Annotated in this window: 51 protein-coding genes and 1 pseudogene (1 of these 52 running past the window's edge); 24 read left to right on the top strand and 28 right to left on the bottom strand. The window is 68.1% G+C overall.

Going from position 1 to position 57,671, the window contains the following annotated elements; all coding sequences use genetic code 11:
• Both efeO and efeU read right to left on the bottom strand, forming a co-directional pair.
• Positions 1-380: the beginning of an iron uptake system protein EfeO gene (gene efeO, locus ACLQ3C_RS08990; RefSeq protein ID WP_425704709.1), read on the bottom strand. The gene continues 811 nt to the left of window position 1, outside the view; only the first 380 of its 1,191 coding nucleotides appear in the window; it begins with the start codon at positions 378-380; the stop codon falls past the left edge of the window.
• Entirely contained in the window at positions 377-2,095 is a 1,719-nt protein-coding gene (gene efeU, locus ACLQ3C_RS08985) for an iron uptake transporter permease EfeU (RefSeq protein WP_425704708.1), read from the bottom strand. The genes efeO and efeU overlap by 4 nt, the downstream gene beginning before the upstream one ends.
• A gap of 283 nt (positions 2,096-2,378) precedes the next feature.
• On the opposite strand from efeU, the gene ACLQ3C_RS08980 reads away from it, so the two are divergent.
• The 5 genes from ACLQ3C_RS08980 to ACLQ3C_RS08960 all read left to right on the top strand — a co-directional run bounded on the left by ACLQ3C_RS08980 (position 2,379) and on the right by ACLQ3C_RS08960 (position 6,783).
• Positions 2,379-3,125, top strand: a complete 747-nt coding sequence (locus tag ACLQ3C_RS08980; RefSeq protein ID WP_425704839.1) for a lytic transglycosylase domain-containing protein — start codon at positions 2,379-2,381, stop codon at positions 3,123-3,125.
• Between the two features lie 123 nt (positions 3,126-3,248).
• On the top strand, positions 3,249-4,532 hold the full coding sequence (gene eno, locus ACLQ3C_RS08975; RefSeq protein ID WP_425704707.1) for a phosphopyruvate hydratase: 1,284 nt from the start codon (positions 3,249-3,251) through the stop codon (positions 4,530-4,532).
• A gap of 13 nt (positions 4,533-4,545) precedes the next feature.
• On the top strand, positions 4,546-5,259 hold the full coding sequence (locus ACLQ3C_RS08970; RefSeq protein ID WP_425704706.1) for an FtsB family cell division protein: 714 nt from the start codon (positions 4,546-4,548) through the stop codon (positions 5,257-5,259).
• A 55-nt stretch (positions 5,260-5,314) separates the two neighbouring features.
• Positions 5,315-5,839, top strand: coding sequence for a DUF501 domain-containing protein (locus tag ACLQ3C_RS08965; RefSeq protein WP_425704705.1), 525 nt, complete (start codon positions 5,315-5,317; stop codon positions 5,837-5,839).
• Positions 5,836-6,783, top strand: a complete 948-nt coding sequence (locus tag ACLQ3C_RS08960) for an exopolyphosphatase (protein WP_425704704.1) — start codon at positions 5,836-5,838, stop codon at positions 6,781-6,783. Before ACLQ3C_RS08965 ends, ACLQ3C_RS08960 begins: the two co-directional genes overlap by 4 nt.
• Positions 6,784-6,815: 32 nt before the next feature.
• Here ACLQ3C_RS08960 and ACLQ3C_RS08955 read toward each other — a convergent pair whose 3' ends face one another.
• The 4 genes from ACLQ3C_RS08955 to ACLQ3C_RS08940 form a co-directional block, all read right to left on the bottom strand.
• A complete protein-coding gene (locus ACLQ3C_RS08955; RefSeq protein WP_425704703.1) occupies positions 6,816-7,358 on the bottom strand; it encodes a DUF4395 domain-containing protein in 543 nt (180 codons plus the stop codon).
• 135 nt (positions 7,359-7,493) lie between these two features.
• The gene (locus ACLQ3C_RS08950) at positions 7,494-7,898 is read right to left on the bottom strand and encodes a hypothetical protein (RefSeq protein WP_425704702.1); all 405 of its coding nucleotides are present in this window, start codon (positions 7,896-7,898) and stop codon (positions 7,494-7,496) included.
• Between the two features lie 80 nt (positions 7,899-7,978).
• Positions 7,979-9,226 carry a fatty acid desaturase family protein gene (locus ACLQ3C_RS08945; RefSeq protein WP_425704701.1) on the bottom strand — a complete coding sequence of 416 codons (1,248 nt, stop codon included), beginning with the start codon at positions 9,224-9,226 and terminating at the stop codon, positions 7,979-7,981.
• A gap of 5 nt (positions 9,227-9,231) precedes the next feature.
• Entirely contained in the window at positions 9,232-10,335 is a 1,104-nt protein-coding gene (locus ACLQ3C_RS08940; protein WP_425704700.1) for a ferredoxin reductase, read from the bottom strand.
• Between the two features lie 271 nt (positions 10,336-10,606).
• Here ACLQ3C_RS08940 and ACLQ3C_RS08935 point away from each other — a divergent pair, with 271 nt between their 5' ends.
• The 8 genes from ACLQ3C_RS08935 to ACLQ3C_RS08900 all read left to right on the top strand — a co-directional run bounded on the left by ACLQ3C_RS08935 (position 10,607) and on the right by ACLQ3C_RS08900 (position 22,639).
• The gene (locus tag ACLQ3C_RS08935) at positions 10,607-12,307 is read left to right on the top strand and encodes an AMP-binding protein (protein ID WP_425704699.1); all 1,701 of its coding nucleotides are present in this window, start codon (positions 10,607-10,609) and stop codon (positions 12,305-12,307) included.
• Between the two features lies 1 nt (position 12,308).
• Positions 12,309-15,590: a carboxyl transferase domain-containing protein gene (locus ACLQ3C_RS08930; protein ID WP_425704698.1), complete on the top strand. Its 3,282-nt coding sequence runs from the start codon at positions 12,309-12,311 to the stop codon at positions 15,588-15,590.
• A gap of 114 nt (positions 15,591-15,704) precedes the next feature.
• Positions 15,705-16,382: a TetR family transcriptional regulator gene (locus ACLQ3C_RS08925; protein WP_425704697.1), complete on the top strand. Its 678-nt coding sequence runs from the start codon at positions 15,705-15,707 to the stop codon at positions 16,380-16,382.
• A 142-nt stretch (positions 16,383-16,524) separates the two neighbouring features.
• Positions 16,525-17,634 (top strand): dimethylsulfone monooxygenase SfnG, encoded by a 1,110-nt coding sequence (sfnG, locus tag ACLQ3C_RS08920; RefSeq protein ID WP_425704696.1) that lies wholly within the window; start codon positions 16,525-16,527, stop codon positions 17,632-17,634.
• Positions 17,635-17,638: 4 nt separating this feature from the next.
• Positions 17,639-18,901, top strand: coding sequence for an SfnB family sulfur acquisition oxidoreductase (locus ACLQ3C_RS08915; RefSeq protein ID WP_425704695.1), 1,263 nt, complete (start codon positions 17,639-17,641; stop codon positions 18,899-18,901).
• A 93-nt stretch (positions 18,902-18,994) separates the two neighbouring features.
• The gene (locus ACLQ3C_RS08910) at positions 18,995-20,623 is read left to right on the top strand and encodes a protein kinase domain-containing protein (RefSeq protein WP_425704694.1); all 1,629 of its coding nucleotides are present in this window, start codon (positions 18,995-18,997) and stop codon (positions 20,621-20,623) included.
• Positions 20,624-20,681: 58 nt separating this feature from the next.
• Positions 20,682-21,593 carry a hypothetical protein gene (locus ACLQ3C_RS08905; RefSeq protein ID WP_425704693.1) on the top strand — a complete coding sequence of 304 codons (912 nt, stop codon included), beginning with the start codon at positions 20,682-20,684 and terminating at the stop codon, positions 21,591-21,593.
• A gap of 200 nt (positions 21,594-21,793) precedes the next feature.
• Positions 21,794-22,639 carry a hypothetical protein gene (locus ACLQ3C_RS08900; RefSeq protein WP_425704838.1) on the top strand — a complete coding sequence of 282 codons (846 nt, stop codon included), beginning with the start codon at positions 21,794-21,796 and terminating at the stop codon, positions 22,637-22,639.
• Between the two features lie 16 nt (positions 22,640-22,655).
• On the opposite strand, the gene ACLQ3C_RS08895 is transcribed toward ACLQ3C_RS08900, so the two are convergent.
• A complete protein-coding gene (locus tag ACLQ3C_RS08895) occupies positions 22,656-24,098 on the bottom strand; it encodes a YibE/F family protein (protein ID WP_425704692.1) in 1,443 nt (480 codons plus the stop codon).
• Between the two features lie 132 nt (positions 24,099-24,230).
• Between ACLQ3C_RS08895 and ACLQ3C_RS08890 the strand changes: the two genes are divergently transcribed.
• Positions 24,231-24,740 (top strand): mycothiol transferase, encoded by a 510-nt coding sequence (locus ACLQ3C_RS08890; RefSeq protein ID WP_425704691.1) that lies wholly within the window; start codon positions 24,231-24,233, stop codon positions 24,738-24,740.
• Between the two features lie 24 nt (positions 24,741-24,764).
• On the opposite strand, the gene ACLQ3C_RS08885 is transcribed toward ACLQ3C_RS08890, so the two are convergent.
• From ACLQ3C_RS08885 to ACLQ3C_RS08865, 5 genes are all read right to left on the bottom strand, one after another.
• Positions 24,765-25,379 carry a response regulator gene (locus tag ACLQ3C_RS08885; RefSeq protein WP_425704690.1) on the bottom strand — a complete coding sequence of 205 codons (615 nt, stop codon included), beginning with the start codon at positions 25,377-25,379 and terminating at the stop codon, positions 24,765-24,767.
• The gene (locus ACLQ3C_RS08880; RefSeq protein ID WP_425704689.1) at positions 25,372-26,472 is read right to left on the bottom strand and encodes a sensor histidine kinase; all 1,101 of its coding nucleotides are present in this window, start codon (positions 26,470-26,472) and stop codon (positions 25,372-25,374) included. The genes ACLQ3C_RS08885 and ACLQ3C_RS08880 overlap by 8 nt, the downstream gene beginning before the upstream one ends.
• A 46-nt stretch (positions 26,473-26,518) precedes the next feature.
• Positions 26,519-27,340 carry an ABC transporter permease gene (locus ACLQ3C_RS08875; RefSeq protein ID WP_425704688.1) on the bottom strand — a complete coding sequence of 274 codons (822 nt, stop codon included), beginning with the start codon at positions 27,338-27,340 and terminating at the stop codon, positions 26,519-26,521.
• Between the two features lie 42 nt (positions 27,341-27,382).
• Positions 27,383-28,285 (bottom strand): ABC transporter ATP-binding protein, encoded by a 903-nt coding sequence (locus ACLQ3C_RS08870; RefSeq protein WP_425704687.1) that lies wholly within the window; start codon positions 28,283-28,285, stop codon positions 27,383-27,385.
• 108 nt (positions 28,286-28,393) lie between these two features.
• Positions 28,394-30,265 carry an amino acid transporter gene (locus tag ACLQ3C_RS08865; RefSeq protein ID WP_425704837.1) on the bottom strand — a complete coding sequence of 624 codons (1,872 nt, stop codon included), beginning with the start codon at positions 30,263-30,265 and terminating at the stop codon, positions 28,394-28,396.
• Positions 30,266-30,490: 225 nt separating this feature from the next.
• Here ACLQ3C_RS08865 and ACLQ3C_RS08860 point away from each other — a divergent pair, with 225 nt between their 5' ends.
• Complete coding sequence (locus ACLQ3C_RS08860) at positions 30,491-31,402, top strand: cation diffusion facilitator family transporter (protein ID WP_425704836.1); 912 nt, start codon at positions 30,491-30,493, stop codon at positions 31,400-31,402.
• 31 nt (positions 31,403-31,433) lie between these two features.
• On the opposite strand, the gene ACLQ3C_RS08855 is transcribed toward ACLQ3C_RS08860, so the two are convergent.
• From ACLQ3C_RS08855 to ACLQ3C_RS08820, 8 genes are read right to left on the bottom strand one after another with little or no spacing between them, the layout of a single operon-like run.
• Positions 31,434-32,477 carry a zinc-dependent alcohol dehydrogenase family protein gene (locus tag ACLQ3C_RS08855; RefSeq protein ID WP_425704686.1) on the bottom strand — a complete coding sequence of 348 codons (1,044 nt, stop codon included), beginning with the start codon at positions 32,475-32,477 and terminating at the stop codon, positions 31,434-31,436.
• Positions 32,477-33,004 (bottom strand): flavin reductase family protein, encoded by a 528-nt coding sequence (locus ACLQ3C_RS08850; RefSeq protein ID WP_425704685.1) that lies wholly within the window; start codon positions 33,002-33,004, stop codon positions 32,477-32,479. The genes ACLQ3C_RS08855 and ACLQ3C_RS08850 overlap by 1 nt, the downstream gene beginning before the upstream one ends.
• Positions 33,001-33,723 carry an RraA family protein gene (locus ACLQ3C_RS08845; protein ID WP_425704684.1) on the bottom strand — a complete coding sequence of 241 codons (723 nt, stop codon included), beginning with the start codon at positions 33,721-33,723 and terminating at the stop codon, positions 33,001-33,003. Before ACLQ3C_RS08845 ends, ACLQ3C_RS08850 begins: the two co-directional genes overlap by 4 nt.
• Positions 33,723-34,724 (bottom strand): NAD(P)-dependent oxidoreductase, encoded by a 1,002-nt coding sequence (locus tag ACLQ3C_RS08840; RefSeq protein WP_425704683.1) that lies wholly within the window; start codon positions 34,722-34,724, stop codon positions 33,723-33,725. The genes ACLQ3C_RS08845 and ACLQ3C_RS08840 overlap by 1 nt, the downstream gene beginning before the upstream one ends.
• Positions 34,721-35,611: an amidohydrolase family protein gene (locus tag ACLQ3C_RS08835; RefSeq protein ID WP_425704682.1), complete on the bottom strand. Its 891-nt coding sequence runs from the start codon at positions 35,609-35,611 to the stop codon at positions 34,721-34,723. Before ACLQ3C_RS08835 ends, ACLQ3C_RS08840 begins: the two co-directional genes overlap by 4 nt.
• Positions 35,611-39,150 (bottom strand): indolepyruvate ferredoxin oxidoreductase family protein, encoded by a 3,540-nt coding sequence (locus ACLQ3C_RS08830; RefSeq protein ID WP_425704681.1) that lies wholly within the window; start codon positions 39,148-39,150, stop codon positions 35,611-35,613. The genes ACLQ3C_RS08835 and ACLQ3C_RS08830 overlap by 1 nt, the downstream gene beginning before the upstream one ends.
• 2 nt (positions 39,151-39,152) lie before the next feature.
• On the bottom strand, positions 39,153-39,335 hold the full coding sequence (locus ACLQ3C_RS08825) for a hypothetical protein (RefSeq protein WP_425704680.1): 183 nt from the start codon (positions 39,333-39,335) through the stop codon (positions 39,153-39,155).
• Positions 39,336-39,354: 19 nt separating this feature from the next.
• On the bottom strand, positions 39,355-40,752 hold the full coding sequence (locus ACLQ3C_RS08820) for an LLM class flavin-dependent oxidoreductase (protein ID WP_425704679.1): 1,398 nt from the start codon (positions 40,750-40,752) through the stop codon (positions 39,355-39,357).
• Between the two features lie 76 nt (positions 40,753-40,828).
• Between ACLQ3C_RS08820 and ACLQ3C_RS08815 the strand changes: the two genes are divergently transcribed.
• Together ACLQ3C_RS08815 and ACLQ3C_RS08810 are read left to right on the top strand one after the other, a co-directional pair.
• Entirely contained in the window at positions 40,829-41,566 is a 738-nt protein-coding gene (locus ACLQ3C_RS08815) for a Crp/Fnr family transcriptional regulator (RefSeq protein ID WP_425704678.1), read from the top strand.
• A gap of 103 nt (positions 41,567-41,669) precedes the next feature.
• Positions 41,670-42,995 carry an MFS transporter gene (locus ACLQ3C_RS08810; protein WP_425704677.1) on the top strand — a complete coding sequence of 442 codons (1,326 nt, stop codon included), beginning with the start codon at positions 41,670-41,672 and terminating at the stop codon, positions 42,993-42,995.
• A gap of 281 nt (positions 42,996-43,276) precedes the next feature.
• On the opposite strand, the gene ACLQ3C_RS08805 is transcribed toward ACLQ3C_RS08810, so the two are convergent.
• Complete coding sequence (locus ACLQ3C_RS08805) at positions 43,277-43,882, bottom strand: TIGR03086 family metal-binding protein (RefSeq protein WP_425704676.1); 606 nt, start codon at positions 43,880-43,882, stop codon at positions 43,277-43,279.
• A gap of 93 nt (positions 43,883-43,975) precedes the next feature.
• Between ACLQ3C_RS08805 and ACLQ3C_RS08800 the strand changes: the two genes are divergently transcribed.
• The 3 genes from ACLQ3C_RS08800 to ACLQ3C_RS08790 are packed head-to-tail and all read left to right on the top strand — an operon-like array spanning position 43,976 to position 46,222.
• A complete protein-coding gene (locus ACLQ3C_RS08800) occupies positions 43,976-44,977 on the top strand; it encodes a helix-turn-helix transcriptional regulator (RefSeq protein WP_425704675.1) in 1,002 nt (333 codons plus the stop codon).
• Entirely contained in the window at positions 44,967-45,377 is a 411-nt protein-coding gene (locus ACLQ3C_RS08795; protein WP_425704674.1) for a hypothetical protein, read from the top strand. Before ACLQ3C_RS08800 ends, ACLQ3C_RS08795 begins: the two co-directional genes overlap by 11 nt.
• A gap of 2 nt (positions 45,378-45,379) precedes the next feature.
• The gene (locus tag ACLQ3C_RS08790; protein WP_425704673.1) at positions 45,380-46,222 is read left to right on the top strand and encodes a lysophospholipase; all 843 of its coding nucleotides are present in this window, start codon (positions 45,380-45,382) and stop codon (positions 46,220-46,222) included.
• Between the two features lie 77 nt (positions 46,223-46,299).
• On the opposite strand, the gene ACLQ3C_RS08785 is transcribed toward ACLQ3C_RS08790, so the two are convergent.
• The 4 genes from ACLQ3C_RS08785 to ACLQ3C_RS08770 all read right to left on the bottom strand — a co-directional run bounded on the left by ACLQ3C_RS08785 (position 46,300) and on the right by ACLQ3C_RS08770 (position 51,552).
• Positions 46,300-47,724: an aldehyde dehydrogenase family protein gene (locus ACLQ3C_RS08785; protein WP_425704672.1), complete on the bottom strand. Its 1,425-nt coding sequence runs from the start codon at positions 47,722-47,724 to the stop codon at positions 46,300-46,302.
• Between the two features lie 225 nt (positions 47,725-47,949).
• Positions 47,950-49,422: a DEAD/DEAH box helicase gene (locus ACLQ3C_RS08780; protein ID WP_425704671.1), complete on the bottom strand. Its 1,473-nt coding sequence runs from the start codon at positions 49,420-49,422 to the stop codon at positions 47,950-47,952.
• A gap of 321 nt (positions 49,423-49,743) precedes the next feature.
• Positions 49,744-49,980, bottom strand: a complete 237-nt coding sequence (locus ACLQ3C_RS08775) for a hypothetical protein (RefSeq protein ID WP_425704670.1) — start codon at positions 49,978-49,980, stop codon at positions 49,744-49,746.
• A gap of 48 nt (positions 49,981-50,028) precedes the next feature.
• On the bottom strand, positions 50,029-51,552 hold the full coding sequence (locus ACLQ3C_RS08770; protein WP_425704835.1) for an alkaline phosphatase family protein: 1,524 nt from the start codon (positions 51,550-51,552) through the stop codon (positions 50,029-50,031).
• Between the two features lie 220 nt (positions 51,553-51,772).
• Here ACLQ3C_RS08770 and ACLQ3C_RS08765 point away from each other — a divergent pair, with 220 nt between their 5' ends.
• From ACLQ3C_RS08765 to ACLQ3C_RS08755, 3 genes are all read left to right on the top strand, one after another.
• A complete protein-coding gene (locus ACLQ3C_RS08765) occupies positions 51,773-53,227 on the top strand; it encodes a dihydrolipoyl dehydrogenase family protein (protein ID WP_425704669.1) in 1,455 nt (484 codons plus the stop codon).
• 92 nt (positions 53,228-53,319) lie between these two features.
• Positions 53,320-53,760, top strand: a complete 441-nt coding sequence (locus ACLQ3C_RS08760; protein ID WP_425704668.1) for a MarR family winged helix-turn-helix transcriptional regulator — start codon at positions 53,320-53,322, stop codon at positions 53,758-53,760.
• A complete protein-coding gene (locus tag ACLQ3C_RS08755) occupies positions 53,757-55,553 on the top strand; it encodes an MFS transporter (protein WP_425704667.1) in 1,797 nt (598 codons plus the stop codon). Before ACLQ3C_RS08760 ends, ACLQ3C_RS08755 begins: the two co-directional genes overlap by 4 nt.
• On the opposite strand, the gene ACLQ3C_RS08750 is transcribed toward ACLQ3C_RS08755, so the two are convergent.
• The 3 genes from ACLQ3C_RS08750 to ACLQ3C_RS08740 all read right to left on the bottom strand — a co-directional run bounded on the left by ACLQ3C_RS08750 (position 55,478) and on the right by ACLQ3C_RS08740 (position 57,322).
• Positions 55,478-56,113, bottom strand: a complete 636-nt coding sequence (locus ACLQ3C_RS08750) for a GPR1/FUN34/YaaH family transporter (RefSeq protein ID WP_425704666.1) — start codon at positions 56,111-56,113, stop codon at positions 55,478-55,480. The genes ACLQ3C_RS08755 and ACLQ3C_RS08750 overlap by 76 nt on opposite strands.
• A 203-nt stretch (positions 56,114-56,316) precedes the next feature.
• Positions 56,317-56,769, bottom strand: coding sequence for a cyanase (gene cynS, locus ACLQ3C_RS08745; RefSeq protein ID WP_425704665.1), 453 nt, complete (start codon positions 56,767-56,769; stop codon positions 56,317-56,319).
• A gap of 85 nt (positions 56,770-56,854) precedes the next feature.
• The gene (locus ACLQ3C_RS08740) at positions 56,855-57,322 is read right to left on the bottom strand and encodes a nitroreductase/quinone reductase family protein (RefSeq protein WP_425704664.1); all 468 of its coding nucleotides are present in this window, start codon (positions 57,320-57,322) and stop codon (positions 56,855-56,857) included.
• A gap of 134 nt (positions 57,323-57,456) precedes the next feature.
• Between ACLQ3C_RS08740 and ACLQ3C_RS08735 the strand changes: the two are divergent.
• A pseudogene (locus ACLQ3C_RS08735) lies at positions 57,457-57,671 on the top strand (HNH endonuclease); the annotation flags it as partial.

Genomic DNA, 57,671 nt, shown 5'->3' with positions numbered 1-57,671 from the left:
GCGGCCTGACCGGTCACGGTGAACGTCGTCTTCTCGTTCGTCGCGCCCGGGCAGTAGATCTGGTAGGTGCCGCCGTCGAGCTTGTGGGAGAAGGAGGTTGCGGCCATGCCGGGCGCGATGTTCTCGCGTTCGGCGAGGATCTTGCCGTCCTGGAGCAACTCCACCTCGCTGACCGCGGCGGCGTTGGTGTTCTTGATCTCGAAGGTGATCGGGCCGGCGTCGACCTTGTCGGGGGTGACCTTGCAGCCGCCGTCGGTCATCTCGACGGTCACCGTCTTCGCGCCGCTCGACGAGCCGTTGTCGTCATTGCTGCTGCAGGCGGCCACCCCCACGATGGCCACTGCGGTCGCCGATACGGCGACGAGTCTGGAAGCCCTCATCGGGTTCTCTCCTTTTCCTCCAACGGCGCCAACGCGGCGGCCGGGACCTCATCCGGGTCGGCGCCGACGGGCTCGGGCCCCGGCGCCTTCCGGTCACCGTCGTGCGACACCGGGGCCGGCGGTGTCGTGCGACGACGGGACGACAACACGAGCACTCCGGCGATCGCCGCGAGGACCGCCGCGATCACGGTGAGTGCGATGGGGATGGTCACGCCACGAGAGTCGTGCCCATGCTGCTGTTCGTCGGCAGCGCCGACGGCGGCGAGTGCGGCGGCGTCGGGCCGATGGGCGGCGCCGAACGTGGCGACCTTGCCCAGGACGACCGCAGAGCCATGCTCGGGGGTCGCGGTCGCGGTGATCGCATAGCGGACCTCGGTGGCGAGCGGCCGCCCGAAGTGCGGGTCGACCGACACCGTGACCGCGGCGCTCACCACATACACGACCGGCGCCGACTCGCCGAAGCGGCGGGTATCGAGACCCACCGGGAGCCGTCCACCGTTGGCGTCGACGATCTGCGCGACGCTCACCCGGGTCGGCGCGTCCGGTACGAGCGCGGTGATCGGCACGTCGGGGGTGACGACCTGATCGAAGGTGGCTGCGGCGACGCCGCCGTAGGTGGCGGACCGGCCGCCGGCGAGGCGGGTGAGCGGGGTCGTGACGCCATCGGTGTGCAGAACGCCCGAGGCGGTGTCGCCGGCGGTGCCCTCGACGGTGACGGCGACGTCGGCGGGTGGTCGCACGGTCGAGTGCGCGAGGATGCCGCTGGTGGCCGGGGCGCTCGTCGTCGCGGCCCGCAGGGTCGACGACGGTGGCTGCGGTGGCGCGGGCGCGGTGAGGAAGACGACGAGTGCCGCGACGGCTGCCGCCGCGGCGAAGGCGCCGGAGGTCAGGGCCGCGAGACGTCGGGGGAACGGCCGGCCCGCGGGCCAGAGCACGACCGTGCCGACCACGGCGACGTAGACGATCCAGCCGATCAGCTCGATCAGCACCGGCTTCGGCTGCAACCCGAGCACCCCGGTCAACAACGACGACTGCACCGATCCCGGGCGCACCAGCCACGTGAGGTCGACGACCTGCTGCTGACCGATGTCGAGCCACCCGGCCTCATGCGCGGTGTGCAGCGCCGTCATCACCAGTCCGGCGGCGACCAGCACCAGCAGCAGGCCGGTGATGGTGAAGAAGCGCGCCAGGTTGATGTGCACGCCGCCCCGGTAGATGCCGTAACCGAGTGCGACGGCAATGGCGATACCGAGGATCGCGCCGAGCGTCGAGGGGAGCGCGTTGCCGCTCGCATTGAACGCCGCCACCAGAAAGACCGCGGTCTCGAGTCCTTCGCGCAGCACGGCGAGAAAGGCCATCAGCACGAAAGCGATCGCCGACCCGCTCGCCATGGCATCGGTCGCGGCAGCTTCCAAGTCGCCCTTGAGGTCTCGGGAGTGTCTGCGCATCCAGACGATCATGTAGGTGACCATCGCGACGGCGATCACGCCGATGACCGTCTCGAGTGCCTCCTGCTCGCGTTGGGGCAGGTCGCGGGAGAGCACCTCCAGCCCGATCGCCACCGCGACACAGATGGCCACCGCGACGACGACGCCGGCCCACATCCAGCGCAGTGCGTCGGCTCGTTGCTGACGGCGCAGGAACGCGGCGATGATGCCGACGATCAGGGCGGCCTCGAGGCCTTCGCGCAGCCCGATGATCAGAGTGGCGAGCACAACCGACCTCCCCGTGAATGTGGACGACGCCACGTGTGCGTGGACGCAGCACCCGCGACCGGCTCCATGGATGACTTTCTTCCGCGTGATCCGGCTCGGGCCGGCGAATATTGGTAAGGCTAACCGAGCACAGTAGACCCTTGGTCGGGGGGAACCGGAATCGGGCGCCGGCAGTTGAGGTTGACTGTGGGTCGTTCACGCATCCGGCCGTGCGCGGCACGGATGATGGTGTGCAGGCGGCCGAGCGTTCGAAGAGAGTGGAGTTGCGGTGCAGGCGGGCAAGATGGTGTGGCGCTACCGCGGGATCGTGGTGGCCGCCGCGGCAGCGGTGATCGGATCGGTGACGCTCACGAGTTGCCTCGACGTGGGATCGCTGAATCGCCCCGACATCCCCGACGGCATCCCGCCGGCTCCCGGGGTGCAGCAGCCCTACATCGACATCGATCAGCCGGGCCGTACCGCCGAGCACATGGCCGACTGGGCGCGCCCGATCGCCGACGGCACCGGCATCCCGCTGACCTCGCTCGAGGCCTACGGCAATGCCGCCGAGATCCAGCGTCAGCAGCACCCCGAGTGCGGCATCGCGTGGACCAGCCTCGCCGGTATCGCCGGCGTGGAGAGCAAGCACGGCACCTACCGCGGTGCGACCGTCGCCGCGAACGGTGATGTGGCCCCGGCGATTCGCGGCGTTCCCCTCGACGGCACCGGCGGCAACCTCGCGATCCCCGACACCGACCACGGCCGGCTCGACGGAGACCCCACCCACGATCGTGCGATGGGGCCCTTCCAGTTCATCCCGGAGACGTGGGAGCGCTACGGCGTCGACGCCAACGGCGACGGCAGGGCCGACCCGGACAACATCGACGACGCAGCCCTCTCGGCCGCCCGCTATCTGTGCGTGTCGTCCGGCGGCGACATGACCACCGCGGCCGGCTGGGAGAAGGCGGTCAAGGTCTACAACAATTCGCGGGCCTACGTGATCAACGTCCGCGATCACGCCAACGCCTATTCGGTGAACGTCCGATTCTGACGCCCGGTCACCACGACCCACGGTGGCACTCGTCGGAAGAATCGATGGCCATGCCCTAGGCTTTGACGCGTAACCGTCGGCGCCCGAGCGGTCGCCGACCCGTCCACCGAAAGGGGCGTAAGCGTGGCAATCATCGAACAGGTGGGCGCTCGTGAAATTCTCGACTCGCGCGGCAACCCGACCGTCGAGGTCGAGGTGGTCCTCGACGACGGCACCTTCACGCGGGCCGCGGTCCCGTCGGGTGCGTCGACGGGCGAACACGAGGCGGTGGAGCTGCGCGACGGGGGTGAGCGCTTCAACGGCAAGGGCGTGACCAAGGCCGTCGAAGGTGTACTCGGCGAGTTGGCGCCCGCGGTCATCGGCATCGACGCCGAGGAGCAGCGTCTGGTCGATCAGGCTCTCCTCGACTGCGACGGCACGCCCGACAAGGGCCGGATCGGCGCGAATGCGATCCTCGGTGTCTCGCTCGCGGTGGCCAAGGGTGCTGCCGAATCGGCCGGGCTGCCCCTGTTCCGCTACGTCGGCGGCCCCAATGCGCACATCCTGCCGGTGCCGATGATGAACATCATCAACGGCGGTGAGCACGCCGACAACGGCATCGACTTCCAGGAATTCATGATCGCCCCGGTCGGCGCCCCGACCTTCAAGGAGGCGCTGCGCTGCGGAGCCGAGGTCTACCACGCACTCAAATCCGTACTGCACAAGCAGGGGCTCAACACCGCACTCGGTGACGAGGGTGGCTTCGCGCCCGACCTGCCGAACACCGAGGCGGCCATCGCGGTCATCGGCGAGGCGGTCGAGAAGGCCGGATACGGCTTCGGTCGCGATGTGGTGATCGCGCTCGACGCGGCGTCGACCGAGTTCTTCTCCAACGGCGTCTACAAACTCGAGGGCAAGGACTTCTCCGCCGACGAGATGGTGCCGTTCTACGAGAAGCTCATCACCGACTTCCCGATCGTCTCCATCGAAGACGGTCTGGCCGAAGATGATTGGGATGGCTGGGCCAAGCTCACCGAGGCCATCGGCGATCGGGTGCAGCTCGTCGGCGACGATCTGTTCGTCACCAATCCCGAGCGGCTCGAGGAGGGCATCTCCAAGGGCATCGCCAACGCGCTGCTGGTGAAGGTGAACCAGATCGGCACCCTGACCGAGACCCTGGATGCCGTGGCGCTGGCCCACAACAACAGCTACAAGTCGATGATGAGTCATCGCTCCGGCGAGACCGAGGACACCACCATCGCCGACCTGGCGGTCGCGTGCGGGTGCGGGCAGATCAAGACCGGCGCCCCGGCCCGCAGCGAGCGCGTCGCCAAGTACAACCAGCTGCTGCGTATCGAGGAGGGCCTGGGCGACGCGGCACGCTACGCCGGGGACCTCGCCTTCCCACGGTTCTCGTTCGGTTCGTGATTAGCTAGGGCCCATGGCTGATGCCGATGGGCGTTTCAACTCGGGACGCGACGGGCGTCGGCGGGCGAAGCGATCCAGCAGGGATCTGCGTTCGGAAGAACGCGCCCGCCGCGCCACTCGTCGTCCCGCCTCGTCGCCGACCCGCCGCTCCACGACCTCGTCGACGGGGCCCGCGGTCTCGGTGATCGAGACCGGTGAGCAGGAGATCCACCGCGACGACGTGGGATTGGTCGATGAGATCGATCCCGACGCCCTCGCACCGGCCGGCCCCGAGCGCAGGCGGACGACGTCGCGATCGGCCCGGCCGTCGCGCCGGCGCCCCAACCTCACCGACACGATCGCGACCCGGGTGCGTGGCCTGGACGCCAAACGTGCGGTGATCATGGCGCTGGTGCTCGGCGTCGTCGCCCTCGCGTTGGCGCCGTCGTTGCGCAACTACTACGCGGGGCGCTCGGAGTACAACCAAGTCGTCGCATCCAATGAGCAACTGCGTCAACAGACGTCGTACTACCAGCAGAAGGTCAACGAGCAAGGTGACCCCGCCTACAAGGAGGCGCAGGCCCGCGAGCGGCTGCAGATGCTGCGGCCGGGCGAGACCGGGCTGGTGATGGTGTATCCCGGGGACGCGGAGAAGCAGGCCGCGCAGAAGGCCGCCGAGCAGCACGCCCGCAATCCCTGGTACGGCAACCTGTGGGAGTCGGTGGCGACCCCACCGGGCGGACACTGAGAATTCCGCCCGTCGAGACGATGGCTCTTTCCTCGGCGACTACTGTTGACCTCTCGTGAGCATCTCCGACGACGACCTGGCGATCGTGACCGCCCAACTCGGCCGGGAACCGCGTGGTGTGGTCGAGGTCAGCTACCGCACCCCCGACGGCGTCCCGGCCGTCATCAAGACGGTGCCGCGGCTGCCCGACGGCACGCCGTTCCCGACGCTGTATTACCTGACCGATCCCCGCCTCACGTCGGAGGCGAGCCGTCAGGAGTCGGCGGGGGTGATGAAGGAGATGTCGGCGCGGTTGTCGACCGATCCCGCCCTCGCGTCGGCATATCGGCGGGCCCACGAATCGTATCTGGCCGAGCGTGACGACATCGATTCGCTGGGAACGGATTTCACGGGCGGCGGGATGCCCGACCGCGTCAAGTGCCTGCACGTGCTCATCGCGCATTCACTGGCCAAGGGGCCGGGGGTGAATCCGCTCGGGGACGAGGCGGTGGCCCGGGCCGCCGACGCCGGATTGCGTGGCACCGCGATACCTGCGGACTGGCCGGTCGCCGCCCCGACCGAGGCGGGGGATGCGTCGTGACCGTCGTGGCCGCGGTGGACTGCGGCACCAATTCGATCCGGCTGCTCGTGGCCGGTCCGGGCGAGGACACGCCGTTGACCGATCTCCATCGCGAGATGCGCGTGGTGCGGCTCGGGCAGGGAGTCGACGCGACCGGCACATTCGCCGACGAGGCGATCGAGCGCACCCGCGTGGCGCTTGCCGACTACGTCGACGTCATGGTCGCCGCCGGGGTCGAGAAGGTGCGCATGGTGGCGACCTCGGCAACGCGTGACGCGAAGAACCGGGACCGGTTCTTCGCGATGACCGCAGAGCTGCTCGGACGGGTCGTGCCGGGTGCGGTCGCCGAGGTCATCACCGGCGACGAGGAGGCGCAACTGTCGTTCCGCGGCGCCGTCGGTGAACTCGACGCGGATCAGGGACCGTTCGTCGTGACCGATCTCGGTGGCGGATCGACGGAGGTGGTTCTCGGCGATGCGCAGGGCGTGACCGCCGGCTTCTCGGCCGACATCGGCTGTGTGCGCGTCACCGAACGCGCCTTGCACTCCGATCCGCCGTCAGACGACGAGGTGGCCGCCGCGCAAGGATTCATCGCCGAACGGCTCGCCGAGGCGTTCGCGCGGGTGCCGGTCGCCTCGGCCAGAACCTGGGTCGGCGTCGCCGGAACCCTGACCACTCTTGCGGCGCTACATCTCGGGCTGGCGCAGTACGACTCCGAGGCGATCCATCTGTCCCGGGTGCCCCTGGCCGATCTCGACCGGGTGTGCCGCGATCTGGTCGCCATGTCCCGCGCCGACCGCGCCGCGCTGGGGCCGATGCACCCCGGCCGCGTCGACGTCATCGGCGGCGGTTCACTGGTGACGATGGAACTGGCCCGTCAACTCGCCGAGCGCGCCGGCATCACCGAACTCGTCGTCAGCGAACACGACATCCTCGATGGGATCGCGCTGGGTTTGCTCGACTGAGCTGGTGGCGTACTGCGGCGTGCGAGCGGGTTTCAGTGCGCGCTGTCGGCCAGATCGGTTTTGCCCAGATCGGGATTTCGCAGCGACAGGTTGTTGCACGCCTCGCACACCGTGTCGGGGATGACGCCGCGTCGTTGCAGGAAGCCGAAGGCGACGCAGCCGAGGCAGAGGCCGACGACGGATTCCAGGGTGGCGGCGACGATCAGGAGCCCGACGACGATCTGCGCGGCGAGTCCGTAGCCGAGCAGACTGAGCACCAGGGCGGTGACGCTGAAGGTCAGTCCGATCGCCTGGGCGAATCGCTTCGGTGGGCCGGGGACGAGCTTCGTCTTGCGCCAGATGTGCGGTGCGATCACCCGGACGGAGAGCTGGCCGAACGGCGACAGCTTCGGCCCGGACAACACGCGTAGTGCGAATCCGATGGCGAGCACCGCATACAGGGCCCAGTGGTTCACGACGATGGTCACGACCGCCAGTGCCACCACCAGACCGGCGGTCGACCGTGCGGCGTAGTCGTTGACGGGATTGGGGAAGGTGAGAACCGAGCGGGCCGTCCCAGACAGCTTCTCGTGCACTGATGCCTCCTCGGGCCTTGTCGTCGCAGCCATCTCCAGACGTGATGTCGAGAAGTGCACGAATCTACCCGGCCACGCGGGCAACGGCACGGGTTGGAACCAGGATGAATCCAACCGGCTCGAGCAGCGGCGATCTCACTCGTCCGACGGCGCGACCGGGGCTTCCATCGTCCCTTCCAGGGTGACGCCGTCGCCGGCGCCGGTGGGATCCTCGTCGGCCACGGGGTCGGCGGCACTGGCCCGGTCGGCCGGCCCCTCGAGCTCCTGGGGGACGACGGGAGCCTCGAGCGAACCCTCGATGTCGAGGTCGGTGGCGCCACTGTCGTCCGGTGCGGCGTCGGTGGCGTGTCGCGACTCGTCGGCGCGCGCACGCCGCGCGGCCTCACGCATCTCGAATCCGTCGGTGATCAGCTCACCGATTTCCCGCGCGATGTCGGTCACGGCGCCGGTGATGATGGTGGCGATCCGACCGACGTGGGTGGCGGTGGACTCCACCCCTTCCTGGATCAGGTCCTTGTTGCGTTCGATGCGATCGACCACGGTCGCGCCTCCATCCGAGCGATATCGACGATGCCTTGTTGGCGACGATACCGCCCGGATGGCCGATGGCGCGATCGGTGTCAGGCCACCCCGCCCGGCTTGTCACGCTCGATGACGACCGTCAGATCGTCGTCGTCGCGGGTCATCGAATTCGGCAGCGAGAGTTTGGCGATCTTCTTCCACGTCGACCCGAGTTGGTGACTCAGCGAACCGGTGTTGTAGGGCAGGCCGTAGCGTTCGCACACCTCGCGGACGTCGGCGGCCATCTGCGGGTACCGGCTGGCCGGGATGTCGGGGAACAGGTGGTGTTCGATCTGGTGCGACAGGTTTCCGCTCATGATGTGGAACAGCGGGCTGCCGGTGATGTTGGCCGAGCCGAGCATTTGCCGCAGGTACCACTGGCCACGGGTCTCGTTTGCGCACTCTTCGGCGGTGAATGTCTGTGCGCCGGTGGGGAAGTGGCCGCAGAAGATGATCGAGTACGTCCACACGTTGCGCACCAGGTTGGCGCTGGCATTGCCGAGCAGCGTCGAGAGGAACAGCGGCCCGGACAGTGCGGGGAACACGACGTAGTCCTTGAGGACCTGCCGGCTCGCCTTGCGCCACATGCCCTTGACGAGGCCCTTGACGTCGCTCCATTTGCGCTTGCCCGCGATGACGTTCTCGGCTTCGAGGTCGTGCAGCATCACGCCCCACTCGAACAGCAGCATCAGGGCGGTGGCGTAGCCGAGGTTACCCAGGTAGTAGGGATTCCACTTCTGGTCGCGGGCCATGCGCAGGATGCCGTAGCCGATGTCGCGGTCCTCACCGATGATGTTGGTGAAGGTGTGGTGCACGTAGTTGTGACTGTGCTTCCACTGGTCGGCCGGACACACCGTGTCCCACTCGAATTCGCGCGAGTTGTAGGTGTCCTCACGCATCCAGTCGTACTGACCGTGCATGACGTTGTGGCCGATCTCCATGTTGTCGAGGATCTTCGAGATCGACAGCGCGCCGACGCCGGCGAGCCACGCGGGCGGGAAGAAACCGGCGAACATCAGTGCGCGGCCGGCGAATTCGAAGCCGCGCTGGGTGCGGATGATCGAGTACAGGTATTCGCGGTCCTTGGTGCCGAGGTCGGCCACGATGCGGGCCTTGATCTCGTCGAGGTCGCGGCCGAGTTGCTCGACCTGCTCATAGGACAGCACGACGGTGTTCGGGTCGGACACCGGTTGCAGCGCTCTGGTTTTGGCGGCCGGGGTCTTGGTGGCCGGGGTCTTGGCGGCAGGGGAAGTGGGATCGTCCTCGGGGGTGGGGACGGTCTCGGGGGGAAGGATGTTGGTTGCCATGGTTGTCATACCTCGATTTCGACGTCGCCGACGGGTGCGTTGATGCACAACTGGATCTGGGTGTCGGACTCGGTATCGGTGTCGCCGGTCAGCACGTTGCGGGTGCAGCCCGACTTCTTGATTGCGGTGCAGGAGAAGCAGATCCCCATCCGGCAGCCCGATTCGGGGCTCAGCCCGGCGGACTCGGCCTGGTCGAGGATCGTGCGGCCGTCGTTGGCCGCCGAGATGCCCGACGCGGTGAAGCTCAGCTCGCCGTGTACGGGTTGATCTGGGTCGATCGCGATGGGAGCGGCGAGCGTGAACGCCTCGCTGTGCACCCGGGCGGACGGATGCTCGGTCTCGTAGTACCCGAACACCGCGTCCATCAGGGCGGGCGGGCCGCACACGAAGACGTCGGCGTCGTCGTGCTCGGCGATGCCGTGCAGATGCTCGCCGGTGAATCGGCCGACGCCGGCCGACGCCGACTGCGTCTCGTCGGTGCCGCGGGTGTAGAAGAGCCGCAGATCGAGCGTCGGGTGTGCGGCCGACAGTGCGGTGAGTTCGGCGCGGTAGGCAAGTTCCGACGGCGTCCGTGCGTAGTGCACGAAGGTGATGGGATCGTCGTATCCCTCGGCTACGAGCGTACGCAGCATCGAGAGTGCAGGTGTAATGCCGCTGCCGCCGCTGATGAACACCGGTGTGTGCACACCCGCTGCCGGCAGGACGAACTCCCCCGACGCCTGGGAGAGGCCGTAGACGTCACCGACCCGGGCATGTTTGCGCAGGTGGCGGGACACGAACCCGTCATCGTGGGCGGTGATGGTCAATTCCACAGTTCCGTCGGCGCCGGCCGCGGCGTTGGCGGGAGAGAAACAGCGGGTGTGCCGGACGCCGTCGACAACAACGCTGAGCTGCACGAATTGTCCGGCGGCATGTCCGCGCCACTGACGGGTCGGGGCGAGGAAAAGGCGTAGAGTGCGTGCGGTGGGACGCTCGACATGGCTCACCCGAGCGCGCAGGTCGCGCCAGGTGAGCATCGGGTCCACCAATTCGAGGTAGCGATCGACGGGATGGGGCGACATCGTCGCCTCGACGATCGAGGAGAACAGTTCGGGAAACCGGATGCTCATGGTTGGGCTGACTCCGTTCGTTTCACTCTATTGAGTGAACAGATGTACTCCCAACAGTGTGCCACGCTTTGCGCCCTGTTCGTCAAGCGATCGCGCGTCCAGGGATCAAGTCACATGCACCGGCCGAATGTGATGTACCGCATAGTCAGCCATTGCGTGGGCAGCAGCCGCGCCGTCGCCGGAGATGAGATTGAGGTCATATTCAGGTCTGGGTGTAGCGTCGGATACGCCGCTTCGGCGGCAGGTACGAATCGGATGAAGAGGTGAAGCGATGACGCGGACGGTGGCGTCGGATGTGTACGAGAACGCGCTGGCGCAACTGCGCGAGCGGCGCGTGGAGCATTGGCCGAGTGCGGTGCCGCATGAGGTGGTCTATCCGATTCCGGGCGCCGGGGTGGTGGACTATCTGAGGCACTGGGCGCTGACCACGCCGGACCGCGTGGCCATCTCGTTCTATGGCTCGAGCATCGACTATGCCGAATACGACGCGCTCTCCGACCGATTCGCGGGGTGGCTACGCGGCCACGGCGTCGATCGCGGCGACCGGGTCGGGGTGTACCTGGGCAACTGTCCGCAGTTCCTCATCGCCATGATGGGCATCCTCAAGATCGGTGCCGTGCATGTTCCGGTCAATCCGATGCTGCGCGAACATGAACTGGCACACGAGCTCTCCGATTCCGGCACCGAGGTCGTCCTCACCCAGCCGGATCTGGCCGCCGCGGTGGCGGCCGTGGCCGAGCGCACACCGGTGCGTGTCATCGCGACCACCGCGCTCTCGGACATGCTCGGCACCGACACCCTTGCCACGCCGTTTACGCGGACCGATCCCGCCGACAGCGACTGGGCGGCGATCATGTCATCCGAGCGGGCCGAGCCGACCGCCACCGACCCCGACGCGCTCGCAGCGCTCAATTACACCGGCGGCACCACCGGCCTGCCCAAGGGCTGTGAGCACACCCAGCGGCACATGGTGTACACCGCGGCGACCGCCACCCTCGCCACCGGACATCAGGTGCCGGCCGAACCGTTTGTGGCACTGGTCTTTCTGCCCGTGTTCTGGATTGCCGGGGAGGACTTCGGCATCCTGATGCCACTGCTCAACGGCGGCACCGTGGTGCTGCTGACCCGTTGGGATGCCGGCGTCGTACTCGAGGCCGCGCCGCGCGATGGCGTGACCCTGATGATCGGAACCGTCGACAACTACGTCGAACTGATGGACCATCCGGGCTTCCCGACGAGCGATCTCTCGGGTCTGACCGTGCCGCTCGCCGTGTCGTTCGTCCGCAAACTCGATCCCGAGATCCGCGCACAGTGGCGGGCCGCCACCGGAAATGTGTTGCGCGAGGGCAGTTACGGGATGACCGAAACCCACACGGCCGACACCGTCACCCTCGGCTTCGCCGAGGACGACTACGACCTCCACGGCGAGCCGGTGTTCTGCGGATTCCCGGTGCCCGGCACCGACATCCTGATCGTCGACGCCGACGGGCGTCCGGTCCCCAACGGGGAACAGGGACAGATCATCGTGCGTAGCCCGTCGGTGATGACCGGCTATTACGGCAAGCCCGAGGCAACCGCGGACACGCTTCGCGACGGCTGGCTCTGGACCGGTGATCGCGGCAAGTTCAGTGAACGGGGAGCGCTGCACTACCTCGCCCGTGACAAGGAGATGATCAAGACCAACGGGATGAGTGTGTTCCCGTCAGAGGTGGAGGCACTGCTCATGCTGCATCCCGCCGTCGAGCGCGCCGCCGTGGTTCCCAAACCCGACCCGGCCCGCGGGCAGGTGCCGTTCGCGTTCGTGCAGACGGTCCCGGATGCCGCGCTCGAGCCCGCCGAACTCATCGACTGGGCCCGGACGAACATGGCCTCCTACAAGGTGCCCGAGATCGAGATCCTCGACGAGCTGCCGATGACGGCGACCGGCAAGGTCCGCAAGGGCGATCTGTTCCGTGCCGTGGAAGGAGCGTGAGGTGGGCGTGACGCCGACAACGCTGTTCGTCGCCAACCGCGGGGAGATCGCGCTGCGCATCATCCGATCCGCTGCCGAACTCGGCATCGACACCATTGCGGTCTACGCCGCCGACGACGCCGACGCGCCGCACGTCTCGGCGGCGACCACGGCGGTGGCCTTGCCGGGCACCGGACCGGCTCCGTACCTCGACGGGCCGGCACTCATCGCGGCCGCGCTCGCGGCCGGAGCCACGATGGTGCATCCCGGATACGGATTCCTCAGTGAGGACGCGGCTTTCGCAGAGGCCTGTGTGCAGGCCGGATTGCGTTTCGTCGGTCCGGACGCCTCGGTGCTCGAGCGGTTCGGCGACAAAGCGGCCGCACGGGAGGCGGCGATGGCCGCCGCGGTCCCCGTCCTCGATGCCACCCCCGGCGGAATCGACGAACAGCGGGCACGCGAGTTCTTGGGTGCACATCCCGGCGGGATCATGCTCAAGGCCGTCGCAGGCGGGGGCGGGCGGGGGATGCGTCCGGTGTCTTCGCCCGACGAGCTCGCAGATGCATTCCGGGCGTGCGTGTCCGAGGCGCAGATGGGTTTCGGGGATTCGACGTTGTTCGCCGAGGAATTGCTCGTCGGCGCACGCCACATCGAGGTCCAGGTCGTCGCCGGACCCGCCGCCGACGGGGCGGTGCTCGCGCTCGCGCTCGGCGACCGGGACTGCAGTATCCAACGCCGACGGCAAAAGCTCATCGAGATCGCGCCGGCCCCCGACCTCGACGACGAGGTGCGCAGGCAGATCCATCGCGCGGCGGTCCGTCTGTGCGCCGCACATGGATACCGTGGGCTGGCCACCGTCGAATTCCTGGTGGACGCACACCGTTTCGTCTTCCTCGAGGTGAACCCGCGAATTCAGGTGGAGCACACGATCACCGAAGAGGTGACCGACGTCGACCTGGTGGCCGCCGGTGTGCGGATCGCGGCCGGCGCCGCCTTCGAGGAACTCGGTCTGCCTACCGGGATCGTCGCGACCGGTGACGGCGTGAGCGGGACCGTCCCGGCCGCGCGCGGCGTCGCGATCCAGGCCCGGGTCAACACCGAGACCATCGCCGCCGACGGCGCCACGGTGCCGGATTCGGGGATGCTGCAAGTCTTTTCGCCGCCGACGGGTCCGGGAATCCGGACCGACACCTACGGCCGTCCGGGACTCGTCCTCAGCCCGCGATTCGACTCGCTGCTGGCCAAGGTGATCGCCCATGTCCGTGCCGGCGACGTCGCATCCGCGGCCCGCAAGCTCGAGGCAGCACTGCACGACTTCGACGTCGAGGGCGTCGCCACCAACATCGATCTCCTGCGGGCCATCCTGGCGGACAAGGAGTTCGGGACCGCGGCCATCACCACCGGTTACCTCGAGGGCCGGATCGCGGAGTTGGTCGACACCGCCGCACACCTGCCCCGGCGATCCGGTACCGGGGCCACCGGGACCGGCTCGCCCGTAGGCCCTGCGTCGGCGGACGATATCGTCACCGGCCCCGACGAGCAGGTGCTCAGTGCGCCGATGGCCGGGGTGGTGATCACCGCACCCGAGCCCGGAACGCTCGCCGGCGCCGAGGAGCCGTTGGTGATCCTGGAGGCGATGAAGATGGAGCACGTCGTGTCCATACCGCACCCGGTGCAGATCCGGCGGGTGCTCGTCGAGCCGAATCAGGCCGTCGGCGCCCAGACACCGCTGCTCGTGGTGGCCGCGGGCGAGGCCGACGAGGCCGACGCCGCGACCACCGTCGTCGATCCGGACCACATCCGGCCGGACCTGGCCGAGGTGAACGCCCGGCACGCGGTCACACTCGACGAGAACCGCCCCGCGGCCGTGGCCAAACGCCGCAGACTGTCTCGCCGCACGGCGCGGGAGAACATCGCCGACCTGGTCGACGACGGCAGTTTCACCGAATACGGCGGCCTGGCACTCGCCGCGCAACGCACCCGGCGCAGCGAGGAGGATCTCATCGCGAACACGCCGGCCGACGGTCTCGTCGGCGGGGTGGCGACGATCGGTGCCGATCGCGTCGGCCCCGCCGCTGCCGAGGCCGTCGTGATCTCCTACGACTACACGGTTCTCGCGGGCACGCAGGGTATGCGTAACCACGCCAAGACCGACCGACTGCTGGAGGTGGCGCGCCGCAAGCGGATTCCGTTGGTGCTCTTCGCCGAAGGCGGGGGCGGCCGGCCCGGCGACACCGATTGGCTCGGTGCGGCCGGCCTCGAGCTCGACACCTTCCGGTCGATGGCCGGACTGCGTGGCGTCGTCCCCACCGTGGCGATCGTCTCGGGTCGATGCTTCGCAGGCAACGCCGCGCTCGCCGGTGCCTGCGACATCCTCATCGCGACACCGGACGCCAACATCGGCATGGGCGGGCCCGCCATGATCGAAGGCGGCGGGCTCGGGGTGTTCTCACCCGAACAGATCGGCCCGATCGACGTGCAGACCCGCAACGGGGTGGTGCATGTGACCGCGCGCGACGACGCCGACGCGGTCGCGACCGCGCGCCGGTACCTGGCGTACTTCCAGGGCTCGGTGGACGAGTGGGCCGCCCCCGACCCGCGGCCGGCTCGCCACGTGGTCCCGGAGAACCGCCTGCGCGCCTACGACATGCATGCGGTGATCGATGCGGTGGCCGATGTGGACTCGGTGCTCGAGTTGCGCCCGGAGTACGGCCGCGGCATGATCACCGCGCTGATCCGGGTAGAAGGTGTCGCCTACGGTGTGCTCGCCAATTCCGGCCGGCACCTCGGTGGCGCGATCGATGCCGAGGCGGCAGACAAGGCCGCCGAGTTCTTCACGATGTGTGAGGATCATCGGCTGCCGGTGGTATCCCTGTGCGACACACCGGGGTTCATGGTCGGGCCGGACTCCGAGGAGGAGGCGACGGTTCGTCGGTTCGGTAGGTTCTTCGTTGCCGGCGCCCGCCTGACGGTTCCGTTCGGGACGATCATCATCCGCAAGGGGTACGGTCTCGGCGCGATGGCCATGGCCGGTGGGTCATTCCATGCGCCCGAGTTCACCGTGGCGTGGCCGACCGGAGAAATCGGTGGGATGGGATTGGAAGGAGCCGTGCGGCTGGGCTTCCGTAAGGAGCTCGAGGCCATCGGAGACCTCGACGAACGCAATGCGCTGTTCACCGATCTGCTCGCCAAGGCCTACGAGCACGGCAAGGCACTGCACGCGGCGACGACCTTCGAACTCGACGATGTCATCGACCCGGCCGACTCCCGCCGCTGGATTCGCCGGCTCGCGCGGCCGAGCTGACGTGGTGGCCGCCCGGCGCGGTTGGGTGTCTCCCCAGGTGAACGCCCGATCGCGCGGTTTGGGCGGTGCGGCCCGGACACCGCGGGTGGGCCGCGATGTCCTAGACTTGCTCAGGTGACCCGGACCCGCCGACCCAGCTCGGGTGAGCCGCGGCAGGCGGAGCCGGAGAGCCGGGCCGACCGTAAGAACCGCACCCGCCAGGCGCTGCTCGACACCACCCTGGGGCTGGTGCGTGAACGCAGCTTCGCCAGTATCAGTCTCCGCGAGGTCGCGCGGGGTGCCGGGATCGTGCCGACCGCGTTCTACCGGCACTTCGCGTCGATGGAAGACCTCGGCGTCACCCTCGTCGAGGATTCGATGCGGATTCTGCGGCGCACCCTGCGCGAGGGCCGCCGCGACCTCGCGGCCCGGCAGGCCTTGCCGACGGCCCAGAATTCGCTGGCGATCCTGCTTCGGCACGTCCGCGGGAACGAGACCGCTTATCGGTTCCTGATCCGTGAACAGCACGGCGGCGTCGCCGAGATCCGCCGGGCCATGGACACCGAACTGCGATTGTTCTCCAAGGAACTGGCCATCGATCTGTCCCGGCTGCCGGATCTGTCGGAGTGGCAGCCACAAGATCTCGAACTCGCCGCCGAACTCATCGTCAGCATCATGCTGACCGCCGTCGCCGATCTGCTCGACGGCGAATACCGCGGGCGCGACGCCGAACAGGACATCGTGAACCGCACCGAACGCCAGCTGGTCATGGTGTTCCTCGGCATGGGGCAGTGGCGTAGCGGAAGCCGGTGACTCCGCGTTCGGAAGGTGAGGTGCGCGCGGGCTTTTGCGCACCGGGATTTCAAGGGTGGGACGCGCAGTCTTCCTGGGTGAGGATGGCCGACGTTGTCGCGCCCGTCGGGTGCGAGGCGTCCACCCGACGATGAGGAGTCCCGTGTCCACCGAGAACATCGCCGACGAGATCACTTTCGCCTATTGGGTGCCCAACGTGTCCGGTGGCCTGGTGACCAGCGACATCGAGCAGCGCACGAGCTGGGATTACGAATACAACGTGCGGCTGGCGCAGACAGCAGAGAACAATGGCTTCGAATACGCGCTGTCCCAGGTCCGCTACGAGGCGAGCTACGGAGCCGAGTTCCAGCATGAATCGACAAGTTTCAGCCTGGCGTTGCTGCTGGCCACGCAGCGTCTGAAGGTGATCGCCGCCGTCCATCCCGGGCTGTGGCATCCAGCCGTACTCGCGAAGTTCGGCGCGACCGCAGACATCCTCTCGGGCGGCCGATTCGCGATCAACGTGGTCAGCGGGTGGTTCAAGGACGAGTTCACCCATCTCGGACAACCGTGGCTCGAACACGACGAACGCTACCGGCGCAGTGCGGAATTCCTCGAGGTGATCCGCAAGATCTGGACCGAGGACGACGTCGAGTTCCGCGGCGACTTCTACCGTATTCACGACTTCACCCTGAAGCCCAAGCCGCTGAACACATCCGGACGCCCCAATCCGGAACTGTTCCAGGGCGGCAACTCCACCGCCGCGCGCAACAACGGTGGGCGCCACGCCGACTGGTACTTCTCCAACGGCAAAGATTTCGACGGCGTCACCGAGCAACTCGGGGATCTGCGAGCCGCCGCCCGCGCGCACCGGCGCGAGGTCCGATTCGGGCTGAACGGCTTCATCATCGCCCGCGATACGGAAGCCGAGGCACGCGATACCCTGCGCGAGATCGTCGCGAAGGCCAATCGCCCTGCGGTGGAAGGCTTCCGGTCAGCGGTACAGCAGGCGGGCAACGCCACCGGCGACAAAACCGGCATGTGGGCCGACTCGTCGTTCGAGGATCTCGTGCAGTACAACGACGGATTCCGGACGCAATTGATCGGGACCCCCGAACAGGTCGCCGAGCGGATCGTCGCCTACAAACGCCTCGGCGTCGATCTCATCCTGGGTGGATTCCTGCACTTCCAGGAGGAGATCGAGTATTTTGGCGACCGTGTCCTACCGCTGGTCCGCGAACTCGAGGCCGCGCAGCGATCGGCCGCGGTCTGAGCGTATGAGCACCACCGTTCCCGGTGGCGGCATCGATCGTGGTGCGGCACGGCTGGATTCGGCCGCCCGGGCCAGGGCGGCCGCTCACGAGCTGGCCGCGCGGTTCGTCGTCGGGGCCGCCGAGCGCGACGCCGAGCGCCGGCTGCCCCACACCGAGATCGACGAACTGTCGGCCAGCGGACTGCTCGCTATCACGGTGCCCGCCCGGTTCGGTGGTGTCGACCTGGCGCCGAGCGTGGTCGCCGACGTGACCCGCATCCTGGCCGCCGCCGATCCGAACATCGCCCAGATCCCGCACAGCCACTTCGTGTACCTGAATCTGCTCCGGCTCGCGGCGCCGGAAGAGCTGGCGCGCAGGCACTTCGACGCGGTACTGCGCGGCGGGCGCGTCGCCAATGCACAATCCGAGCGTGGCGGAAAGACGGTCGCCGACGTCTCGACGACCCTGTCGACCGAAGGTCCGGGCCGGTTCCGGCTCGACGGCGAGAAGTTCTACGCGACCGGCTCGTTGTTCGCCGACACCCTTGCCGTGCTGGCCCGCCACGACGCCGATGACGCACTCGACGGTGGGGAGTACATCGCCTTCGTTCCCGTCGACACCCCCGGGGTGGAGCGCATCGACGACTGGAATGCCTTGGGCCAGAAGACGACCGGATCGGGAACGGTGCGGTTCACCGGCGTGCCCGTCGGAGGCGGCGATCTCGTGGCGCGGGGACCGGCGGTGTCGCGTCGGACCGGATACGGCGCGTTCGCGCAGTTGCTGCACGTCGCGATCGACGTCGGCATCGCGCGCGGTGCGCTCGACGCGGCGGTCGATTTTGTGCGCACCAGCGCACGGCCCTGGTTCGAGGCCGGCGTCGAGCGGGCCGTCGACGACGAGCTGCTCGTACAGCGGTTCGGCGAGCTCGGGGTCGAGCTCATCACCGCCGAGGCCACCCTTGACGCGGCGGGACGTGCGGTGGATCGGGCCACCGGAGCCGACGAGCCCGGCGAATCCGATGCCGAGGATGAACTCCACCGCACGGTGGCGGACGCGTCGATCGCGGTGGCAGCGGCCAAGGTCGTCGCCGACCGGGTCGCCAACTCCGTGGCCTCGGCGCTGTTCGAGGTGAGCGGAACCCGCAGCGCCGCATCGGGCACCGGGCTGGATCGATTCTGGCGCAACGCCCGCACGCACACGCTGCACGACCCGGTCCGCTGGAAGCTGCAGCACATCGGTCGTCGGGTCCTGCGCGGCGAGGACCCGCCGGTCCACGGTGTCATCTGAGCGGATGAATCGGGCGACGGCTGCGTCCCCGGATCGGCGGATCGAGGCGCCGGAGCGGGCCTCGATGTCTGATCCCGCAGTTATGCTCGCATCATGTCATCGAGTCGCGTGAACACCCAGTTCGGGCCGTATCGCCTGGATGAACTGCTGGGTCGGGGCGGCATGGGCGAGGTCTACCGCGCCTACGACACGACGAAGGATCGGGAAGTGGCGCTGAAGCTCCTCCACCAGGGACTGGCCGACGACGAGGTGTATCAGCAGCGGTTCCGTCGCGAGTCGCATGCCGCAGCGCGCCTGGGCGAACCGCACGTCATCCCGATCCATGACTGGGGCGAGATCGACGGCGTGCTGTTCATCGACATGCGGCTGGTGGCCGGCGAGGACCTGCGTGCGTTGCTGCGCCGAGAGCATGCGCTGCACCCGGCACGCGCGGTCACGATCATCGAGCAGGTGGCCGCCGCTCTCGATGCCGCACATGCCGACGGCTTGGTGCATCGCGACATCAAACCCGAGAACATCCTCGTCGCCCACAACGATTTCGCCTACCTCGTCGATTTCGGTATCGCCCACGCCTCCGACGACACCCATCTGACCCAGGCCGGCACCGCCATCGGATCGATCGCCTACATGGCGCCGGAACTGTTCGACGCCGCCCCGGTCAGCTCGGCCAGCGACATCTACGCATTGACGTGTGTGCTCTTCGAGGCACTGACCGGCCGGGTGCCACACCCCGCCGACACCATCAGTTCGGCGATCAAGGCCGCGGTCATGTCACCGCCACCCGCCCCGAGCAGTGTCAACGCCGACGTGCCGACGGCCATGGATGCGGTCATCAGCCGTGGCCTCGATCCAGACCCGGCCCGTCGCCACCCCACTGCCAGTGAACTCTCCGCGGCGGCCCGGGCCGCGCTCACCGGGGACGCGCTCACCGGGGACCTGGATCCCCGGACGACCGTCATATCCGCCGACGGCCCGGGCCCGGGGCAGCCGCCGAATCTGCGGAAGCCGGCGCCCCCGACCGTGGTCGGTCCGGCGGCCGCCGGTGACGAGGCGCTGCGGGCGACCCAGATCCGGCCGTCGGGACCGGTGGGGCCGATCGGGACGCCCGGAGCGGGCAGCACGCTGAATGTGTCTGGACCCCAGCAGTATTCCGGGCCCCAGCAGTATTCCAGACCTCAAAACCTGTCTGTGCCCCAAAACCTTTCTGGGCCCCAAAACCTTTCTGGGCCACAGGTTCCCGGATACGGCCCGCCGCCCTACGGGCAGCCCGGCTATCCGGATCATCCGGCACCACGCCGGGACCGGTCGTTGCTGATCGCGGTGACCAGCGTGATCGCGGTGGCGGTGATCGGGTTGCTGATCGTCGGCGCGTACTGGCTGTTCACGCGCAATTCCGGGGACAGCACGACCGCCGAGTCGCCGGTCACCACCGTCATCTCGCAGGCACCGCCCGCCGGCCAGCAGAACACCCCCGCCCCGAGCTTTCCCGCGAATGCCGTGCCGTGCGACGCGACATCGGCGATCGGTACGTCGGTCACGAGTTGCCCGTTCGCGCAGGCGACGCGCGCCGCCTATCTCGCTGCGGGTTCCTATGGCCAGGCGCGCACCGTCGCCGCAACCAGTCCGGTCACCGGACAGACATATCCGATGTCGTGTGCACCCGAGGGGACCGCGGTCACCTGCCGCGGTGGCAACAATGCCATGGTCTATGTCCTGCCCTGACCGGTCGGGACCGCACCGGTCTCGTGCGCGAAACAGTTTGTGCTGCAAGGTGGGTGCTGTGAGGGGAGCTGAGGTCGGGGTGCGTCGTGGTCTACTCGCGACGATCGCTGTGGTGGTGGCCGGACTCGTGGCGGCAACCGGCTGCGCGACATCGAACTCGCCGGCGTCGCGATCGACGGTCACGGTGTACGCGTCGCCGTCCTCGTCGACGGGTGCCTCGACGTCGTCGGTTGCGCCGTCGGGTATCGGTGCGAACCCGGCGCTGGCAGCAGGCTTTCGGCGGGTCGCGACGGGCACCGGTCTGCGGGTGGGGGTTGCGGTGGCGCCGGTGGGCCGCACCGCCCATGCGACCATGGTGTTCGGTGACCAGACCCCGCAGGTCGCGTGGTCGAGCATCAAGGTGCCTCTCGCGGTCGCGGCCGAGCGGGAGAACGGCCGATCGACTGCCGAGAGCAACGCCATCATCAACTCCGACAACTCCGCCGCCGAACAACTGTGGGCGTCGCTGGGCAGCAACACGGAAGCATCGGCCAAGGTGACGGCCGTCCTGCGCGAGGGCGGCAACCCGAACACCGTGGTGCCGACCCAGCAACTGCGGTCCGGATTCACCATCTTCGGCCAGACCGTGTGGACACTGCCGGACGCGGCGACCTTCGCCGGTCACCTGCCGTGTATGCCCGGCACCGCGCACGTACTCGCACTGATGGGGCAGGTGGCCGGCAATCAGCAGTGGGGCGCGGAGATCATGTCGGCCCCGAAGACGACCGCGGTCAAGGGCGGCTGGGGGCCGGGTGTCGACGGCGCGTACCTCGTCCGCCAGCTCGGCGTGATCACCTACCGCGACGGGCAACAGAGCGCGGTGGCGATGAGCGCGGTCGGCGGATCGATGTCGGCCGGCACCGCAGCGCTCAACGCGATCGCCAACTGGCTCAACCAGAACATCGCGGCACTGCCGCGTGGACGCTGCTGACAGAGCGCGAGCGGCCTGAGGCGAGGGTCACGCCCCGCGCACGGGGAGGTCTCGTTTTTGTTGTGCGATTGGCTCGCACAATCACGCTGACCTAGGGTGCCAGTGTTACCACTGTGACCCAGGAGGTGTGTGTGGCGTTTGCCAGAAGGATTGTGCTGGTGGTGGCCACGACGCTCGCGCTGGTCGCCGGCACCGCGGGCATGGCGGCGGCAGCGCCGCTTCCGTTCGCGATCCCCGAGCTCCCGATACCGGAGCCGGTACGTACGTGGCTGACCCCGCCGGCGCCTCCTCAGGAAGCGCTGAGCAAGTCCTTCGCCCCGTTCCAGAGGTCACTCGCGAAGAGCGATCCCGGTACGGTCGGGATCGCGATCGCCGCGGTGGGCTCGGACCAGGTGATCTCGCTTGGTACGTTCACCACCGGACGCGCGTGGTCGACGCTCAAGGTGCCGGTCGCGCTGGCCGCCGAACGTCGTCTCGGTTCGCAGGTGACCGCCGCGGAGACCAAGGCCATCACGGTGTCCGACAACGACGCCGAAGCAGACCTGTGGGCCCGAATCGGGCCCGGCACGGCGCCGGTCGACGCGGTGACCGCGGTGCTGCGCGAGGGCCACGACCTGAGTACCCACGTCAGCTCGCAAGACGATCCGACTCCGTCGTTTCCCGGCTACACCATGTGGGCGTTGGCCGATCAGGCGCGGTTCGGTGCGCATCTGCCGTGCCTGCCCGGTACCGATCGGCTGCTCGGCCTGATGGGCGCCGTCGGACCCAACCAGCGCTGGGGGGTCGCCGATCTCGCCCGCACCGACCGGCGCGTGAGCTCGACCGCGGTGAAAGGCGGGTGGGGACCCGGCACCGGGACGTCGTCGGGCTTCCTGGTGCGTCAGCTCGGCATCATCACCACCGGGGGCGGCCAGGTCGCGGTATCGCTCGCCGCGGTGCCCCGCAGCGGCCGGTTCGCCGACGGCACGGCCATGCTCAGCAAGGTCGGCGTCTGGGTCGGGCGCAATCTGACGTCGCTGCCGACGGGTCGGTGCGGACTCGGCTGATCGGCGGCCGCTGCGCCTATTCGGGCATGGAATGCCGACCGGTGCGTGACGGCGCCGGATCGGGCCGGGCGGGCATCTCGGGCTCGGGATCCCGCCGTCCCGCGGGCCGGGCGAGGGCCGCGGCGATCGCCGTCGTCAGCGGAACCGACAATGCGATCGCGATACCGCCGACGAACGACCGCGCCAGTTCCACCGCGACAGTATCGCTGGTGAGCAGGGACCCGAACGGTTGCTGGGCGACCGAGAACAGCAACAGCAGCGGCAGCGCGCTGCCCGCATAGGCGAACACCAGGGTGTACACGGTGGAGGCGATGTGGTCGCGCCCGACGCGCATCGCGGCACGGAAGGTGGCCAGGCGGGTCGGCTCGCCGGCCGCGGCCAACTCGAACACCGCCGACGCCTGGGTGATCGTCACGTCGTTGAGGACACCGAGCGTGCCGATGATGAAACCGGCCAGCAGCAGTCCGCTGACAGAGATACCGCCTTGGTACACCTGCAGATTGGTGGCCTGGTCATTGGAGAGGCCGGTCAGGTTCATCGTCACGATCGATGCCCGGCTGAGCACCGCGGCGAGCAGTAGCGACAGCAAGGTGCCGAGCAGGGCAGAGCTGGTACGCACGCTGATTCCGTGGGCAAGGTAGAGGACGACGAACAGGATCGCGGCCGAGCTGACCACGGCCACCGCCACCGGCGATTTGCCGTCGAGGATGGCAGGCAGGGTGAAGACCCCGAGCACGACGAACGCGAAGACCAGTCCGATGAGTGAGCGCAGACCCCGCCATGCCGCCACCAGGATGATCGCGCCGGCAAACAGGATCGCCCACACGATGGTCGAGGTGCCCCTCGCGAAGTCGTAGAACGTGTACCGCGGTTGCCCGTCGGGTCCCGGTGCCGTGGCGAGCCGGATCGAGTCACCGATGTGCAGGGTGGGCTGGCCGGGCTGTGGATCGTCCGGGGCACCGAGGGTCTGTACCGACGAATCCGGTCCGCTGCCCGACTGGGCCCGATTGGTCGGCACCTCCACCAGCGTGTACTTGCCGGAGTGGCTGCCGGAGGTGAGGTGCACGACGCTCTCGATGCAGGGACCGGTGCCCGCACCCGAGATCGGGATGTCGGCGGTGTCGGCCACCGTGCCGACCATCTGGTTGAGGCAGTCGCCGCGGGTCTGACCGACCACCTCGCCGTCGACCGCATGGATCGGTCCGCCGTCGGCACCACGGAACTGGGCGGGAATCGAATGCTCGCCGCCCGACGGCCACAGCAGCACGGCGCCGACGACCACCGCGAGTCCGGCGATGCCCAGGGCGGTCAGCACAAATCGCCGGGCGAATGGTGACAGATCGGCGGCGATTCCGCTCAGCGTGTGAGAGTGGCTGTGGCCGTGTCCGTTTCCGGAAGTTCGTTCGCCGCGCGGGCTCTTGTCCGGAGTGCCGCGGCGTCGGCCGGGGTTGCTGGTCACCACGCCACCTTAAGGTGTCGCCGTGTCCTTCGGTGTGGTCTGGGCCGCGGCGCCGCGCGTTGATATCCATGAGGTGATATCCATGCGGTGAGATCCATGCGGTGAGCGCAATACGGGAGTAGGTGTGGAGGAATGAGAGCAACCGAAGTCCTCGCCGATGGTTTTCAACGCGTCAAGGAGAACGTGCATTCGGTCCTCGACGGGATCGAGGAGGCCCGGCTGACCTGGCAACCCGCCGAGGGAGCCAACACCATCGCCTGGCTGGTGTGGCATCTGGCCCGCGTACAAGATGCGCAGATCGCCGATGTCGCGGGCACCGACCAGATCTGGACCATCGACGGCTGGTATGACCGCTTCGCGCTGCCGTTTCCGCCGTCGGCGACCGGTTATGGCCAGAGCCCCGAGGACGTGATCCGGGTGGTCGGGCCGGTGGAGTTGCTGCTCGGCTACTACGACGCCACCCATCGGGCGACGGTGGATTACCTGGTCGATGTCGACGACGCCGATCTCGACCGCATCATCGACACCAACTGGGATCCGCCGGTCACGCTGGGGGTGCGCCTGGTCAGCATCGTCGACGACGACGCACAGCACGTCGGGCAGGCCGCCTACCTGCGCGGCCTCGACGTCGATCTCGGCTGAGCGCCCGACGGTTGCCGCACCCGGTCAGATCCATCCGCGTTCGAGCGCTATCCGCGCGGCCTCGGCGCGGGTCGCGCTGCCCGTCTTGCCGATTGCCGACGACAGGTGATTGCGGACCGTCCCGGCCGTCAGATGCACAGTCGCGGCGATGCTCGCGACCGTCGCGCCCGAGAGCGCTGCCCGCAGCACCTCGGCTTCACGTGGCGTCAACGGGTTGTCGCCGCTGGTCAGGCTCTCGGTTGCCAGCGTCGGATCGATCACCCGCAGGCCCGCATGCACCCGTCGCACCGCGTCGGCCAATTCCGTTGCGGGCGTGTCCTTCACGACGAATCCGGACGCCCCGGCGTCGATGGCGCGGCGTAGGTAACCCGGACGCCCGAATGTGGTGACGATGAGCGAGCGCACCGCGGGCAGCTGCGCACGCAGCGCGGCCGCCGCCGCGATGCCGTCGGCGCCGGGCATCTCGATGTCGAGGAGACACACGTCGGCCGCAGAGGTGCGTGCGGCGTCGACGACCTCGTCGCCGCGACCCACCTGTGCGACCACCTCGAGGTCGTTCTCCAGGTCGAGCAGCGCGGCCAGCGCGCCGCGGACCAGAGCCTGGTCGTCGGCGAGCAGCAGCCGGATGGGCTCACTCATCAGCCACCACCGCCGTCAACGTCGTTCCGCTGGAATCAGATTCGAGCCGCAAGGTGCCGCCGGCCGACTCCACGCGCTCGGTGAGTCCCCGTAACCCGTTGCCGGGCACCCCATCGCGCAGGCCCGCGCCGTCGTCGCACACCGACAACGACCGGTCGTCGATCCGCACCAGGCAGTGCGTGGCCCCGCTGTGGCGCACGACGTTGGTGATGGCCTCGCGCAGTACCCACGCGAACAGTTCGCCGTGTTCGGTGGGTGTCTGCGGATCGGGAAGGGCGGCATCGATCTCGGCGGCCCGCAGCGCGCTCTCGGCGGCGGCGATCGCGCTGGGGAGGTCGGGGGTGCGCAGTCCGCCGACGGTGGCCCGTACCTCCGACAGCGCGGACCGGGCGAGGTGATTGACCTCGGCCAGTTCGGCTTTCGCGCGTTGCGGGTCCAGATCGACGAGGCGGCCGGCCAACTCGGTCTTGATGGTGATGACGGTCAGTGAGTGACCCAGGATGTCATGGACGTCGCGCGCCACCCGGTCCCGCTCGGCGACCACCGCGAGCTGGGAATTGAGCTCGCGTTGACGTTGCTCGGCCCGTTCGCGCTCACCCTCCCGTACCGACATCGCCCGGACGCCGAGCATGGTGAATCCGACGGCGACCAGGATGATCACGATGCTGGGGTCCACCGGCCACCCGGCGACCGTCGGAACGGCCACCGACGCGACGATCAGCGCGGCGACCGCGATCGCCGCCCACAGCGTGGGAAAGGTGAAGGCGGCGACCACTATCATGAACGGCGCGGTGCCGAAGGTGTTCTGCCCGATGACGGGGAGCAGTCCGGCCGCGAGGCAGACGAGGACGATGAACACCCAGATCCCGCGTGGTTCGGTCGCCACCCGCTTGTTGAGCACGTAGACCGACGCCAGCAGGTAGATGACCGCGAAGAGACCGAGCAGGACGTACCCGATCGCCTTGGTGGCCGCGTCGTGATCGGAGGCGGCCACCGCGCCGATCGGGTACGCCAGGAACAACATCCAGATGGCGGTGAACACCCAGCGGAGAGTGCGCCAGGGTGCCCACCGGTCGATTCCGGGACTGCTCATCGTCTCCGATTCTGCTCTGCGATCGCGGGGATCACTGCCTGGGTCGTCACTGCCGTGCGGTACTGCGACTGTAGAAGAAGGCCGCACCGGAGGCGAAGACCACCGCCCAGATGGCCACATTCGCGATGATGATCCAGAGCGAGATCTGGGTGCCGTACACGGTGACCCCGTGGTCGAGCGGGTAGCGGGCCAGCGTGACGATTCCGAACATCGGGGTGAACTGGGCGATCGTCAGCATCGTTCCCTTCAGCGGGACGAACACGTTACCGGCGAAGGCCAGCAGCGCGAGCACGCCGCCCATCACCTGCATGGCGCCGTCGGAGCGCATGATGCTGCCGATCATGAGACCGAACGCGGCGAACACCGAGGCGCCCAGCCAGCCGATGAGCAGGCAGGCGATCCACACCCCGGCCGTCGCGTGTGCGCCGGTGGCGATACCCGCGACGGTCAGCACCAGGATGGGCAGCGCACCCATCCCCAGCGCGACACCGACTTTGGTGGCCACATATCCGGCCGGCTGCAGGGGCGTCATCATCAGCGTGCGCGTCCAGCCTGCTTGCTGTTCGAGCGCGACGGAGGCTGCGTTGGTGGCTGCGGCCAGGATGGCGCCGTAGACGGCCATGCCGATCAGGACGTAGAAGGCCACGTTCCCGGAGCCGACCGTATCCGAATTCTTCTGTGTCGCACCGAAGACCAGATACAGCAGGCCTGGCATGAGCACCGTGAAGATCAGCGCGCGACGGTTGCGCAGTACCCGCCGGATGTCGGTGCGCAGGTACGTCGGGGCCGGGAGGAAGCCGCGCAGCGATCGGCCGTCGAGTGCGCCCGACGGCCCGGTGGCCGTGCCGGCGGTGGTGGAGATGGTCATGTCAGTGCCCTTCTGATAGGTGGATGGTTGCCGGATGATCGCTCAGGCGGCCGACGTCAGCGCGACGAAGGCGTCTTCGAGGTTGTGGGTGGCGATCTCGATGTCGCGTGCGTGGGTCGAGGTCAGCAGGCAGCGGGCCAGGACGTCGGAGTCCGCCGACGACAGATAGGTGCGGCCACCGCGCCGGTCGACGACCTCGAGGTCGGCGATTGCGCCTGCGACGGTGCGCAGTTCGGCGTCGTCGACGACGGCCGAGACGATCCGGCGGCTCGCGACGTTGCGGATCTCGGCGGTCGAGCCGTCGGCGACGATGCGGCCGTGGGCGATCATGATGATGCGGTCGGCGAAGTCGTCGGCCTCGTCGAGGTAGTGGGTGGCGAAGACGACGGTGCGGCCGTTGGTGGCGTCGGCCCGCATCGCCGCCCAGAACGCCCGCCGTGATTCCACGTCCATGCCCGCGGTGGGCTCGTCGAGGACGATCAGATCCGGGTCGGGGAGGGTGGCGAGCGCGAACTTGAGGCGTTGCTGTTCACCGCCGGAACACCGAGACACCTTGCGGCCCGCCAGTTTTGCGATGTCGGCGCGGGCCATCGCCGATTCGACGTCGGCGGTCCGTCCGTGCAGCGACGCGACGATGCGTACGGTCTCCTCGACGGTGAAGTCGGGAAGCAGCCCGCCGGACTGCATGACCGCGGCGATCCGGCCGGCCTGTGCGGCCGCCCGGGCCGGCATGCCGAGGACCTCGATGTCGCCGGAGTCGGGCCGGGTCAGGCCCAGGATCATGTCGATGGTGGTGGTCTTGCCCGCGCCGTTGGGGCCCAGGAAGGCCACCACCTCGCCGGTGCCGATGGTCAGGTCGAGGTGGTCGACGGCGGTCACGCGCCGGTGGTCGGAGCCGCGGAACGTCTTGTGCAGGTTGCTGGTGGTGATGGCTGCTGTCGTCATGCATCTCACGATGCCGCGTCGGCAACCCCGTGTCCCAGAGCAGATGTCATCGATCGTCCATGACGTTTGTCATGGACCCCGGACCGGGACTGCGGCGCGTGGCCCGCCTCAGCCGACGTGTACCACCGGGCGGCGGTCGAGATCGGGTTCGGCGCGGCGGACGACCTCGCGGGTGACCGCGGCGACCTCGCCCTGGCCGATGAACAAGAACCGCAAGAGGTTGACGAGGGGATTGGCCTCACTCCACTCGAAGTACACGTTGGGTACCTCGTCGGTCCAGTCGCGGATGGCGAACAAGGTCGCCGCGATCGTGTTGGGTACCGCGGCCGAGGAGACCCACAGAATCCGGAACCCGCCCTCGTGGTAGCGGCCGTGGATCTGGAGATCGGTGGCGAATTCCGACGAGTCGGTGACGTTGACCTCCAGGAACACGATCTGTTCGGCGTCGGGAATGTGGCTCTCGGCGCGTTGCTGTAGCTCCTTTTCCTGGTATTCGGTCAGTGACCGCACGTCGGGATCGTGAGTGACGATCTGGATCGACCCCGACGCCGCGGCCCCGTCGATGATCTGCTGCGCGGTCTCGTCGAAAGTGATCTCGCCGCTGCGCAATTCGAAGGACCGGTTGATGCGGGATGCGAAGGACACGATCAGAATCGCCGCGATGAAGAATGCGGCAACCTGGACGCCTTCGGGACGCTCGATGATGTTGGTGATGGTGGTGTAGACGAAGACCAGTCCGATCGCCGCGAACGCGACGGTGGCGACCATGCGGCGCTTCTTGCGCACCGACAGCGTCACCGCGACGGCCGCCGACGTCATCAGCACCAGGACACCGGTGGCGTAGGCGGCGCCCTGCGCGTCCACCGACGCGTCGAAGTACACGGTGACCCCGGCCGCGATGAGGATGAACACCACCACCAGCGGCCGTGACGCCCGCGCCCAGTCGGGCGCCATCCCGTAGCGGGGCAGGTAACGCGGCACCAGATTGAGCAGTCCGGCCATCGCCGACGCGCCGGCGAACCACAAGATCAGGATGGTGCTGAGGTCGTACACCGTGCCGAAGCCGTTGCCCAGATTCGCGTGCGCCAGGTAGGCGAGCGCGCGGCCGTTGGCGCCGCCACCGGCTTTGAATTCGCGTTCCGGGATGAGGATGGTGCACACCAGGCTGCTGGTGATGAGCAGCACGCTCATCGTGACCGCGGCGGTGGTGAGAAGTCGGCGTGCCCCCGCAATGCGGGTGCGGGGCGCCGACGGCGGGTCGTCGGGGGAACCGTTGATCTGCGGCATCACCGCCACCCCGGTCTCGAACCCGGAGAGCCCGAGCGCGAGCTTGGGGAAGACGAGCAGGGCGACTGCGATCATCATCCACGGGTTGCTGTGTTCGGCGGTCATCGCGTGCGTCCAGTCGACGACGACGTGCGGTGATGTGGCGATCTTCACCAGCCCGTCGATGATCACCACGACGTTCAGCGCGAGATAGATCGCCACCAATCCGACGGCCACGGTGATGGCCTCGGTGAAGCCGCGCAGGAAGACCGCGCCCAGCAGGGCCAGGAACACCAGGGTGATGAGGACCGGATATCCGCCGAACGCCGACGGGATGAGCGGGTTCTCGGTGAAGTGCGCGGTCGCGTCGGCCGCCGAGAGCGTCATCGTGATGAGGAAGTCGGTGGCGGCGAAGCCCAGCAGCACCAGCACGAACACCTTGCCGCCCCAGCGCGGCAGGAGATGTTCGAGCATCGCGATCGATCCCTCGCCGCGGGTCGAGCGGGCCGCGATGTAGCGGTAGACCGGCAGCGCCCCGAACAGGGTCAGCGCGACCAGGACCACGGTCGCGAGTGGGGCGATGGTGCCGGCCGCGAGTGCGGCGATACCCGGCTGGTATCCCAGCGTCGAGAAGTAGTCGACGCCGGTCAGGCACATGACCTTCCACCACGAGTGGGTCCGGGTGTGCTCCCCGGCCACCCGGTGCGGACCCATCAGCCCGGCGGGTTCGGGCGAGATGTCCGAAAGAAACCAGCGGCGTATCGACGACGACACCATGCTTGCGGGCACCGGATGACTGTAGACGGCCGAGTGTGACGACGCACGGCTGCCGTTCGATGGGGCCTGTCGTCATCGTCGACGGATCGTCGTTCGTGAGACGATCGGCGGGTGGCCACCGAAGACACCGACGCGCGGCAGAACTCCGGTCAATCCGACTCGATGGTGACGGTCGTCATCGCCTTCGCCATGAACATTCTGGTGGCGGTGGCCAAGACCGTCGCCGCGGGCATCACCGGCTCGGCGTCGATGGTGGCGGAGTCGGCGCACTCGTGGGCCGACTCGGGCAACGAGATCTTTCTGCTCGTGGCCGAACGGCGTGGCGGGCGGGGCCGTGACCGGGCCCATCCGTTCGGATACGGCCGCGAAACCTACATCTGGTCGATGTTCGCCGCATTCGGTCTGTTCGCCGTCGGTGCGGCGGTGTCGGTGATGCACGGCATCACCTCGCTGTCGAAGCCCGAAGCCGACACGAATTACCTGATCGGCTACCTCGTGCTGGGGATCTCGGCGATGCTCGAGGCGACGTCGTTCCTGCAGTCGGTACGGCAGGCCAGGAAGGGCGGCCGGCGGTTCTCGATGCACCCGCTGCGCTTCGTCAATCGCACGTCCAACACCACGTTGCGGGCGGTGTTCGCCGAGGACGCCACGGCCCTGGTCGGTCTGGCCATCGCGGCCGCCGGTATGGGACTGCACCAGCTCACCGGGTCGGCGATCTACGACGCGCTCGGCTCGATCCTCGTGGGCCTGTTGCTGGGGGTGATCGCCCTGTTCCTGATCAAACGGAACAGCGAATTCCTGTTGGGGCAGCGTGCCATGCCGATGACCCGGGCGGCGATCCTGCAGAAGTTGCTCGACCATCCCGACATCGATCGGGTCACCTACCTGCACGTCGAATACGTCGGGCCGGCGAAGTACTACCTGGTGGCCGCCATCGACATCCGCGGTGATCTGCGCGAACACGACGTCGCCATGCTGCTGCGCCGCATCGAGGCCGAGATCGAAGAGCTCGACGCGATCGTCGAGGCGGTCCTCACGTTGTCTACCGCCGACGAACCGTCGCTGCGGTTGTGAACTCCCCGGCGGCGATGCGGCGGTGGCTGCATCAGTCCCGGCAATCGGAGACGTCGACGACGATCTTGCCGACGTGTGCACGGTCGACGAGTCGTTCATACGCACGGGGTGCCGAGTCGAACCCGACAACGGTGTCGATGACGGGGCGCAGCCGGTGCAGGGCGATCGCACGGTTCATCACCTCGAAATCCTGTCGGCTGCCCACCGTCACACGACGGACGGTCAGCGCGCGACCGTGCAGAATCCGCGGGTCGAGCGCGACAGGTTGCTCGTCACCGAATCCGCCGCCGCCGACATGGGCGATCTCGCCGTTGACGGCGGTGCTGCGTATCGATCGTTCCAGTGTCTGCGGGCCGACGGTCTCGACAACCCGGTCGACCCCGGCCCCGTCGGTTTCCTCGAGTACCGCTCGATCCCAATTCGGTTCTGCGCGATAGTCGATCGTGGCGTCGGCACCGAGATCCGCGAGTTTCTTCGCCTTGTCGGCCGACGAGGTCGCCGAGATCACGCGCACCCCGAAGAGCCTGGCGAACTGGACGGCGAACAATGCCACGCCACCGGTGCCCAGTGTCAGCACCGTCTGCCCGGGCAGGACGGGTGCCGGACCGGTGAGTGCGGACCACGCGGTGAGCGCCGAGCACGGCAACGTGGCCGCCTCCGCGGCGTCGAGGTGGGCGGGTGGACGGACCAGTTCGTCCTCCTCACAGACGAACCACTCGCCGAGGACGCCGTCCCGGCTCGACCCGAATTGTTCGACGGCGTCCCCGGCCGTCAATGTTCCTCCGCGCCACCGGGGAAAGTACGTGCTCACCACCCGGTCGCCGACGACCAGATCCCGGGTGTCGGGTCCGACCGCCACCACATCGCCCGCCCCGTCGGAGACGGGGACGGTACCCGGGGCGGCCGGTACCGCGTAGGTGCCGCGCAGGATCATCGCGTCGCGGAAGTTGAGTGCGGCGGCCCGTACGCGAACCACGACCTGCCGACCGATGGGCGGAGTGCATTCGCTCTGCGAATCATCTTGTCGGAGTCCGTGTTCCACGGATGGTTCGCCGGTGAGTCGCCATGCGCGCATCAGCTCCTCCCTTCTGGACCGGGTGGGGGGACGGCGCCGAAACCGCCGCGGAAGAAGAGCATCGGTGTGGCGCTCGGCCCGATGCTCAGTTCGCGGACCCGGCCGACGGCGATCTCGTGATCGCCTGCGTCGTGGACCGATTCGAGATCGCAGGTGATGTGGGCCACCGCCCCGGTGATCGAGGGCAAGCCGAGTCGGTCCGTCGTCCACGGGATGGCCGCGAACTTGTCGCCGCCCTTGGCGGCGAGTCGGCCGCACACCTCCTGCTGGCGGGCGTCGAGCACGTCGACGCCGAAAGCCCGGCGCCGGCGGATCCTCGGCCAGGTGGTCGACGTCTTCTGGGGAAAGAATGCGACCAACGGGGGATCGAGGGACACCGACGTGAACGACGACGCGACGAGCCCCACGGGTATTCCGGTGTCCGCGTCGGTGGAGGTGATCGCCACCACCCCGCTGGGATAGTGCCCGAGGACGTGCCGGAGGGTCTGTGGGTCACCAGGATCCAGTCGGGCGGGAGCGGCGGTCATCGCCGGGCTCCATTCCTGTTGTGCCAGGTGTCGTCGATCTCGACCATGTCGCTGTCGTCGAGCGCCTGTCGCAGTTCCACGAGATCGAACAGCGTCGCGCCACCGGCGATGGCCTCACGGATGCCGACCTCGCGTTCGGCCCGTCGGCGCGCGCCGACGAGGACCATCTCGGCGTCGGCGAGCGGAATTCGCAGGACGCCGTCCCCGTCGGCGACGACGATGTCGCCCGGCTCGATGTAGACGCCGCCGCAGACCACCGGGACGTTCACCTCGCCGGGCCCCCGCTTGAGCGGCCGGCCGGCGTAGGTGCCGCGGCACCACACCGGAAAACGAGTCTGTACCAACGCATCCGAGTCCCGTACCGGTCCATCGGCGACCACGCCCGCGGTACCGAGTTCACGTGCTGCCAGCGAGACCAGCTCGGCGAACAGCGGTGTGTCGGGCTCGCCCGGGCTGGTCACCACGAGCACCGACCCCGGTCCGGTGAGCTGTAGGGCGCGGTGTCCGGCGAGGCCGTCGCCGGGAAAGGTGTTGACGGTGACGGCCTGGCCGACCACCGTCTGTCCCGCCGTGAGTGCGCGAATGCTGGGATCCAGGAGCGAGGTGCGGCCGGGCATCGTGTCCATGGCCTCGTGCAGGTCGGCCATCGCGCATTTGCCGATGTCCTCGAGGATGTCGGACGGGCACTCGGGGATACGGGTGTAGATGTGGTGTGGCATCAGTGGATTCCTTCCAGACTCACACGGGCGTGGTCGAGCACGGCCGTGTTGATGAGATATTCGGGTCGACGGCCCTCGATCACGTCGATGGCCGCCTGCGCCGCAGCACAGGCCATGCGTTGCCGTGCGAGTTCGGTGCCCCCGGCGACGTGGGGTGAGAGCACGACGCGAGGACTGCCGAACAACGGGTCCCCGGCTCGTGGCGGTTCGTGTTCGAGGACGTCGAGTCCGGCGCCCCGCAGTTCTCCGGCATCGAGTGCGGCGAGCAGTGCGGCCTCGTCGACGACACCGCCGCGCGCGGTGTTGACGAGCACGGCGCGCGGCCCGAGCAGCTTGAGTTCGTCGGCGCCGATGAGGTGATGGGTCTCGGGTCCGAGCGGAACGTGGACCGAGACGACGTCGCAGCGGGGCAGGAGATCTTGCAGATCCACGGCTTTGGTGACGCCCTCGGCGGCCATCTCCTCGGCCGTGACGAACGGGTCGAGGGCCAGAACCTCGGCTCCGAACCCGGCGGCGCACATGTGGCCCACCCGGCGCGCGATGTTGCCGAAGCCGATCAGACCGACGGTCGCCTCGGAGATATCTCCCAGGACGACCTCGCCGGGTCGGCGAAACGCGGCCTGCCGGACCTTGGCGTCGGTGGTCGGTATCTGGTGGAGCACTGCCAACATGAGGGCCACCGCGTGCTCGGCGACACTTCCTGAGTTCGCGTCGCCGCTGTTGGCCACGACGATGCCCAGATCGGTCGCGGCGGCGATGTCGACGGAGTCGAGGCCGGCACCGTGTTTGGCGATCACCTTCAACGACGGGCTGCTTCGCAACGTCTGCGCGGGAAGTCCGGCGGATCGCATGACCACCGCGTCGGCGTCGGCGAGTGCGTGGCCCAGTGTCGCCGGGTCGAGGTAGCGGTCGTAGTCGGTCTCGACCTCGAACACGGTTCGGAGCAGGTCGATTCCCACCTGATGAATGGGTTCGGTGACCACCGCGCGTGGTCTGGTCATGAGAGGCCTCCTTGAGATCGTGGACGATAGAAACGAAACGGGTTGTCGCGCAGTATGAGTCGGGTCGTATCGGCGTCGCCGGTCCAGTGGGGCACCAGGTCGACGAGGGCGCCGTCGTCGGGCAGGAACTCGTCGGGTGGCATGGGATGGGGCCAGTCCGATCCCCACACCAGACGATCGGGGGCATGCTCGATCAGCGCGCGGGCGAACGGTGTGGCGCCCCGGTAGGGTGGGCCCGACGCATCGACCTGGTAGACGTGCGACAGTTTCACGTAGCGGTCGGGCTCGGTCAGCAGATCGAACAGGGAACGAAATCCACTGCTCTGCAAGGACTCTCCGGCGCGGGGACTACCCATGGACTCGATCATGACCGGGACCGGTGATGCGGCGAGAACCGGAGCGAGATCTGTCAGTGCCCTGGCGCCGGCGACGCGGAGGTCGAGGTGCCATCCCAGCTCGGCGAGTCGGTCGGCGGTGGCCCTCAGTCGGTCGACCGAGTGATTCCCGGGCCACTGGACCCGCAATCCGACCACCCCTCGGCGTGTCATCGAGTGCAGGACATCATCGGGGGTGTCGAGCACATCGACGTCGACGACGCCGACGAGACGATCCGGTGCCTCGTCGAGTGCGGCGAGCAGACACGAGTTGTCCTGGTGATACACCGACGGCTGGACCAGGACGCCGTGCCGGATGCCGAGCGCGTCGAGGACTCCGAGGTAGCGGTCGACTCCCTGCGTCGGCGCGACATACGACCGAGTGGGACTCTGCGGGAAGAGTTCCCGCGGACCGAAGACATGCGCATGGGTGTCCCAGGCGCCATGCGGCACCGGGTGGCGCGGTGGTGTCACGGTCGACCGCGCCGGACGGATGCGCACGATCGTGGTCACTAGGCCACCGCCGCGTCGTCGGTCTGCAGTTCGCGGAGCCGGTTGCGGTAGGCGGCGACGTTGTCGAGCTTGACCTGTTCGTACCCGCGAATCATGTCGGGCAGCCCGGCGATCGTGACGGCGTCGGCGTGGTTCTCCGGGGTCAGCTCGGCGGCGAGATTCCGGAGCACGTCGGTGAACTCCTCGACGAGATGCCGCTCGAGGCGCCGGATCTTCGTGTATCCGAACGGGTCGAGAGGTGTGCCACGAAGACGGCGTCCGGCCACGAGCAGCCGGAACGCCGGCCGCGACCAGCTGCCGAGGCTGATCTTGCGGTCCATGCCCATGCTGCGCAGGACCGGCGGGTGCAGACGATAGGACACCGTGGCACCCGGACCGACGATTCCGGCCGCGGCAGTTTCACCCGATTCACCGAGAAGGAGCCGCGCCACCTCGTATTCGTCCTTGTAGGCCATGAGCTTGTGCAGTGACCAGGCGGCGGCCTCGGCGAGGGCGGTGCTGTTGCCCATAGTGTCGGCCTCGGCTGCCCGGACCATCTCGACCAGATCCGCGTATTCGCCGGCGTAAGCGGTGTTCTGGAAGGCGATCAGTTCACCGACGCGGATGGTGACCAGGCGGGTGAGCTCGGAATCGGGTGCCGACCGGACCCGGCCGGCGATGCGCCGCATGACCGCCGAGGGGGTCTCCGGTGTCGCCGACGCCGGCGTGACCGCCCGCGCGAAGGCCTCCGGATCGGCCACTGCCTGCCGGCCACGTCGGAAGGCCGCGAGGTTGGTTTCGACCTTGACTCCATTGAGCCGCAACGCCTCCTCGATGCTCGCGGCGGGAATCGGGATGGCGCCCTTCTGATACGCGATGCCCGCGAGAAGGACGTTGGCGAATTGTCCCTCCCCGAACAACCGTTCCGACGCGGACCTGGCATCGAGGAACATACTTCCCGGCCGCGTGGCCGCGCGGATGCGTCCGATGGTCTGGTCGTCGTCGGGAAAGGCCGTCGTGGTGTCGATGACCATCTGCCCCGTGGGGATCTTCGCCGAGGACACGACAGCGGTGGTGCGCTCCCGCGAGGTCACCTCCAGGTTGCGCTCGTCGGCGCCGACGAGAAGGTCGCAGGCGAGATAGAGGTCGCAGGTGCCTGCGGCGAGTTTGTGCGCAGCGGATTCAGGGTCCGGCGACAGCCGCAGATCGGATACCACCGCACCGCCCTTCTGCGCGAGGCCGGTCTGATCGAGTGCGCGCACGGTGATTCCGGCGAGGGTCGCGGCCTGACCGAGGGTCTGTGCGAGGGTGACCACGCCGGTCCCGCCGACCCCGGTGATCCGGAGGGTGCGGGTCCGCGTCGGCAGGCCGGCGACCGGGTCGTCGAACGCCGCGGAATCCGGTGTTCCCGTGGCGGCGTGCTGCTCGGGCGCCGTGGTCGCACGTCCCGGCCGAACCGTCATGAAGGCCGGGCAATCGCCGTCGAGGCAGGAATAGTCGCTGTTGCAGGTCGACTGATCGATCTCGGTCTTGCGACCGAACTCGGTCGAAACCGGTTGTACAGATAGACAATTCGACTTTCGTCCGCAGTCGCCACACCCTTCGCAGACACGCTCGTTGATCACCACCGTGCGCTCGGGTCGTGGCACGAGGTTGCGACGGCGTTTGCGCCGCAATTCGGTGGCGCATTCCTGGTCGTGGATGAGTACTGTGACCCCGGGGGTCTGCGCCAGCACCTGCTGTGCGGCGTCGAGGCGCCGACGGTCCCACACCTTGACCGATCGTGGAAGCCGCACGCGCCGGTAGCGTTTGGTCTCGTCGGTGGTGACGATGATCCGGGCCACGCCCTCGGCCAGCAGTTCCTGACAGATCTGTGGGACGGTCATCAGTCCGACCGCCTGTTGCCCACCGGTCATCGCGACTGCGGAGTTGTAGAGCAGCTTGTAGGTGATGTTGACACCGGCGGCGACGGCGCCGCGAATCGCGAGACTGCCGGAATGGTGGAAGGTGCCGTCGCCGAGGTTCTGGAACAGATGGTCGTGTGCGACGAAGGGGGCCATGCCGATCCACTGCGCGCCCTCGCCGCCCATCTGGGTGAGTCCGGTGACGTCGCCGACGATTCCCGGATCCATCACCGCCACCATGGCGTGGCAGCCGATTCCCGCGCCGACCATCGATCCCTCGGGAACCCGCGTCGACGAGTTGTGCGGACAGCCTGAACAGAAGTACGGCGTGCGCGTCAGCAGCGGCAGGCTACGGAGCGAAGCGGAGATGTCGCGGCGCGTCGCGACATTTCCGCCGTCGTCGCCGTCGGCCCCGTGTTGGGGGGAGCCAAGACGCCGGCGCAGACCGGCGATGACGCGGTCGACGTCGAGCTCGCCCTCGACTGCGAAGAGCGGTGCACCGGTGGGATCCCGTTTGCCGGTGATGGTGGGCGCGTGTGAAGTGCCGTACAGCGCGTCCTTCAACGCCGATTCGATGAAGGGCCGCTTCTCCTCGACGACGATGATCTCGTCGAGCCCGTCGGCGAATTCGCGGACCAGACCGTCCTCGAGCGGGAAGAGCATGCGCAATTGCAGCAGCCGAACCGTGGGGCCGTCCGCGTCGTCGGCGCCGCGCCCGAGCGTCGTGAGCGCTTGCTCCACATCCAGAAAAGTCTTGCCCGCGGCCACTATCCCGACGCGCTGACCGTCGTGCCGACGATGAATCCGGTTCAGTCCGTGGACGGTTCCGTACCGGCGTGCGGCCTCGAGGCGGGTCGTCTCGCGGCTGAGCTCCAGCCTGCCGATCACCGGTTGTGCCAGGTTCGCCGAGATGACATGGTCGACAACCGCTTCCGAGGGCGGCTCGGGGAGGACGGAATGCTCACCGACGTGTACGGACTGAAACCCGTCGGCGACATTTGTCGCGATCTTCATCCCGACCCAGAGCCCGGTCGCCCGCGACATGGCCACCGCGTGGAGGCCGAGGTCGAGCGCTTCCTGCGGATCGGCCGGATACAGCACGGGCATACCGAGTTCGGCGAGGAGGGCCTCGGACGCGCCCGGCACTGTCGACGACTTCGCCGACGGGTCGTCACCGACGAGGGCGACCGCACCCCCGGTGGGTGCGGTTCCCATCAGATTCGCATGACGCAGTGCATCACTGGCGCGGTCGAGCCCGGGGCTCTTGCCGTACCAGAAGCCGACCACGCCGTCGACGGTCTTGTGCTCCGACTGCGACGCGAGCTGGGAACCCTGTACCGCGGTGGCGGCGAGTTCCTCGTTCACCGCCGGGCTGAACACCAGATCCGCGTCATCGACGAGAGTCTGATTGCGTTGCAGTTCCAGGTCGTATCCGGCGAGAGGCGAACCCTCGTAACCGGAGATGAAGACGCGGGTGGACCGGCCGGCGCGGGTTTCGCACCGCAGCACATCGAATGGCAGGCGGACGAGCGCCTGGAGTCCGGTGAGCGCGACGGTGCCGTCCTCGGTGCGATACCGATCGGCGAGCGTCGGTGGCGGTGGCGGAGGCGGGGCGTCCGCGGATTCGGTTGGTGCGGCAGCCGGATTGGCGGGCACGGTCAGGCCTCCTTGTGCACGGCGCAGCGTTCGAAGACGTCGTGGTATCGATTCGAATCGAGCCAGTTCAGGTCGGGGTCGTCGCCCGGTTCGCACCAGTAGAAGCTGCACATGGGTTCGTAGATCTGCTGATTGACGAGCAGAGCGGCGATGTCGCCTTCACGGATCACGTCGTTGTTCCTCACGTCGGTGGTGTGTGCTCGATCAGATGGCGGCGGCGGCGGGGGGCTGCGAGACACGGGACGACCGGCGATATCGGGCACCGGCATGGCTGTCGGGAAGGCGATCGGCACCCTCGGTGATGTTGCCGCGCAACGTATCCGAGGCGTATTCGCGTCGTACCCGCCCGCGGCGCTGTAGTTCCGGGACCACGAGATCGACGAACTCGGGAAGTGTCCGGAGCGGGAGATTGTCGTAGACGTTGATGCCGTCGATGTCGGCGTCCTCCATCAGTTCTTCGAGTCGGTCCGCGACGGTCGTCGGCGATCCGACGATGGTGATGCCGCCGAGGGATCGGGCGAGCAGTGCGCCGACCTGCCGTGGTGTCCACACCCGATCGGGATCGCCGACGGTGAAGCGTTCGAGAAGTGACCGGATTCCGTCGGTGTCGATGTATTGCAGCGGGGCGTCGATGTCGACGGATCCGAAGTCCACCTGCATCAGGGATGCGTGGCGGGCGAGGGTTCCCTCCGCACTCACATACGAGAGCTGCTGACGCAGCTTTACCTGGGCCTGCTCGTCGGTCGGTGCGACGACCACCGAGACCCCGGCGATGAACTTGAGGCTCTCCGTCGGCCGGCCCTGGGCGGTTGCCAGCTGTTTGCTGGACGCGGTGGCCTTGCGCAGCGAGGCGACATCGGTGCCGACGAGGAAGACCGCCTCGGCGTGCTTGACGGCGAACTGCTGCCCGGCCGAGGAGGCGCCTGCCTGGAACAGGGCCGGGGTGCGCTGCGGCGACGGCTCGCACATGAAAGCATCCGGCACGGAGAAGTACTTGCCGTGGTGGTCGACGGGATGGACCCGGTCGGGATCGGTGAAGACGCCGCGGTCGGCGTCACGGATCACGGCATCGTCTTCCCAGCTGCCCTCCCACAGCCGGTAGACGACCTCCATGAACTCCTCTGCGATGGCGTAGCGCTCGTCGTGTGGGATCTGGCGGTCGAGTCCCAGGTTGCGCGCCGCCGACGCGGTGGCCGAGGTGACGATGTTCCACCCGATGCGGCCCCGCGTCAGGTGATCGAGCGTGGTCATGCGCCGGGCGAAGCTGTACGGCTGCTCGTAGGTGGTCGACGCGGTGAGCGCGAACCCCAGATGATTGGTGGCGGCGGCCATCGCCGAGACCGCCATGGCCGGATCATTCAGGGGTACCGCGACGGCCTCACGCAGCGCAGCATCGGCGGAACCTTGATAGATGTCGTTGAGGCCGGGGAAGTCGGCGATGAACAGACTGTCGAACATGCCGCGCTCGAGCGTGCGCGCGGTATCGATCCAGTAGTCCAGGGAGGTGTAGCGGTGTTCCTGGTTGTACGGGTTGCGCCACGTGCCGATGGCGGTGTGGCCGACACCGGCAATCTTGAAGGCGTGCAGCTGAATGCGTTTCACGACGTCACCTTTCGAGCGTCAGCGGGCTTGTGTTGAGCGACTCTAGGTGTGACGCAGATCGCGTACTGTCAACGATGTGACACTTCGGAGAAATGAGTCGTCGCGCGCCGCGCAATCCGATCGCGGGGCGGGCGCGGCGCGTGGATATGCCGGGGCCGGTCGACGCCTGGAATTCTTCCGATACCTCTCGCCCGAGGCGCGCCGCGATTTCGACGACGCTGCCGTGGTGCGGCATTTCCGCGCCGAGCAACGTATCTATATGCAGGAGGACCGCCAGCGGCTGATGTACCGATTGTTGTCCGGTCGAGTGTGGCTCTCCTACAGCACGGTCGACGGTCGCGAGCACCTCGCCGGGCTGCTGGGGCCGGGTGAAGGTTTCGGCATCAGCTCGCTCATCGACGGAGAAGGGCTGCCGCAGACCGCGGTCGCCCGGTCCGACGTCGAGGTACAGGTTCTCGACGAGGCGACGATGAACCGGCTGCGTTCGGCGCACAGGTCGATCGACGACGCCATCATGCGTTCGTTGCTCCGTGACATCCGAATACTCAGCAGCGAGCTCGCGTCCGCTTCGCTGGCGGACCTGCCGTCCCGATTGGCCCGTCAGCTGCTGGCCCTGGCCGCGCCCGGACCGGACGGGCGGCCCATGGTGTCGCTGACGCAAGCCGAACTCGGTGGGGTGCTCGGAGTCTCCCGGCAGACACTCAACCGGCAGTTGCGCCAACTCGAGAGCGAGGGCGTCGTACGCCTCAGCTACGGCGAGGTGCACCTGAACGAGCTGGATCGTCTGCGGCTGCTGTGCTCCGATCTGGCCTGACGAGAATGTCACCTCTGCGACAGTCTGAGAGGTAGATCACACTTACTGTCGGTGCACCGGCTCGCCGTCGAACCCGGCGGGTCCAGATTCCATGAGGAGCACCATGACATCAGTGAGCCCACGTCGTCGCCTGATCGGGGGATCGATCGGAACGTTCGTCGAGTGGTACGACTTTCTCATCTACGGCTTGTCCGCGCCGGTTCTCGCCGCGCATTTCTTCCCCGAGTCCAGTGCCACGGCCGGGATCATGAGCACCTTCGCGATCTATGCAGTCGCGTACCTGGCCCGTCCGATCGGTGGCGCCTACTTCGGCCGGATCGGTGACCGACTCGGACGGATTCGTACGCTCGCGATCATCGTGCTGCTGATGGGCACTGCCACCACGGCTCTCGGGCTGCTGCCGACCTATGCGACCGTGGGACTCGCGGCCCCGGCGCTTCTGCTGGTCTGCCGTGTCGCGCAAGGGTTTTCGGCCGGTGGTGAGACCAGTGGCGCGGCCGCCTACATCGTCGAGTCCGCACCGCCGCGCCACCGGGCGCTCTGGATCAGCATCTGTGTGGCCGGTTCGTGGCTGCCGATTCTCGTGGCCGCAGGTCTGATCCTGTGTCTGCGTGCCGGCCTCGGAGATGCGGCATACGCCTCGTGGGGCTGGCGGATCCCGTTCCTGGCCGGTGGTCTCCTCGCGGTGGTCGGACTCTGGTTGCGCAGCCTTCTCGACGACCCGGAGGAGTTCGTCGCGGCACGACGGGCCGCTCCGGTCCGCGGAGTGATCCGGACCGTCCTCGTCGAGCACTGGCGGGCGATCATCGCCGTGATGCTGATCGTGGCCGTGCAGGGCGTCGGGGCGTATCTGCTGCTGAGCTACATGTACAGCTACCTGGTGACGGTGGCGGGACTCGGCCCGTCGGCGGCGCTGGTGTCGAATGCCATCGGGGTGACCGCGATGGCGGTGATACTTGTGCCCTGTGGGTTGCTGGCCGACCGCGTGGGCCGCAAACCGTGCATGTTCGCCGGTGCGGTCTGGACCGGGGTGATTTCCTGGCCTGCATTGGTTCTCGCGTCTCAAGGCAGCGTCGCTGCTGCGATCGGCGGTCAGGTGCTGATCGGTGCGGGAGTGGCGCTCTTCTCGGCGGGCGGGTTCGTCACCATGGCCGAATTGTTCTCCACGTCCGTGCGATTCACCGGTCATGCGATCGGCTACAACGTCGGCTACGCGATATTCGGCGGCACGACCCCGTTGATCGCCTCGGCGCTCGTCGCGGCGACGGGAATGGCTGCGGCGCCGGCGTTCTACGTCTTGGCGATCGCGATTCTCGGGATCATCGTCGTCAGCCGACTCCCGGAGACGAAGGGTGTGCGACTGCGCGACGGTGGTGTGGCCGACGACGCGGTCGATGCGGCACCTGCCACGCAACCGGTGGTGCGGTGATCGATGGTCGGCCCTCAGGAACCCGCGTGCATCTCCCACCGCGGGTGACGGTGCGGACGGGGGATTCCGTCGGCGTCGTGACGCCGGCGCTCGCAGACCCGACGGAATACATCGAGACGGCGGCCGGTTGTACCCCGCGACGGCTTCGGAATTCTGCCCCGGGCCCCACCCCTTTCGCCGCTACGAGCGGCCACTTGCCGAGAGGCGCATTATCCGGGGCCGTCCCACTCGAACGATCGGCCCGGACCACGGTGTGGTCCGGGCCGGTTGCTGTCTGATGGCTACGTCGTCGTCACCGCGGACACCCACGACGTCGATTCACGCCCCGACCAATTAGCCAGGCGTTCGGTGGCGCCGGCGCCGGGGCGGGGTTCCACGACGGCGTCGAACGGCACGCCGTCGTCGGCGCGGATCGCCGCCGGAATGAACTGCTGCGCGACCGCGAGAGCCGCCTGGGCGAGCGCCGGGTCGGCTTCCGGGTCCTGACCGGTCGCGACGGCAAGGTCCCAGCCGTGTACCAGTGTTTCGTTGACGTATCCCCACAGGGCCCCGGCGCCGGGCACGTCGCCCCACGGAACCTTTACCGGCGCAGCAAGTTTCGCGTCGTCGGCCCATAGCTCGATGGCGTGGTCGGAGAGTTGGCGGTAGGTGGCGGCGTCGTGTCGGTCGTCGATCCTGGGTGTGCCGTCCACATCACCCCGCTCGGCCAGGGCGACGGCACGCCCGGCGACGGCGACGAGGTGTCCGGCCAGGGTGCGTACATCGAAGTCGTCGCACGGGGTGGGGGAATCGAGCTGATCGTCGCGGACGCCGCCGATCAGGTCGGTGGCCCAGCGGGTCGCGGCCGCGTAGACGGGGCGCGGGTCGGCGGGCTGGTTGCTGGTCATGATGAGGTCCTCTCGGTTGTCCGGGCTGGATGAGAACCAGTGAACCGGCAATACCTGACACCTTGTGTCATGTTTTTCTGACAGACTTTTTCCATGCGCGCCGAGCGACTGCTGTCGGTCCTGATGCTCTTACGATCGCGGGGCCGGATGACCGCTGCCGACCTGGCGGCCGAGCTTGAGGTATCCGAACGCACCGTCCTGCGCGACATCGAGGCGCTCTCGCTCTCGGGTGTCCCGGTCTATGCGGAGCGGGGTCGGCGTGGCGGGTTCGCGCTCGTGCCCGGCTACCGCACCGACCTGTCCGGGCTGACGCTCGGCGAATCGATCGCCCTGCTGTCGGCCGGCGGCCGCATCAACTCGCCGGCCGCGGCGAGCGCCAAACGCAAACTCGAGGCGTCGTTGCCGGAAACTCACCGCAGTCAGGTCGCCGACGCCGCGCGTCGAATCCTGGTGCGCTCCGACGGATTCGTCCGGGCGCCGGAGAATCTCGACGCGTTGGCACCGGTGCAGCGGGCCGTCGTCGAAGGATGGCGGATCCGCGTGATGTATCAGCGCCGCGGCGTCGAACCCCCCGAACCCACCGAACGCATCCTCGATCCGGTCGGACTGGTCGTCGCCGGCGATACGTGGTATCTGATTGCGAATTCGCATGGGGCCGAACGGATGTATCGGCTCTCCCGGATGTCGGCAGTCGAGGTCCTGGCGGAGCCGGCGCAACGCGACGCCGACGTCGACCTCGACGAGGTGTGGGAACGGCGCAAAGCGGCATTCCGCTCCGCCTTCGAACCGGCCGACGTGGTCATCATCTGCCCGCGCGCGACGATGCCGGCGATCACCGACGGGCCCGTCACCGTGCTCGCCGTCGACGACGACCCGGACACCGCGACCGACGGCACCGATCGCGTACGGATTCGCCTGCGGTTCGCCGACGGCGCGCACGCGATCCGGATGCTGTGGGCATTGTCCTTCGACGTGCGCCTCACGGTGATCGAGCCGGAATCCATGCGTGCCGATCTCGCGCGCCGGGCACAGATGCTGCTCGAATCGCCCTCCGGCCCGCCGCAGCCGACGGATAATGACACACATGGCAGATAGTGGTACGGCAGATAAAGGTGTGCAGTACGGCGTGGGAGCTCGTCCCGCTGAGCGTCAACGGTTTCGGAAGCTCGCACAGGCGGCCCTCAACGCCGACGTGACCGTGGAGCAGGTCGACACGATCCTCTCGGATATGGGAGTGGCGCTCGACGGATTCGACCGCACTCTCGGTGACCTCGACGGAACCATCGAATCGCTCAACACCACGATGAGCCAGTTGGGGTCGACCCTGACCATGGTCGACCAGACGGTCGACCGGATGGCCGACGTCGTGATGCGCCTGGAAAAGGTGGTCGGGCGTGTGGAATACCTTGTCGCAGTGGGTGAGACGGCGCTGCGGCCGTTGGGTGCCATCGAGTCGGCGGGCCGCAGCGTGATGTCGCGGATCGGACTCGCGTAGCCATGGCGAGCACTCACGACGAACGCAGCTTTCGCGGTGCCCACGGCGAGACGATCGTCTACGACGTCTTTCGCCCGCAGAGCGAGCCGAGCGCGGTGGTCGTCATCGCCCACGGGATGGGTGAGCACGGCCGGCGGTACGGCCACGTGGTCGAGGCGCTGCTGAGCGCCGGGTATCTGGTCGCGGTGCCCGATCATCTCGGGCACGGACGCTCGGGGGGCGCCCGCATGCGCATCACCAGATTCGGCGAATACACCGACGACCTGGACCGGGTCATCACCGAGGTCGCCGTCGAAGGGCTACCGACCTACTTGATCGGTCACAGCATGGGCGGTTGCATCGCGCTCGACTACGCCCTCGACCATCCCGATCGGCTCGCCGGACTCGTGCTGACCGGGGCCGCCATCATGCCCGGCGACGACTTGCCCGCACCGCTGATCGCGATGTCGAAGATCGTCGGCAAGATCGCACCCCGGCTGCCGACGATGGCACTCGACTCGGGCAGCATCAGTCGCGACCCGGATGTGGTGGCCGCCTACGAGGCCGACCCGCTGGTGCACCGCGGCAAGATCCCCGCGCGACTCGGCGCCGAGATGGTGTCGACGATGCAGTCGTTCCCCGCCCGGCTGCCGTCGTTGCGGATGCCGGTCCTCGTCATGCACGGCAGCGAGGACACACTGACCAACCCGGAGGGCAGCCGTCTGGTGGAGCGGCTGGCGTCGTCGCCCGACAAGACGCTCGTCATCTGGGACGGACTGCGGCACGAGATCTTCAACGAACCCGAAAAGGCCGAGGTGATCGGCACTCTCACGCGTTGGCTGGCCGATCGGGTCGGCGCCTCCTAGAGATCGGGCCGCCTCCTAGAGATCGGGCCGTCCCGTCCGCACAGTGCGGACGGGACGGCCCGGGCCTGCAGCGCTTGTCAGGCGCCATATCCGAGAAGGGATTTCACCTCGAGGAACTCGTCGAAGGCGTAGTCGCTCCACTCGCGGCCGTTACCGCTCTGCTTGTAGCCGCCGAACGGTGCCGACGGGTCGAGTTGCGCGCCGTTGAGCGAGATCGAACCCGCACGGATGCGGGCGCCGACCTCGCGCACCTTCTCGGTGTCCTTGCCGGAGACGTAGCCGGCCAATCCGTAGTCGGTGTCGTTGGCGATCGTGACCGCGTCATCGAGATCCTGGTAGCCGATGAGCACGAGCACCGGCCCGAACACCTCGGTACGAGCGATCTCCATGTCGTTGGTGACATCGCGGAACACCGTGGGGCGCACGTAATATCCGGTCGGCAGATCGTCGGGACGGCCGGGACCGCCGAAGATCGGGGCGGCGCCGTCGTCGATGGCCCGCTCGATCAGTCCCTGGATCTTGTCGAACTGCGCCTCGGACACCACCGGGCCGAGTCGGACGTCACCGGACGGATCACCGACGGTCAGCTTCGGCTCGACCGAGCGGGCCGCGTCGGCGGCCTCGTCGAGCCGGGCGGCCGGGACCAGCATCCGGGTCGGCGCATTGCACGACTGCCCTGAGTTCACCATCATCGACGCCACCCCGCCCGCGACGTTGGCGGCGAGGTCCTCGTCGTCGAGAATGATGTTGGGGCTCTTGCCGCCGAGTTCCTGGGCGACGCGCTTGACGGTCGGTGCCGCGTTCCGCGCGACCTCGACCCCCGCACGGGTGGAACCGGTGAACGAGACCATGTCGATCCCCGGGTGCGCCGACAATGCCGATCCGACACCCGGGCCGTCGCCGTTGACCAGATTGAACACCCCGGCGGGAACGCCGGCCGCATCGAAGATCTCGGCGACGATCGCAGCCGAGAACGGTGCCACCTCGGAGGGTTTGAGAACCATCGTGCAGCCGGTGGCCAGCGCCGGCGCCACCTTGCACATGACCTGATTGAGCGGCCAGTTCCAGGGCGTGATGAAACCACACACGCCGATCGGCTCCTTGACGATGCGCGAGGTGCCGCGGTCCTGCGCGAACGAGTAGTTCGGCAGTGCCTGCGCCGCGGCCATCAAGTGGCCCAGCCCAATGGGTACCTGCGCGTTCTTCGCGAGGAAGTCCGGTGCGCCCATCTCCTCGGTGACCGCGGCGGCCAGATCGTCCATCCGCTTCTGATATTCGGCGATGACCGCGTTGAGCACGCCGACACGTTCGTCGACCGAGGTGGTGCCCCAGGTGGTGAACGCGCGCCGGGCCGCGTCGACAGCGGCATCGACGTCGGCGGCGGAGCCGAGGGCGACCTGTCCGGCCGACTTCTCCGTCGCCGGATTGATCACGTCGGTGACGTTGAGTTCGGCGGGTTCGACCCACTGGCCGTCGATGTAGAACTTGGTGATCTCGCGCATGTGTCCTCCGTCTCGAGAGGTGACGCCGTCCCGGGATGTGGCGCCACGTCTGTGTTCCACAACACACTATGCCCGACGAGCGATAGCCGAGCGAGCAGTCGGTAATCGCCGAGGCGGATGGGCGCGGACAGGCGAGGAGCCGCACGAACGCAAAGGCCCGACCGACGCCATGAGTGGTGACTCATGGCGCCGACCGGGCCTTGACCGGATCAGCGTGTGATCAGATCAGCGTGCCGAGGAGGTCGTGTGCCGGGTGGCGGCCCGGCCGTTGCCGTTGCGGCCGTTGCCACCGCGATTACCGGTGGACCGGGATGCGCCGTTGCCCTCGGGATGTCCGGTCGAGGACCGGTGGCCGCCGCCGGAGCGACCGCGCGAACCCTGGCCGCCCGCCGACTGCTCATCGCGCTGACGTCCGCTGTGCTGACGTCCATTGGGTGCGCCACCGCGGTTGCGGCCGCCGGTCTGGCCACCGGAGCGGCGCGGACCCCGTGCCGGGCGCTGCGATGCGGGCTGCTCGGGCGCCGGGGTGACGTGGGCGGCCCGCTCGCCGACGAGTGCGTCGACGGCGGCCGACGTTGCGTCGACGCGCTGCGGGGTCACCGTGATCTTGGCCTTGTGCAGCAGCGTGCGCAGGTCGCGGCGCTGCTCGGGCAGGCAGATGGTGACGACGTCACCGGCATTGCCCGCACGCGCGGTGCGGCCCGACCGGTGCAGGTAGGCCTTGTGCTCGGCCGGCGGGTCCACATGCACCACCAGCTCGATGTCGTCGACGTGGACACCACGGGCGGCGACGTCGGTGGCGACGAGTACCCGGACCGAGCCGTTGCCGAAGGCGGCGAGGCTGCGGTCACGCTGTGCCTGGCTGAGGTTGCCGTGCAGGTCGACGGCGGGGATGCCGTCGGCGGTCAGCTTCTTGGCGAGCTTCTTGGCCTGGTGCTTGGTGCGGGTGAACAGGATTCGGCGTCCGACACCCGAGGCGAGGGTGTTGATCAGCGCGGTCTTGTCGCCGGCGCCGGCAACCTCGAACACGTGGTGGGTCATCTGCTCGACCGGCGACGACGAGTCGTCGACGGAGTGCATCACCGGATTGTGCAGGAAGCGCTTGACGAGTTTGTCGACACCGTTGTCGAGGGTGGCAGAGAACAGCAGGCGCTGTCCGTCGGCGGGAGTGGCGGCGAGGATGCGGGTGACCGCGGGCAAGAAGCCGAGGTCGGCCATGTGATCGGCCTCGTCGAGCACGGTGACCTCTACGTCATCGAGGCGCACAATACGTTGCTGCACAAGGTCTTCGAGGCGCCCGGGGCAGGCGACGACGATGTCGGCACCGCGACGCATCGCATCTTCCTGGCGCTTTTGGCTGACGCCGCCGAAGATCGTGGTGACGCGCAGGCCGAGCGCCGCCGCGAGGGGTTCGATGGCGGTCGCGATCTGGGTGGCCAGCTCGCGGGTGGGTGCCAGGACGAGTCCGGTGGGGGCGCCCGGCTTGCGGGTGACGTCCATCTCGGACAGGCCGGCGACCAGCGGGATCGCGAAGGCCAGCGTCTTGCCGGAGCCGGTACGGCCGCGGCCGAGAACGTCGGCGCCGTCGAGGGTGTCGGGCAGGGTGTCGGACTGGATGGGGAAGGCCTCGGTTTTGCCGTCGGCGGCGAGGACATCGACGAGTGCGGATGGCACGCCGAGGGATTCGAATGTGGCCATGGAGGGTGCCTTTCGGGCAGGTCTCACGGCACAGGGATCATCCACGTCCGCGAGATCGGTGGCGAAGGCGCGGGCTCGCGCATTCGTTCGCCGTATGAAGTGGAGTGATCGAGGCGGTGCTCCTGGCCCGGAGGGTCATCGGTGTGATGGCCCCGGTGGCCCATCGGTGCGATGGCCGGGCGGCTCCGCCGAAAACAGTCGTTCTACGACGTCTGACACCGCACAGGGCGGGTCATTCGTTGTCCAACCTTACACGTTCACGCCGCGGACGGGCGAAACGTGGCGCGGCTCACTGATTCCCGAGGGCCAGACCCGAGGGGCTCAGGCGACGCTGCTCAGCACGGCGGCGATCACTCCGGCGATGGTGAGCACACCGACGATCACCGCGCAGGTGATGGCCAGGCGTCGCCGGCCGCGCTGTGCGGCGCTGATCGCGAGACCGACGCCGATCAGGATCGCCGCGGCGTACACGGAGATACCGATGGTGAGCCCGGCGACTGCCGAATCGCTCAACGCCAGCACCGCGGCGGGGCGGCCGGGGTCACGTGCACCGATCATGTGCCGAGTACATCACGCGCCGGGATGTCGACCACCGCCGGAACCCGGTCAGCCGGTCGGCGCCCGGCGGGTGCCGGGCTGCTGGCGCGGCATGCTGTTGGGCGGGACCGGATACGGGGTTCCGCGTCCGGCCGTTCCGGCGGCGATGTTCGGTCCACATTGCACGAGGGCGTTCTGTGCGGCCGGGTTCGGGTCGCCGAAGTGCGGCCGGGTGGTGTCGGGCCGGCTGCCGAAGTCGAATGCCGAGGTCATGTCGCCGGCGGTGGCCCGGCGCCATGCGGTCAGGTTCGGCACGTCGACACCGAACCGTTTCTCGATCAGCCGCAACTGCGAGGTGTGGTCGAAGGTCTCCGAGGCGACCAGCCCGCCCCGGCTGTAGGGCGAGATCACAAAGCAGGGGACGCGGTAGCCCAGTCCGATCGGTCCGCGGATGCCCTTCGACGAGGAGACGCGGCCGAGGTCGGGGACGCTGACGTACTCGCCGGGGGTTCCCGGTGGTGCGGTCGGCGGGGTGACGTGGTCGAAGAAGCCGCCGTTCTCGTCGTAGCTGATGATCAGTGCGGTCTTCTCCCACACCGCCGGGTTGGAGGTGAGGATGTCGAGCAGTTGCACGATGCCGACGGCACCGAGCGCCGCGGGCAGCGCCGGGTGCTCGCATTCCATGGCAGGCGGGATCACCCACGAGACCTTGGGTAGCCGGCCGGCCTTGACGTCGGCGGCGAAGTCGTTGGGGTAGGTCGGGTCGATACCGCGTTTGGCCAGTTCGGAATTCGGGTTCTGTGCCTGCTTGAAGCAGCCCATCATGCCGTCGAGGATCACCGAGGAGACCGGACCGAAATCCTTGTTGTTGTAGATCTTCCAGCTGACGCCCGCGTCGCGCAGGTTTTCCGGCATGGTGCGCCAGGAATACTCGAATTTCGGTATGAGCGTGGGGGTTTCGAGCAGCGGACCACCGTGTCGCCCCTCCGGGTCGAGGGAGGCGCTCATCCAGTAGAGGCGATTGGGGTCGGTGGGCCCGAGGACCGAACAGTGGTAGCCGTCGCACAGGGTGAATGCCTCGGCCAGCGACCGGTGCACGGGGATGTCCTCGCGTTCGTAGTACCCCATCAGCGCCGGGGCGTTGTCGGGTCCGACCGAGGCGATCGACATCGGCAGCCAGCCGTCGTTGCGGCCACCGTTCCATGCGCGGTGCAGGCCGGCCCACGTGTGGTCGGGATCGTTGATGCACTCGCCGTCGAGGTTGGCATCGGTGGTGGTGTCGAGGCGGAACGGCATGGTGTAGCCGTTGGGTGTCGGGCCCTTGCCCGGCGCCCAGCCGTGCTGCTTCCACACCTGCGAGGACTCACCGAAACCCCTTACGCCGGAATAGGTTCCGAAGTAGTGGTCGAACGACCGGTTTTCCTGCATGAACAGCACGATGTGTTCGATGTCCGACAGTGATCCGGAGCCGCCGGGATCGGCCGAGGCGTAGGCCTTGTCGATGATCGGAGCGGCCCACGAGGTGAGGAGCGCCCCGCCGCCGGTGGCGGCGACCCGCCGCAAGAATTCCCGTCGATCCAATCCGGCAAACATCGATGAACTCACATCTCCTCGTCGCAACTTCGGCCGGGACAGCAGCGAGCGCCCCGAAGTGACCGGGCGACTGTAGGGGACGCATACGAACAGCTGGTGAACCCCACGTGACGCCGGAATCTTGCGAGCACATTAGCGTCCTCGGGGCGTGGCCGGAGCCGTCCGCCGGTAATGCGGCGGATGTCGGGTTGCGTGGCGTGATGGCGCCTACGGTGGAGGAATGACCACAGCAGACACCTATGACGTCCTGGTGATCGGTGCCGGTCCGGCCGGCGAGAACGCCGCCGACTATGCGATTGCCGGTAGCGACCGCACCGCGGCCATCATCGAACACGAATTGGTCGGCGGCGAATGCTCGTATTGGGCGTGTATGCCCAGCAAGGCATTGCTGGGCGCGGGCGCCGCGCTCGACGCCGCCGAAGGTCTGCCGGGCGCTCGTCCCGCCGTCGCGTCGACGGCGCCGGATCGGGCGGCATTGCTGCGCTGGCGAGACGAATTCACCTCACATCGCGATGATGGTTCGCAGGTGAAGTGGGCGTCGTCGGCCGGTATCGACGTCATCCGGGGGCAGGGCCGGATCGTCGGCGAGCGTGAGGTCGAGGTCGTCGACACCAATGGTCCGCGGCGGATTCGCGCCCGCGAGGCGGTCGTGTTGGCCACCGGCAGCACCGCGACCATCCCGCCGATCCCCGGGCTGGCCGACGCCCGGCCGTGGACCTCCCGCGACGCCACCAACATGGTCGACCTGCCGGGCCGGGTCGCGATCCTCGGCGGCGGCGTGGTGGCCTGCGAGGCCGCGACCTGGCTGGCCGACCTCGGCGCCTCGGTCACCCTCGTCGTGCGCGGATCGGGTCTGCTCGCGAACATGGAACCCTTCGCAGGTGAGCTGGTCGCCGAATGTCTGCGGGATCGCGGGGTGGGCATCCGCTTCGGTTCGACCTTTGCCGACGTGACCCGCGCGGACGTCCGGGACACCGGGTACGGCCGCATTCACGGCGGCCCGGTCCGTGCGCGGATCGTCGACCGCGACGACGTGACCGACGAGATCGAGGTCGACGAGATCATCGTCGCCGCGGGCCGCCGGCCCACGACCGCCGACCTCGGACTCGACAGCGTCGGCATCGACGCGTCGCAGCGCCTCGACGTCGACGATCACCTGGCGGTGGCCGGCCGGCCCTGGCTGTATGCCGTGGGCGACGTCAACGGCCGTGCGCCGCTGACGCACATGGGTAAATATCAGGCCCGGGTGGCCGGCGAGGTGATCGCCGCCCGCGCCGACGGCCGCGACCTCGACGACCCGCGCTACCGCGCGACCGCCGATCACGAGGCCGTGCCGCAGGTGGTGTTCACCCGGCCGCAGGTCGGGTTCGTGGGCATCACCGAGCAGGCGGCCCGCGACGGCGGTGTCGACGTGCAGATCTCGGCCCTCGACATCGCGGTCGCCGGGTCGGCGCTGGAGCGTGAACAGTACCGCGGCCACGCGCAACTGGTGATCGATCGGGAGCGGGATGTGCTCGTCGGGGCCACCTTCGTCGGGCCGGGCATCGCCGAGCTCGTGCACTCGGCCACGATCGCGATTGCCGGCCACGTTCGGCTCGCGCAGTTGTGGCATGCCGTCCCCGCGTACCCGACCGTCAGCGAGGTGTGGCTGCGACTGCTCGAACAGGTGCACTGACCGCGCGGCCCTCGCGGCGTTCCGATCATCCGATATGCGAGTGTTGACCGTTTCGTGTCTTTTGATCAACCGAAACTGATCAGTCTAGGCTGATGACCATGGTGGATGACGAGATTCTCGACGCCGCATCGGAGCTGCGACTGATAGTGGGCACGATGCTGCGCCGGTTACGGGTGCGACGTCACCCCGACGACCCGAGCGTGTCGGAGACGACGGTGCTGGCCCGCCTGGATCGCGACGGCGAGAGCACCGCCGCCGAACTGGCGCGCCGCGAACAGATCAGCCCGCAGTCGATGGGGGTGACGGTCTCGGCACTGCTCGAGCGTGAACTGGTTGCGCGTGCGCCGGACCCGTCCGATGGGCGGCGGGCGGTGCTGCGGTTGACCGATCAGGGGCGCGCAGTTCTCGGCGATCGGCGCAATCACCGCACGCAGGCCATCGCGGAGGCGATGGCCGCGGTGCTCGACGCCGACGAGGTCCGCACGGTCACTGCGGCTCTGCCTCTCCTCGACCGGGTGGCGCAGGCCCTGTGAGCGCGCCGACAGACGACCGTGCGGTCACCGACGACCCCGGTTACCGGTGGGTGGCGCTGTCGAATACCACTGCGGCGGTGTTCATGTCGGCACTCGACGGATCGATCGTCATCATCTCGCTGCCGGCAATTTTCCGCGGCATCGGACTCGATCCGCTGGCCTCGCAGAACATCGGCTTCCTACTGTGGATGATCATGGGCTATCGCCTGGTGCAGGCGGTGGCGGTCACCACCCTTGGCCGTCTCGGCGACATGTTCGGCCGGGTCCGTATCTACAACGCCGGTTTCGCGGTGTTCACCGTGGCCTCGATTCTGTTGTCCTTCGACCCGTTTCACGCCTCGGGCGCGGCGATCTGGCTGATCGCGTGGCGCCTGTTGCAGGCGCTGGGCGGGTCGATGCTCACCGGCAACTCGGCGGCCATCCTGACCGACGCCTTTCCCCCGGATCGTCGCGGATTCGCCCTGGGCCTCAACCAGGTTGCCGCGCTCGCCGGGCAACTGAGCGGTCTGGTCCTCGGTGGGCTGCTGGCCGCGTGGGACTGGCGGGCGGTGTTCTGGGTGAACGTGCCCGTCGGGGTGTTCTTCACGGTGTGGGCATATCGCAAGCTCCGCGACAACGGTGAACGGCATCCGGGCCGGATCGACTGGTGGGGCAACGGTGCCTTCGCGATCGGGCTGTCGGCGATACTCATCGCGATCACCATCGGGCTGCAGCCCTATGCCGGACACACCATGGGCTGGGCCAATCCGGTCGTCGTGGCCCTGCTCGTCGGGGGCGCCGTGCTGCTCGTCGCCTTTGTGGTGATCGAGAGCCGCGTCGCCGACCCGATGATCGAGTTGTCGCTCTTCCGGATTCGAGCGTTCACGGCCGGGAACTTCGCGGCGTTGTGCGCGTCGCTGTCGCAGGGTGGCCTGCAGTTCGTCCTCATCATCTGGCTGCAGGGCATCTGGTTGCCACTGCACGGGTACGACTATGCCGACACCCCGCTGTGGGCCGGTATCTTCATGCTGCCCTTGACCTGTGGCTTCTTCATCGCCGGTCCGTTGACCGGTGCGCTGTCGGACCGCTTCGGTGCCCGCGGATTCGCCACCGTCGGGATGGTGGTGTTCGGATCGAGCTTCGTCGGGCTGCTGTTCTTGCCGATCGTGTTCCCGTACTGGGCTTTTGCGCTACTCATCGCTCTGAACGGCATCGGCACCGGCATGTTCGCCGCACCCAACACCTCGTCGATCATGGGTAGCGTCCCCGCCCGTTATCGTGGTGTCGCGTCCGGGATGCGTGCGACCTTCCAGAATTCGGGGACCGCACTGTCGATCGGGGTGTTCTTCTCCCTGATGATCGTCGGCTTGTCGGCGCATCTGCCTGCCACCATGTCGGCGGGACTGCAGCAACAGGGGGTGCCCCCCGGTGTCGCCGACAATATCGCGAATCTGCCGCCGGTGGCGTCGCTGTTCTCGGCGCTGTTGGGCGTCAACCCGATCGAGCATCTGTTGGCCGGTGCCGGTGTGCTCGAGCATCTCGGCACCGAGCAGCAGCAGACGCTCACCGGCCACGAGTTCTTCCCGAGCCTGCTGACCGGCCCGTTCCACGACGGCCTGGTGATCGTGTTCCTGGCCTCGATCGGGCTCTCGATCTGCGCGGCGATCGCGTCGGCGCTGCGGGGCCGTCCGGGGGCGCCGAAGTTGACGTCGACGCCGCACGCGGACCCGGCCGGCGGTCAGGAGATGACGGGACGGCCCAGCGGCAGTGGAGAACCACCAGTCGAACTCGACATCGCGTCGAAGAACAGATAGGCACCGACCGCGGCGAACGCGAATACCACCCAACCGGCCACCGTTTGGATGGTGCTGCTGCCCTGCGCGGTCGCGATGAGTACGAGAACCAGGGCGAGATCGACGAGGACGAACAGCAGCGTGAACGCGAACGGCAGTCGCAAGGTGGCCAGGGTCAGCATGATGATCACCACCAGCCACGAGGTGAGAAAGACCTCCTGGGTGGCCACCGCGCTGTCGGTGCCCACGCCGTACCAATTGTGGGTGAGGCCCAGCACGAGTGCGGCGTAGCTCAACCAGAACCCGGCGAAGATGCCGAACACCGATGCGACAGCATTCTGTGCGAGCGACAACGCCCACACGGCCGCGACCAGCTGACCGATTCCGGTGGCCGCGAGGATGATCGGAATCGATGCGCCCACCGCGGACGCCGGCACGAATCCGATCAGGACCATGCCCAATGCGATCGAGCCGACGATGAACGTCGGTACGCCGATGGTTGCCGGATTGCCCAGTGGCGCAGCGGGAGCGGGCTCGGTCGTGGCAATCACGTCGGGAGGAGCGGCGGCAACATCAGTCATGGTCTGTCCTTCGCGAGAATTCGGCATTCGTCGGCGATGCCGGTCGTCAACGTAGGCCTGACGTGCCGGAGATCACAATGATCTGAAAACAAACCTGTTCCGCGACTGGCCGTTCGGTCAGTGGGTCAGTGCACCAGGGGAGCGGCCGCTGCTGACCGAATGGCTCGATCGGGTGATCGTGCAGCCCCGAGCGGCGCGGCGCGTTACCAGCGGTAGTCGAGGAACTTCCCGTCGAAGGTGACGACGACGCGGTCGCCGTCGGGGTCCGGGCGCCGGGAGATGTCGACCTTGAAATTGATGGCACTCATGATGCCGTCGCCGAATTCCTCGTGGATCAGTTCCTTGAGGGCCGGCCCGTAGACGGCCAGGGCCTCGTGGAAGCGATAGATCGTCGGATCCGAGGCGGCCCCGGCGTCGGCGGTCCGGGTCGGTTGGCGCACCAGGGCTTCGACGACGCGATCATCGAGGCCGAGATGCGCGCACAGAGTCACCGCCTTGTCGGCGGGTACCGGATGCTGGCCGAGAAGGGCGGCGACGGTCCACACCAGCGGCGCGTCGATGCGCTCGGCGATGTCGGCCCACGTGAGTCCCTGGCGGATGCGTTCGGCGATGATCAGCTCCGCGGCTTCGGACTTCGGCATGATTCCGGTGGACATGGCTCTCCTCGGTATTCGACTTTTCTCGGTCCGTCCACCATGGCGACCGGAGCGCCGGGTGTCCACCGGAGCGACCGGCCGGCGATCAGCGAGGAGTCAGCAAAAACGTGCGCGCGCCCGCTTGCCATGCGGCGTGCAGATCGTCGGCGTCCGGGGTGCCGTCGGCGCCGACCCGAATCTTGTTGAACTTCGCGAACTGCGCATTGTCACGGCACATCTGCGCGTAGTGCGCGACCACTTCTGGCTCTTCGGTGAACACCTCGACGTCGGCTGTGCGGCGCTTACCCTTCAGCCGTATCTCGATGGGCTCGCCGGTGCGCAGGTTCTTGCCCCACCCGAACGGCGTGCCCAACAGCAGCCGATCGCCCTGACGTTGATACGCCACCGGGATCGTGTAGTGGCGCCCGGACTTTCGGCCCGTGACATAAAGCGTGACGAGCCGCGAGCCGATGCCACGACTGATCCCCGGAGTCGCGAGGAGGGTACGCACCACTCGATTGGCGAGCCCCTGGATCTTCAGGGTGCTCGCACGGTCGGGAGTGCTCGCGGTCACGTCATCGAGGCTACTCGCGTGAACGTGAACCCGCCCCGTGTCCGGGTATGGCGGCGCGATCGGTAGACATTACTCTCGGAAACCGCGACCGATGTCTGACCGATCCGTCGGCTGATGTGCGTGTGGTGGGGTCGATGTCGGCGACGGATCTGGGGGAGTCGGGCCGGGATTTGTTGCGTCTCAGTCGTCAGGCCGAGGCGCGGGTGGTGGTGGCGGCCGGCGTATTGGGTGAGCGCACCTATCGTGACGTGTTGGCGACGGCACCACCGATCTTTCAGATGATGATGCGGCACAAGGCCGATAAGGCGGCGGTGGCGGAGGTGTCGCTGCAGTTGGGGATTTCGCGGTC

It is taken from the genome of Gordonia sp. DT30 (assembly GCF_049844915.1).
In the GTDB taxonomy this organism is placed as follows: domain Bacteria; phylum Actinomycetota; class Actinomycetes; order Mycobacteriales; family Mycobacteriaceae; genus Gordonia.
This window is presented reverse-complemented; position numbering and strand designations above follow the sequence as displayed.

Bases quoted from the DNA above. Each gene is read 5' to 3' on its own strand.
- ACLQ3C_RS08765 (WP_425704669.1), top strand. From the start codon at position 51,773: ATGACCACAGCAGACACCTATGACGTCCTGGTGATCGGTGCCGGTCCG.
- ACLQ3C_RS08795 (WP_425704674.1), top strand. From the start codon at position 44,967: ATGGCAGATAGTGGTACGGCAGATAAAGGTGTGCAGTACGGCGTGGGA.
- ACLQ3C_RS08945 (WP_425704701.1), bottom strand. From the start codon at position 9,226: ATGGCAACCAACATCCTTCCCCCCGAGACCGTCCCCACCCCCGAGGAC.
- ACLQ3C_RS08850 (WP_425704685.1), bottom strand. From the start codon at position 33,004: ATGACCGCCGCTCCCGCCCGACTGGATCCTGGTGACCCACAGACCCTC.
- ACLQ3C_RS08980 (WP_425704839.1), top strand. From the start codon at position 2,379: ATGGTGTGGCGCTACCGCGGGATCGTGGTGGCCGCCGCGGCAGCGGTG.
- ACLQ3C_RS08865 (WP_425704837.1), bottom strand. From the start codon at position 30,265: ATGGGTCCGCACCGGGTGGCCGGGGAGCACACCCGGACCCACTCGTGG.
- ACLQ3C_RS08875 (WP_425704688.1), bottom strand. From the start codon at position 27,340: ATGACCATCTCCACCACCGCCGGCACGGCCACCGGGCCGTCGGGCGCA.
- ACLQ3C_RS08845 (WP_425704684.1), bottom strand. From the start codon at position 33,723: ATGCCACACCACATCTACACCCGTATCCCCGAGTGCCCGTCCGACATC.
- ACLQ3C_RS08885 (WP_425704690.1), bottom strand. From the start codon at position 25,379: ATGAGTGAGCCCATCCGGCTGCTGCTCGCCGACGACCAGGCTCTGGTC.
- ACLQ3C_RS08935 (WP_425704699.1), top strand. From the start codon at position 10,607: ATGACGCGGACGGTGGCGTCGGATGTGTACGAGAACGCGCTGGCGCAA.
- ACLQ3C_RS08805 (WP_425704676.1), bottom strand. From the start codon at position 43,882: ATGACCAGCAACCAGCCCGCCGACCCGCGCCCCGTCTACGCGGCCGCG.
- ACLQ3C_RS08785 (WP_425704672.1), bottom strand. From the start codon at position 47,724: ATGCGCGAGATCACCAAGTTCTACATCGACGGCCAGTGGGTCGAACCC.
- ACLQ3C_RS08760 (WP_425704668.1), top strand. From the start codon at position 53,320: ATGACCATGGTGGATGACGAGATTCTCGACGCCGCATCGGAGCTGCGA.
- ACLQ3C_RS08890 (WP_425704691.1), top strand. From the start codon at position 24,231: ATGAGAGCAACCGAAGTCCTCGCCGATGGTTTTCAACGCGTCAAGGAG.
- ACLQ3C_RS08900 (WP_425704838.1), top strand. From the start codon at position 21,794: ATGGCGGCGGCAGCGCCGCTTCCGTTCGCGATCCCCGAGCTCCCGATA.
- ACLQ3C_RS08855 (WP_425704686.1), bottom strand. From the start codon at position 32,477: ATGCGCGCATGGCGACTCACCGGCGAACCATCCGTGGAACACGGACTC.
- ACLQ3C_RS08880 (WP_425704689.1), bottom strand. From the start codon at position 26,472: ATGAGCAGTCCCGGAATCGACCGGTGGGCACCCTGGCGCACTCTCCGC.
- cynS (WP_425704665.1), bottom strand. From the start codon at position 56,769: ATGTCCACCGGAATCATGCCGAAGTCCGAAGCCGCGGAGCTGATCATC.
- ACLQ3C_RS08870 (WP_425704687.1), bottom strand. From the start codon at position 28,285: ATGACGACAGCAGCCATCACCACCAGCAACCTGCACAAGACGTTCCGC.
- ACLQ3C_RS08970 (WP_425704706.1), top strand. From the start codon at position 4,546: ATGGCTGATGCCGATGGGCGTTTCAACTCGGGACGCGACGGGCGTCGG.
- ACLQ3C_RS08770 (WP_425704835.1), bottom strand. From the start codon at position 51,552: ATGTTTGCCGGATTGGATCGACGGGAATTCTTGCGGCGGGTCGCCGCC.
- ACLQ3C_RS08860 (WP_425704836.1), top strand. From the start codon at position 30,491: ATGGTGACGGTCGTCATCGCCTTCGCCATGAACATTCTGGTGGCGGTG.
- ACLQ3C_RS08780 (WP_425704671.1), bottom strand. From the start codon at position 49,422: ATGGCCACATTCGAATCCCTCGGCGTGCCATCCGCACTCGTCGATGTC.
- ACLQ3C_RS08750 (WP_425704666.1), bottom strand. From the start codon at position 56,113: ATGACTGATGTTGCCGCCGCTCCTCCCGACGTGATTGCCACGACCGAG.
- ACLQ3C_RS08810 (WP_425704677.1), top strand. From the start codon at position 41,670: ATGACATCAGTGAGCCCACGTCGTCGCCTGATCGGGGGATCGATCGGA.
- ACLQ3C_RS08940 (WP_425704700.1), bottom strand. From the start codon at position 10,335: ATGAGCATCCGGTTTCCCGAACTGTTCTCCTCGATCGTCGAGGCGACG.
- ACLQ3C_RS08775 (WP_425704670.1), bottom strand. From the start codon at position 49,980: ATGATCGGTGCACGTGACCCCGGCCGCCCCGCCGCGGTGCTGGCGTTG.
- ACLQ3C_RS08840 (WP_425704683.1), bottom strand. From the start codon at position 34,724: ATGACCAGACCACGCGCGGTGGTCACCGAACCCATTCATCAGGTGGGA.
- ACLQ3C_RS08910 (WP_425704694.1), top strand. From the start codon at position 18,995: ATGTCATCGAGTCGCGTGAACACCCAGTTCGGGCCGTATCGCCTGGAT.
- ACLQ3C_RS08915 (WP_425704695.1), top strand. From the start codon at position 17,639: ATGAGCACCACCGTTCCCGGTGGCGGCATCGATCGTGGTGCGGCACGG.
- ACLQ3C_RS08790 (WP_425704673.1), top strand. From the start codon at position 45,380: ATGGCGAGCACTCACGACGAACGCAGCTTTCGCGGTGCCCACGGCGAG.
- ACLQ3C_RS08800 (WP_425704675.1), top strand. From the start codon at position 43,976: ATGCGCGCCGAGCGACTGCTGTCGGTCCTGATGCTCTTACGATCGCGG.